The 47,953-nt window shown below is 42.1% G+C and carries 47 protein-coding genes and 1 rRNA gene (1 of these 48 running past the window's edge); 18 read left to right on the top strand and 30 right to left on the bottom strand.

Annotated features, from left to right (window positions below; genetic code table 11):
* From AC58VC_RS35315 to AC58VC_RS35305, 3 genes are all read right to left on the bottom strand, one after another.
* Positions 1-71: ribosomal RNA gene (locus tag AC58VC_RS35315) — 16S ribosomal RNA — on the bottom strand; the annotation flags it as partial.
* Between the two features lie 1,189 nt (positions 72-1,260).
* Positions 1,261-1,602, bottom strand: coding sequence for a hypothetical protein (locus tag AC58VC_RS35310; protein WP_497376203.1), 342 nt, complete (start codon positions 1,600-1,602; stop codon positions 1,261-1,263).
* A 561-nt stretch (positions 1,603-2,163) separates the two neighbouring features.
* Positions 2,164-4,191 carry a TnsD family Tn7-like transposition protein gene (locus AC58VC_RS35305; RefSeq protein ID WP_497376202.1) on the bottom strand — a complete coding sequence of 676 codons (2,028 nt, stop codon included), beginning with the start codon at positions 4,189-4,191 and terminating at the stop codon, positions 2,164-2,166.
* Positions 4,192-4,390: 199 nt separating this feature from the next.
* Between AC58VC_RS35305 and AC58VC_RS35300 the strand changes: the two genes are divergently transcribed.
* Complete coding sequence (locus AC58VC_RS35300) at positions 4,391-4,741, top strand: helix-turn-helix domain-containing protein (RefSeq protein WP_497376201.1); 351 nt, start codon at positions 4,391-4,393, stop codon at positions 4,739-4,741.
* A 60-nt stretch (positions 4,742-4,801) separates the two neighbouring features.
* Here the strand turns inward: AC58VC_RS35300 and AC58VC_RS35295 are convergent, their stop codons facing one another.
* From AC58VC_RS35295 to AC58VC_RS35280, 4 genes are read right to left on the bottom strand one after another with little or no spacing between them, the layout of a single operon-like run.
* Positions 4,802-5,773 carry a TnsD family Tn7-like transposition protein gene (locus AC58VC_RS35295; RefSeq protein WP_497376200.1) on the bottom strand — a complete coding sequence of 324 codons (972 nt, stop codon included), beginning with the start codon at positions 5,771-5,773 and terminating at the stop codon, positions 4,802-4,804.
* Between the two features lie 12 nt (positions 5,774-5,785).
* Positions 5,786-7,498, bottom strand: coding sequence for an ATP-binding protein (locus AC58VC_RS35290; RefSeq protein WP_497376199.1), 1,713 nt, complete (start codon positions 7,496-7,498; stop codon positions 5,786-5,788).
* Positions 7,495-9,630, bottom strand: coding sequence for a TnsB C-terminal domain-containing protein (locus AC58VC_RS35285; protein WP_497376198.1), 2,136 nt, complete (start codon positions 9,628-9,630; stop codon positions 7,495-7,497). The genes AC58VC_RS35290 and AC58VC_RS35285 overlap by 4 nt, the downstream gene beginning before the upstream one ends.
* The gene (locus AC58VC_RS35280; protein ID WP_497376197.1) at positions 9,627-10,439 is read right to left on the bottom strand and encodes a TnsA endonuclease C-terminal domain-containing protein; all 813 of its coding nucleotides are present in this window, start codon (positions 10,437-10,439) and stop codon (positions 9,627-9,629) included. Before AC58VC_RS35280 ends, AC58VC_RS35285 begins: the two co-directional genes overlap by 4 nt.
* Before the next feature lie 320 nt (positions 10,440-10,759).
* On the opposite strand from AC58VC_RS35280, the gene AC58VC_RS35275 reads away from it, so the two are divergent.
* From AC58VC_RS35275 to clpP, 3 genes are read left to right on the top strand one after another with little or no spacing between them, the layout of a single operon-like run.
* Complete coding sequence (locus tag AC58VC_RS35275; RefSeq protein WP_497376196.1) at positions 10,760-11,344, top strand: ArsR/SmtB family transcription factor; 585 nt, start codon at positions 10,760-10,762, stop codon at positions 11,342-11,344.
* A 14-nt stretch (positions 11,345-11,358) separates the two neighbouring features.
* Positions 11,359-11,667: a hypothetical protein gene (locus AC58VC_RS35270; protein WP_497376195.1), complete on the top strand. Its 309-nt coding sequence runs from the start codon at positions 11,359-11,361 to the stop codon at positions 11,665-11,667.
* Between the two features lie 38 nt (positions 11,668-11,705).
* The gene (gene clpP, locus AC58VC_RS35265) at positions 11,706-12,287 is read left to right on the top strand and encodes an ATP-dependent Clp endopeptidase proteolytic subunit ClpP (RefSeq protein WP_497376194.1); all 582 of its coding nucleotides are present in this window, start codon (positions 11,706-11,708) and stop codon (positions 12,285-12,287) included.
* A 325-nt stretch (positions 12,288-12,612) separates the two neighbouring features.
* Here the strand turns inward: clpP and AC58VC_RS35260 are convergent, their stop codons facing one another.
* The 17 genes from AC58VC_RS35260 to AC58VC_RS35180 all read right to left on the bottom strand — a co-directional run bounded on the left by AC58VC_RS35260 (position 12,613) and on the right by AC58VC_RS35180 (position 26,541).
* Positions 12,613-13,797, bottom strand: coding sequence for a M24 family metallopeptidase (locus AC58VC_RS35260; RefSeq protein ID WP_497376193.1), 1,185 nt, complete (start codon positions 13,795-13,797; stop codon positions 12,613-12,615).
* 53 nt (positions 13,798-13,850) lie between these two features.
* Complete coding sequence (locus AC58VC_RS35255; RefSeq protein WP_497376192.1) at positions 13,851-14,333, bottom strand: hypothetical protein; 483 nt, start codon at positions 14,331-14,333, stop codon at positions 13,851-13,853.
* A 16-nt stretch (positions 14,334-14,349) separates the two neighbouring features.
* Positions 14,350-14,775 (bottom strand): hypothetical protein, encoded by a 426-nt coding sequence (locus AC58VC_RS35250; RefSeq protein ID WP_497376191.1) that lies wholly within the window; start codon positions 14,773-14,775, stop codon positions 14,350-14,352.
* On the bottom strand, positions 14,772-14,918 hold the full coding sequence (locus AC58VC_RS35245) for a hypothetical protein (RefSeq protein WP_497376190.1): 147 nt from the start codon (positions 14,916-14,918) through the stop codon (positions 14,772-14,774). The genes AC58VC_RS35250 and AC58VC_RS35245 overlap by 4 nt, the downstream gene beginning before the upstream one ends.
* Before the next feature lie 15 nt (positions 14,919-14,933).
* On the bottom strand, positions 14,934-15,083 hold the full coding sequence (locus tag AC58VC_RS35240; protein WP_164819826.1) for a hypothetical protein: 150 nt from the start codon (positions 15,081-15,083) through the stop codon (positions 14,934-14,936).
* Positions 15,084-15,099: 16 nt separating this feature from the next.
* Positions 15,100-15,972, bottom strand: coding sequence for a hypothetical protein (locus AC58VC_RS35235; RefSeq protein ID WP_497376189.1), 873 nt, complete (start codon positions 15,970-15,972; stop codon positions 15,100-15,102).
* A 12-nt stretch (positions 15,973-15,984) separates the two neighbouring features.
* On the bottom strand, positions 15,985-16,917 hold the full coding sequence (locus AC58VC_RS35230) for a hypothetical protein (RefSeq protein ID WP_497376188.1): 933 nt from the start codon (positions 16,915-16,917) through the stop codon (positions 15,985-15,987).
* Between the two features lie 4 nt (positions 16,918-16,921).
* Positions 16,922-18,379 (bottom strand): ATPase, T2SS/T4P/T4SS family, encoded by a 1,458-nt coding sequence (locus tag AC58VC_RS35225; protein WP_497376187.1) that lies wholly within the window; start codon positions 18,377-18,379, stop codon positions 16,922-16,924.
* Between the two features lie 57 nt (positions 18,380-18,436).
* Positions 18,437-19,672, bottom strand: a complete 1,236-nt coding sequence (locus AC58VC_RS35220) for a CpaE/TadZ family protein (protein WP_497376186.1) — start codon at positions 19,670-19,672, stop codon at positions 18,437-18,439.
* Positions 19,673-19,691: 19 nt separating this feature from the next.
* Positions 19,692-20,402, bottom strand: coding sequence for a CpaB family protein (locus AC58VC_RS35215; RefSeq protein ID WP_497376185.1), 711 nt, complete (start codon positions 20,400-20,402; stop codon positions 19,692-19,694).
* A gap of 152 nt (positions 20,403-20,554) precedes the next feature.
* Positions 20,555-21,514: a PfkB family carbohydrate kinase gene (locus AC58VC_RS35210; RefSeq protein ID WP_497376182.1), complete on the bottom strand. Its 960-nt coding sequence runs from the start codon at positions 21,512-21,514 to the stop codon at positions 20,555-20,557.
* A gap of 6 nt (positions 21,515-21,520) precedes the next feature.
* Positions 21,521-22,117, bottom strand: coding sequence for a TetR family transcriptional regulator (locus AC58VC_RS35205; RefSeq protein WP_497376180.1), 597 nt, complete (start codon positions 22,115-22,117; stop codon positions 21,521-21,523).
* A 28-nt stretch (positions 22,118-22,145) separates the two neighbouring features.
* Positions 22,146-23,312 carry a YhgE/Pip domain-containing protein gene (locus AC58VC_RS35200; RefSeq protein WP_497376178.1) on the bottom strand — a complete coding sequence of 389 codons (1,167 nt, stop codon included), beginning with the start codon at positions 23,310-23,312 and terminating at the stop codon, positions 22,146-22,148.
* A 229-nt stretch (positions 23,313-23,541) separates the two neighbouring features.
* Positions 23,542-24,015, bottom strand: coding sequence for a hypothetical protein (locus AC58VC_RS35195; protein ID WP_497376176.1), 474 nt, complete (start codon positions 24,013-24,015; stop codon positions 23,542-23,544).
* Between the two features lie 223 nt (positions 24,016-24,238).
* A complete protein-coding gene (locus AC58VC_RS35190) occupies positions 24,239-24,475 on the bottom strand; it encodes a hypothetical protein (protein WP_497376174.1) in 237 nt (78 codons plus the stop codon).
* Entirely contained in the window at positions 24,424-25,542 is a 1,119-nt protein-coding gene (locus tag AC58VC_RS35185) for a chymotrypsin family serine protease (RefSeq protein WP_497376172.1), read from the bottom strand. Before AC58VC_RS35185 ends, AC58VC_RS35190 begins: the two co-directional genes overlap by 52 nt.
* A gap of 750 nt (positions 25,543-26,292) precedes the next feature.
* On the bottom strand, positions 26,293-26,541 hold the full coding sequence (locus AC58VC_RS35180) for a hypothetical protein (RefSeq protein ID WP_497376170.1): 249 nt from the start codon (positions 26,539-26,541) through the stop codon (positions 26,293-26,295).
* Positions 26,542-26,702: 161 nt separating this feature from the next.
* Here AC58VC_RS35180 and pdxR point away from each other — a divergent pair, with 161 nt between their 5' ends.
* The 11 genes from pdxR (at position 26,703) to AC58VC_RS35125 (ending at position 37,022) form a co-directional block, all read left to right on the top strand.
* A complete protein-coding gene (pdxR, locus tag AC58VC_RS35175; RefSeq protein ID WP_497376168.1) occupies positions 26,703-28,139 on the top strand; it encodes a MocR-like pyridoxine biosynthesis transcription factor PdxR in 1,437 nt (478 codons plus the stop codon).
* A gap of 158 nt (positions 28,140-28,297) precedes the next feature.
* The gene (locus AC58VC_RS35170) at positions 28,298-29,824 is read left to right on the top strand and encodes a spore germination protein (RefSeq protein ID WP_497376166.1); all 1,527 of its coding nucleotides are present in this window, start codon (positions 28,298-28,300) and stop codon (positions 29,822-29,824) included.
* A complete protein-coding gene (locus AC58VC_RS35165) occupies positions 29,802-30,929 on the top strand; it encodes a GerAB/ArcD/ProY family transporter (RefSeq protein ID WP_497376164.1) in 1,128 nt (375 codons plus the stop codon). Before AC58VC_RS35170 ends, AC58VC_RS35165 begins: the two co-directional genes overlap by 23 nt.
* A complete protein-coding gene (locus tag AC58VC_RS35160; RefSeq protein WP_497376162.1) occupies positions 30,919-32,016 on the top strand; it encodes a Ger(x)C family spore germination protein in 1,098 nt (365 codons plus the stop codon). Before AC58VC_RS35165 ends, AC58VC_RS35160 begins: the two co-directional genes overlap by 11 nt.
* A gap of 261 nt (positions 32,017-32,277) precedes the next feature.
* Positions 32,278-32,616: a thioredoxin family protein gene (locus AC58VC_RS35155; protein ID WP_497376160.1), complete on the top strand. Its 339-nt coding sequence runs from the start codon at positions 32,278-32,280 to the stop codon at positions 32,614-32,616.
* 30 nt (positions 32,617-32,646) lie between these two features.
* A complete protein-coding gene (locus AC58VC_RS35150) occupies positions 32,647-33,195 on the top strand; it encodes a pyridoxamine 5'-phosphate oxidase family protein (protein ID WP_497376207.1) in 549 nt (182 codons plus the stop codon).
* A 70-nt stretch (positions 33,196-33,265) separates the two neighbouring features.
* Positions 33,266-33,748, top strand: coding sequence for a DinB family protein (locus tag AC58VC_RS35145; RefSeq protein ID WP_497376158.1), 483 nt, complete (start codon positions 33,266-33,268; stop codon positions 33,746-33,748).
* A 507-nt stretch (positions 33,749-34,255) separates the two neighbouring features.
* On the top strand, positions 34,256-34,585 hold the full coding sequence (locus AC58VC_RS35140) for a PadR family transcriptional regulator (RefSeq protein ID WP_497376156.1): 330 nt from the start codon (positions 34,256-34,258) through the stop codon (positions 34,583-34,585).
* Positions 34,586-34,598: 13 nt separating this feature from the next.
* Positions 34,599-35,465 carry a pentapeptide repeat-containing protein gene (locus AC58VC_RS35135; protein WP_497376154.1) on the top strand — a complete coding sequence of 289 codons (867 nt, stop codon included), beginning with the start codon at positions 34,599-34,601 and terminating at the stop codon, positions 35,463-35,465.
* Between the two features lie 18 nt (positions 35,466-35,483).
* Positions 35,484-36,254, top strand: a complete 771-nt coding sequence (locus AC58VC_RS35130; RefSeq protein WP_497376152.1) for an ABC transporter ATP-binding protein — start codon at positions 35,484-35,486, stop codon at positions 36,252-36,254.
* A complete protein-coding gene (locus AC58VC_RS35125) occupies positions 36,255-37,022 on the top strand; it encodes an ABC transporter permease (RefSeq protein WP_497376150.1) in 768 nt (255 codons plus the stop codon).
* 8 nt (positions 37,023-37,030) lie between these two features.
* Here AC58VC_RS35125 and AC58VC_RS35120 read toward each other — a convergent pair whose 3' ends face one another.
* The 5 genes from AC58VC_RS35120 to AC58VC_RS35100 all read right to left on the bottom strand — a co-directional run bounded on the left by AC58VC_RS35120 (position 37,031) and on the right by AC58VC_RS35100 (position 40,440).
* Positions 37,031-37,720 carry a YjjG family noncanonical pyrimidine nucleotidase gene (locus AC58VC_RS35120; protein WP_497376148.1) on the bottom strand — a complete coding sequence of 230 codons (690 nt, stop codon included), beginning with the start codon at positions 37,718-37,720 and terminating at the stop codon, positions 37,031-37,033.
* Positions 37,721-37,810: 90 nt separating this feature from the next.
* Positions 37,811-38,272 (bottom strand): carboxymuconolactone decarboxylase family protein, encoded by a 462-nt coding sequence (locus AC58VC_RS35115; RefSeq protein WP_497376146.1) that lies wholly within the window; start codon positions 38,270-38,272, stop codon positions 37,811-37,813.
* A gap of 38 nt (positions 38,273-38,310) precedes the next feature.
* Positions 38,311-38,772, bottom strand: a complete 462-nt coding sequence (locus AC58VC_RS35110) for a carboxymuconolactone decarboxylase family protein (RefSeq protein WP_497376144.1) — start codon at positions 38,770-38,772, stop codon at positions 38,311-38,313.
* Positions 38,773-38,801: 29 nt separating this feature from the next.
* Positions 38,802-39,743 carry an EamA family transporter gene (locus tag AC58VC_RS35105; RefSeq protein WP_497376142.1) on the bottom strand — a complete coding sequence of 314 codons (942 nt, stop codon included), beginning with the start codon at positions 39,741-39,743 and terminating at the stop codon, positions 38,802-38,804.
* A gap of 61 nt (positions 39,744-39,804) precedes the next feature.
* A complete protein-coding gene (locus tag AC58VC_RS35100) occupies positions 39,805-40,440 on the bottom strand; it encodes an FMN-dependent NADH-azoreductase (protein WP_497376140.1) in 636 nt (211 codons plus the stop codon).
* A 233-nt stretch (positions 40,441-40,673) separates the two neighbouring features.
* Here AC58VC_RS35100 and AC58VC_RS35095 point away from each other — a divergent pair, with 233 nt between their 5' ends.
* The 3 genes from AC58VC_RS35095 (at position 40,674) to AC58VC_RS35085 (ending at position 43,296) form a co-directional block, all read left to right on the top strand.
* Positions 40,674-41,177, top strand: a complete 504-nt coding sequence (locus tag AC58VC_RS35095) for an Rrf2 family transcriptional regulator (protein WP_497376206.1) — start codon at positions 40,674-40,676, stop codon at positions 41,175-41,177.
* A gap of 253 nt (positions 41,178-41,430) precedes the next feature.
* Positions 41,431-42,369 (top strand): permease, encoded by a 939-nt coding sequence (locus AC58VC_RS35090; protein ID WP_497376138.1) that lies wholly within the window; start codon positions 41,431-41,433, stop codon positions 42,367-42,369.
* 18 nt (positions 42,370-42,387) lie between these two features.
* Positions 42,388-43,296 (top strand): TIGR03943 family putative permease subunit, encoded by a 909-nt coding sequence (locus AC58VC_RS35085; RefSeq protein WP_497376136.1) that lies wholly within the window; start codon positions 42,388-42,390, stop codon positions 43,294-43,296.
* 63 nt (positions 43,297-43,359) lie between these two features.
* On the opposite strand, the gene AC58VC_RS35080 is transcribed toward AC58VC_RS35085, so the two are convergent.
* Positions 43,360-47,953, bottom strand: the 3' portion of a protein-coding gene (locus tag AC58VC_RS35080; RefSeq protein WP_497376134.1) for an S-layer homology domain-containing protein. 467 nt of this gene lie beyond the right edge of the window; 4,594 of the gene's 5,061 nt are visible here — the last part of the coding sequence; its start codon lies beyond the right edge, outside the window; its stop codon occupies positions 43,360-43,362.

The following is a 47,953-nucleotide window of genomic DNA, read 5'->3' as shown; positions in this document are numbered from 1 at the left end:
CTCCGCTCGACTTGCATGTATTAGGCACGCCGCCAGCGTTCGTCCTGAGCCAGGATCAAACTCTCCATAATAGAAAAGCTTAATTGTACTCATTGACTTGCTAGCGAGATTTTACAATCTCATTTATAGTCGATTTCTCGACTGTGCTTACTCACTCGTTGTTCAGTTTTCAAAGATCAATTTCTTTCGTTCACCGCCACGTTACCGAAGCAGCGAGAACTACCAAACTAACTTTTCTATCACTACTTGTTACTATCAAGTGACTTTAACCAGTCAGTCTTGCGACCGGATTGATAATATACCATGCATTATGACTGAAATGCAATGTTTTATTTTCCCAATAAAAATATATGTTTACTCTTGCTTACTCTTTGAATTGCATCCTCTTTTCTAAATTAAATCTTTTTCTACGATGATAGAAAAAAAAAGTAATTACACTTGTTAGAGCAGATGAAATTTGAAACAGATAAAGAGATTGGAATAATAAACATCAAGTTGAAGAAATGCTGTCCGTTATTTCCATAAATAGCCGTAGACGAGCAATTTTGCCGACTGCTACAATGTCAGCATTTAACTAACGTTTCCTGTTTAATCACTTCGTGTAATGCTATTTTTTATTGATCTTATAAATATGATTAAACAGTACGTTGTATATCTTCAACGGCATCTCGCTGCGAGAGTCATCTCTTCAATCTCGGGTTCTTTCATACCCCAGTAGGTTTTTTCCAAAGTCAAATGAGGATGAAAGTGTTCCAATTCTAAATAACGTTTGATAAGTTCAGCAGGCGATGACGCTACCTTTTCCACCAATCACTTGTGCAAATCATAAATATCTTTCGATTAAACGCTAAGGAATGTAACGGAAGTTCCAAACGTTGCTGGTTCTGATAGAGACAACTGGAAGCTGTGAACCGGTGAACAAGTTTCTCCCACATTTTCAAGCCAGTTTCTATCTTCTGTAAGTCCACCTTGCACTTTGACAGTGATGTGAGGCTTCAGAAAAAAAAGCCTGATTCCTCAGGCATTTACATTTTAAATTATGAAGTCACTTTTGTTTCATTGGACATTGAGTCACCTCAACTCTGTTATTCGTTCGCATTGCTGCAACCAAGTAACTGCCTAACAAATTGAACACAGATCTACAATGAATCTCTCTTCAACATCTCTGGCAACATAATATGCCTTGCCTTGACTAAAATCGTTCACTGACTGGGTTTGCATGCCCTTGTCAGATATCCACGATATACTCAATAACTCCCCCTACATTAACTGCTCTATTTTCCATTCCATTGTTCTCATGTATTCAAACATTTGAGAAAGTGTTTTCTGAGTTACAAAACCTGGTACCGTACTCTTTTCAACTTCAATAACTTTGACAAAGATATCACTTTTCCACACAATGTCAATGCACCTTTTATTTTGATATTTAATAATTAAGGATAAAACCATTTCCCAACAATCTAATTGCTTATGTAATTGATTAAGTTTATAGTAATGATCGCAATTATTTGTAAAGGGATAATCATGGTACTTTTTATTCCTGGTGATATTTGCTTTAATCTTAAGAATATTTCCTTGAACTTCTTTAATCAATTCTTCCATAACTTTAACGTTCTCCTAGTGTCCATATATTGCTGAGGAAAATGTTCTACGGGACTTGTATAGACGTCTATTTCTTAAGTAGTCTTTCTTATATATTATTAATAATCTGTGATATGTTTGAAGCTCACTCTCTGATAGACTAGACTTAATGTTCAACAAATTCGCCTGAACTACAATAACGTTACTTTCATCCTTTATATAAAAAATCTTATCTTCTCGTTCTTTAAAATAATAGACCGAAACCTCCCACTTACGCTTCAATGCTTTAGTAAACCATTCATCTTTAATAAAAAAACTTCCTGAGTAGAATTTATTCCGAAACAAAATACCCTGTGGAGTTACTAGTGCTCTTCCCTTCAACATAATTCATTCCTCCCATTTTATTTAATAGATTCCTATTAATAGTTTGACCAAATATAAGAATTTAATACTTATATACAATATAAAATAATACTTTAAAACACATAGTTATATTAAACCAAAAAATGACCTTAAAGGGAGTCTCCATGGACTTTCTCCTCTTAAGGTCATTACTAATAAATACAGTTATTGATAAATATACTACAACTCTTTCTTCATAACTTCTTCAATAATTCGTTCAATTTTGTTTTTCAATTCTGAGCCACAATTTCGGAACAATTTATTACAACTACAAAGACTACTAAATGTAACGTGTCTATAACCGCTATTTAATAAACGTTTGACTAATGAAGGTGTTTTTCTTAGTAGATATGCTTCATTTGTTTCTTCATATTCTTTCAGCACTTGCTCACATTTGGGGAGTTTGCCTTTATTTAAATACACAGATATGCGATTTCTATCTAGTTTATTCAATGTGTTTATTATTACATACTTTTTAATTCTTTTAACTGGATTCAGTTCGTAAAGTTTTTCTGCAGCTATTCTAATTAAATCGCTTAATTCCATATCTAGATTAATATAATTCAAAGATTTTCTTATAACTTTATTTTTTTGAGAAGGTAAGTTACTCTCCATCCATTCCCTATCGTTTAGTAAAAGCCATCTATATTCATTAAATGCTTTTGATTCGATATGGCTTCTAGGAACATCACCTAGTTCATGTATCACAATTAATATCTTAGCACGATTTTCAAGTCGTCTAGAGGTGAGTTCTTTATTTTCAGTAGTATCATTTATTTCTTTTCCAATGATTTCTTTTAATTTAGTCAGGTACGTTCCGTCACCGATATGATTTTTTAAATTCCGCACCAATACTTCAAGCTCATTGATTTTACTTTCAATTAGAGTTCCATCACATTGTAAATAATTCTGATTACCAAATAACCATAGTAAATATTTTCTTGCTGACCTTGAATCAATAATCTCTCTTAGTTGGGTTATGCTTTTTTTCTGAAGACAGTACTCTAATAGCTTAATAATTGTTACTGGCCCTACTGATACGATCGCTCTTTTGTCACTTACCTGATCACGATCACTTGTTCTCCAAAGACGAGAGTACATAAACCCACACTCAGGACAAATAAATTCTCCCGAGATTCTTCCCGAAGTAGTCCCTTCTAGTGTGAATTTATTAATTATTGTTTCATTATGGAAATCACAATGCTTGTTAAAACATTGCCATGGTCCATGCCCAAATGGTAATTTTACAGTCCAATAAATGCCATCCTCAATAAATTTATTTACTCCATTAGCTAAGAAATACATTAACAATATATAAAAGACTATATGGATTCCCATTTTAGATACGATTTCATTATTTAATCGATTACGCTTATTAAAATCATGTAATAAAATCCCCATTTTTTTTAGCTCTGTCTCTCCAAAATGATTAAAGAAATCATTAATTAGTTTTTCTCGTTGAATTACTGCGTTTTGAATACTTAGATAACCTTTACTCCCAAGATGATTTATGAATTTAGTTTTAATACTTTCTAAATCTAATGATGATCTATTTAAATTTAGTTCATATATTAATTTAACTACTAACAGTTGAAGTTTACTATTTTCATAACTAAATTCGTTTTGTTCAATATGATGACCATTAACACAATACGGGCTAATTGACTGGTAGTTGGAGCCTGATAGCGGTATATTACATATTAAACAATTACTAATTAATCTACTATTATGTTCTGTACAATTGTAAATAAATGCTAATTGGTGACTCCTATGAATATAACATTCACCATACTTATTAAAATCAAGTTGCATACATTTTGGGCAGTACTTAATTTTTTCAGATATAAATCCAGATAAAGATTTCGCAATCAGTCTATTGTTGTGTCCTTGATGGAAATTAGAGTAATTAGCTTCCTTTTTAATGTATACAATCTTTTCATTTGGATTAAAAGATCTCACGAGCCCATACCATGTATGATTAAACAAAAAATCCTCTATAGTTAAGGGGTAATCTATAGGTAACTTACCGAAGAGAAAGTCTAAATTTTTAGGAAGAATACCAATTAAGTCAGTTTTAATATTAAATAGTTCTTCCATCGTCAGAATTATATCTTCATTAGTCGATCTAATATGATATCGGTAAACTACACTTCTATAATCTTCATCATCTCTTAATGGTGGAAATTGTATCAATGTATTACCTAGCACTAAAATGCCCCCCAAATAAAATGATGCTTTATTTACTTGTACTATTAAAAACACTCTCAATATTAGTTTGGAAATAATTTAGAGTCTATATACAAAGAGTCGAAATGTAATACTTTAAAGCATATAATAATTAATACTTTAATACCCATTACGCCATGTCTTTTCCTTATCTACACTTTTAATAGAGGTGGATAAGATTATGTCAACTATACTTTATCGTTTAGGTGAAAAGATAAGAGATTTAAGAAAGCTAAAGGGCCTTTCTCAAGAAGAACTTGGTGAAAAATCAGGGTTCCATTTCACTTACATTGGTGGACTTGAAAGAGGTGAACGTAATATTTCATTGGTGAATCTCGAAAAAGTTGCTCAGAGCTTATCAATTAATGTTTATGAATTGTTACAGGCAGCCCAAAACATTGAATATACTCCCATCTCCTCTACTCGTGAAGCTGCTACAAAAGAAATATCATCAATTTTAAACACACTAGAGGACAAGGAAATTATTATGTTACAGAATATTATTAAGGAAATAACTCGGGTTTATAAGTAAAAGGAAAAAAAATCCAACAACATTAAACTAGTGTAATGTTGTTGGATTCTTTTTCTTTATTTATGCAGCATTAAAACCTTTATGGAAATTCTCATCCTGCTTTAACCATGAAGCTAATTTACTCATCGAACCAAATAAAAACCGAATTAATAGTAGGTGTTGAATGGGATGAAATACGGCTTGCTTCTTAAGATAAATGGTCGTAAGCCAATCTCCATTCTTATCTAATTGACAGCCTAATCGAGCAAGAAAGGACTCTGGATATTTTTTTTGCATTTCCCCCCGTAATCTCATTAAATTAACCCTTCTATTTTTCCCACCATAACCTAGTTGTCTTAAGCCTAATGCGTATATCTCACTCCAATTATACAATTGTACATCAAGATGAAAGATAAAACTAACATCATGAGCTAACCCATTCATTAGTTCAATATGCTCGTCTCGAGAACTACTTATTGTAACAATCTTTGTTAAATCGTGCCCATTTTCACAATATCGATTTAGCCGTGTTAAATACCCCTTTTTAGGTTTGAATTGTACCAAACATACAGGACACTGAGAATCTAATGGTAGATGATGGATTAAGCAACTATGTATTCCTGGCAAATGGTGTGATCTATGCCAAAAGGGCACACCAAACTTCTCATCATCATGTATTAAACACATTCGGCAATATTTTAGGGAGGTTATTCTTAAATCATTCTTTATTCCCAGAATATGATTAGCGTAGTTTTTACCCTCTCCATGGAACATCTTGTATAAATGATCAAGCCTTTCCTTATCAAGAAAAGGCACAAATAGAGGGAAAATCGTTTGCTCTCTGATTATTTGGTCAACCTTAATGCTAGAATTCATTTGGGCCACAAAGTAATCTAACCCTTTCGGGTATGCGGGATCAAGCACCATGTGGGGTTTTCCAAACAAATCATTAAGAGTATGCATTACATCTTCATTCCCACTTTCATTGTGATACCTTGCACAGCAGCTGTAGAAGAGTTCGTCCGGTAACATCATTGGAAATGACACAATCACCTTGTCTCCCCCTCATAAAGCAATAAATTCTGTTGGTATTTTAATGACACCAGTTTTAGATAATGATTCTTCCACAGAAAGTCCTTTGATTGCCCCATTATTCACAATAAACCTAAGATCTGAATCACTCATTAAGGGATTTACCTTTTTAATTTTTGCGAGTTTCGGCAGCGTACTCATACTTCCTTTTTCCTTATCTGATTTGGTTTGCTCTTGTTTCAATATTAGATCAGCTAATTGTTGATACATCGAGCTAACATCTCCCATTCCACTACTAGCATCATATACTGTTCTTGAAAGTATCTCAGCCCTTTCAATGTCAACCAACTTGCTTGCAAATTGTATGAGATTTGCTAAAATTTCTTCCCTTTCCTTCGACTGAATCAACCTTTCATGCTCTTCCGCTAATTCACCATGAACATAAACTCTATGGTTGACTTCTTTTAAATACTCGTGAAATTCTGTCCAATCGGGCTTTACATCCTCATACTCAACTAGAGCTGCTGTATCACCTCTCCTTATTCTCTCAAACAAGGGTTGTACCAGCCTCAGACTGTTATTTGCAACGGCATGAATTAAGCCAGGGGTAATAACTTCTGAGCCTCCTTGTAGAATGGCTTGGCATTGAACGTGCATAAATAATTTTACGGTTATATCCGCAATCCCCATGCTATGGTAATACATGACTTTCTTAAATTCTTCGGTAAGTTTTGTCTTCGTTAGTGTATATTGTAAATCCCATAAGGCTGTGATTAGTTGTTCCCACTCATCACTATCTTCTATCATGCGATCTGTGATGTTTTCGGTGAAAGTGTCAGGAATACCACGTCTAGAATTAGCTAATGATTTATTGAACAAGTAGAGCGACTTGAACGTTCCCATAATAATAATGGGTACTCCAATTGTATTTGTAAGCTCTGTAATGAATTCAATCATCCTATCGTCGCCACCTGAATGCGCCTTATGAACCCTATTAATTTCATCAATGACTAATACACCCAAGTTAATTAGATTTGCGACTTTAACCATTCTATTAATTAACTTCTCAATCGTGCCCGCCTTTTCACCAAACCTCTCGTAATAATCAGTGCCTATTATTTTATCAACTTCCCTGTAAAAATTACGGCATAGAGCCCCAAGTGATTTATTGCTTGGACATTCAACGTGTATCCATACTACCTGTGTTCTTTTAAGTGGTTTCCCATTGTAGGATGTATGATGTATAACTTGCGGAAAAAGCTCCAGTAGTTTCTTCTGAGCAATCGTTTTACCGATACCACTCAGCCCAATCTCGGCATACATTTCAGCAGTATGGCAGACCCCTGCAATATTTTTGCCTTCATCATCAACGCCATGTTCAAATATTTCTTCTATCCCAACCGCATACTGTCTATTATATTCCGGGGACAACGGGTTCCTTGATTGATAACCAATCTTTATCATGTTATACAGTTGCCGATATTTGGAAAATTGAGATGCTAGAGGCAACCAGAAACTTTTGCCGATCTGTTGCACTAACGCTAGCCGATCCTCGATGTCAACCTGAGATATATCTCCTTTAAAGGCAGGTTTACTAAACAACTTAATATACAAGTCTTTTTGATTAAGGCGATTGGGTAATGCCTCAATATGAGGGTTCCCTTGATTCTCCGGGATAACCTGCTCATTATATGTCGCTTTGCAATGGCGACCACTTATTATTATTAAATTTGGATTCGCATTCATGTACCACTCATCTCCTCATTCATACTTCTTAGAAAATCATTAATGTTACTGTTTAGCTTAACCTTTTTCACCTCAACGTTTTGTAGAACTTGTGACTCATGATAGTCGTTTCCTTTAGCAACTGCGGTCAAAGCTGATTGTGCGCTTCTTTTCATAGCTTCATCGACTCGTTTCGCACGCTTATTAGTTTTTTTCTCTGCTTTGCTCTTACCTACATTTTCAGCTTTGGTCAATTTGACATCCTCTTTTATGACATAAGAAGAAATAGCATTAAACTCTGCCTTTGTTTGTTTGTTCGAATTTGATTTATTTTTATATTGCTCATTTCTAAATTCAAAGATTGCTTTAACATCTTCGAAGCATATATTTTCATATTCTTGATATTTAGGAGTTAATCTACAATAAATAAGTGACGCATCTTGTAACTGAACAATGATTTGGCTACAGTTTCTTGAGTCAAAAGCGATAGTAACATTGGATTTCCCCTCGATACTCTCACTATCAAACCAACCCTTCTCCTCGCCAATTTCACAACTATAGCAAAGTTTTTTAAATTCAATTCCGAATCTAGTTACTCTTGCAGTCTCTTTAGGTAACAATGCATAGTGAATGGTTGAAGTGGGTCTTTCATGCAGAAGCATTCTCTTTTTTCCCCATTCCCACAACCCATTTGGTGTCAGTTCTACATTCTCTTTAAACATCTCGGGAGTAACTAGAAAATCCCTAGGTAGTGACATTTTGTTGAAAGCAAGAATATGTTCAATCATAATTCGATTAAAAGTGTCAAAAGTTATTGCTGCTGTGTCAGAGGGATCAGGGTCACCTGGATCTCTTTTCTCCTTTGTAATTGCACCTGACTTGCCAAGAATTCGTTTGATCATATCATTTTTAAATCGAAAGTGTTGCTCAACTACTGCCTTCAATTCAGGCCGATATGACGGTGTATTGGCTACTCTTATTCCTAAAGTAACAATCCCATTTGGATACTTACTTTTCATTTCCCCTCTGTCTGCAACGATCTCTCTTGGTAGATTAGCCGCGGGCCAATCCTCTTCATTTATATCTATATTAAATCTTTTACAATATTCAACTTTATTAGCTGATGCGTTTTCTAATGCCATCATAGCACCTTCTATCCATGATGCATGTTTGAGACTAGAAGAGTAGCCAACTACTTTACGCGTAAATACATCTTTAACGATAAAGGTTGTCGGTCTTCCAATAGTAGTCCTGCCATTAATAGCAACAACATCAACATCCGACGGTGTAGAATCTATTTGATACAACGCCCCAGGTCCTTCCACATAAACTGAATTACTATTTAAGAGTGCTCTAAAGTCTTTTTCTGCGTTTCTTCGGCCAACTTTGTGTGCTTTTCTCGTTTTAAACGGATACTCTTTTTTGTACCAGTAGCTAAACTGCCTCTCTGTGGGCGCTTCACTCTCAACGATATTCGGTACGAGGACGCCTCTTAACCTATATCCAGGTTTTTTATAGTAATTCTCAAGTAACTGTTGGTGTGCATCACGAATATTTAATCTACCATCAATAATATATTTCTTCACAGCCTCCTGAAAATTAGAAATATCACTCTCAGTGATCTGATAAATATTAGGCCCCTTTCTTCCAGGTCTTTTGTTATACTCTCTATCCTCACCTTCTAAACCACACTCATGATAATTATTTATGAGGCCATTCATATTTTTTCCGTAAAACCAATATTTTTTTAAAGCATCATATATTACGTTCTCTTTAATATTAAATTTATCCATTACTTTTTTTATCAATTGCCATCTTACTTTTCTATAGTAAATCTCCGGCTCCATTTGCACGACTTCTCTAATAATTTCCCATTTAGAGTCCCTACTCTCAACATGTTTAGATAAGTACTCTTCTGTAGGATATAAGATTTGTTGGTCAGGCTCATAATCAAGTTTTAATGCTTTTTTTTGTTGGATGTCGCTGACTAACTGCTGTGTATCCATAATGAACGGGAACCCCATTTGATTTGAGTTAGTCGCGTTCACTACAACAATTTTAGACCTATCTTCGGAACTCCAAAGGACTCTTACAATAAGGTCATTGGTGCCATTCAAACTAGAAAGATGATATACAGAACCCTCTAAAATCATTTGTTTCCTCCTGTTATAATTAATGGTTTTGACATTCTAATTTGTTGATTCATCATGTCCGTGTGCCATCGCTTATTAGCTAATTGGTGTTTTAAAATAAACATGCACGATCCTGGCTCTAGTCCAAATTGTTTATCAGCTTGCTGACATAGCTTTTGAATAGTGTTTTGACCGTTATTTTTTATGAGTAAATGTAGGAATGGCTCTGAGATATGATCGATCACTTCTATGTCTAACCCTTGTCTGCTTTCCAAAAATTTACCTTCATACATCCACTCTACGTTCTTTACTAGATTCATAGGCATATGTGTAGAAAGAATAATACCCCAATTGATGTCTTGCTCTTCAAAAAAGGTTTTTTCTATTTGGAAGAGCTCGAGTGTCCTCGGTGTTAAATCACTAGGAATTTTTACTGTTCTAACAACATCTTCTAATCCTTTCTCTGTCTCAATTGTGATATTAAAGTCAGTCGTTGCAATAACAGGCTCATTATCTAGATGTGCATGCTTAATATTCAATTGTTCTGCAATCTCAATGCTTCGCTTAATTGGGGTAAGAGGGTATTGTTCTCTTATATCGACAACAGCATTCGACCAGCATAGGACCATAAGATAGCGGCATTCTCCCTTTGAAAGGGTATGGTGTATTCTACCAGTTTTCCATCCTAACTCCCTAATAAGATATCCATCAGAAGGTGTTTTATTATCACTTGCTTGTATGAAAGGCTTATAATCCTTTCCATATCCTTGACCTCTACCGTCCTTAAGTTTATTCATCTGAGTCTTACGTATAGCACTGCCTCTATTCATGATTTTCTCCCCCTAAAATAAAATATGCGTTCACCCAATGGAGTGAACGCACTAGCTGGCAAAGGACAAATGTCCTATACATCTTGGTACTATACAATCTAGCCAAAATGATTCTTATCTATACTTCAGAACTTTATTTGTTACTTCAAAACTTTATTTGTCACTTCAAAACTATGTTTGTTACTTCAAAACTTTATTGTCTACTTCAAAACTTATTTGTCACCCAACATCATCATTTTTAACCGCCCATTGACTTTCCCGCTCCCACGTAATAAAATATTTTTACGTAACATATTCATTGTACTGGAGGCATCCTCTCCATGCTAAACGATATTCAAGACAGGTATTACATCGAGTCCCCCGAGCAAGCTACAGTATTGCTTAACCCCATCCGTGGGGAGATTATCGCGCAGCTTCTGGAGCCTGGCTCTGCAGCTGAAGTGGCTCGAACGCTTGGTGAGACCGCGCAGCGGATCAACTATCACTTGAAAGCTTTGGAAAAAGCGGGTTTAGTGCAGCGAGTCGGCACGCGTCAAGTACGCAATCTGGTCGAGGTGCTGTACAGATCCATTGCCAAAACTTTCGTGCTAGCTGATTGTTTGAGCATGAAGCCCGAAACTGTGCAAAAGCTGAAGGATCAGAGTTCGCTCGCCCATCTAGTCACAACTTCAGAGAGAATAAGGCGTGACGCCATGCTGCTCATGGAGCAATCTGAGGTTGGGGAAGAAATCCCCAGTGCTACGCTGCAGCTGCAAGTTCATTTGTCCAATGAGCAGCAGCGACAGGCCTTCATTGAGGAATATGCTGCCATGGTACAGCAGTTAGTGGAACGCTACGCTGCCGGCAAAGACGAGAATGAAGCCTATCAAGTATTATTAGCCGTGTATCCGAAACCGAAAGAATGAGGAGGACGCCTGCGATGAGTCAAAGTCAAGAACATGAACAAGTGAAAAATTCAAAAGAGGAACAGAAGAATACGGTGCCAGGATCACCTGTTATCACATGGGAGCAGCCTATAGAGCGCGTAGTTCCTAACAAATCAGACAGCCAAGTGATCTCCATCGACGATTATCGTCGCCAGAGCTTATCTGAGTCAGAAGCTACCTTCACTGTCCGTGAATTCCATTCTCAGAGCGAGGAACCTGTTCGTCTTCTCATTATTTCCTCTGGTTTTGGCCAGAAACAGCCTGTTTACCGCCACACCGTACAAAGCAGAGCCGCATCTTAACAGGATAAGCTACTCTCAAAATAGAAAGGATGAATCCTATGAGCTTCATACCTATGGTTGTTGAACAAAGCGCGCGCGGAGAGCGCTCTTACGATATTTATTCCCGTTTGCTGAAAGACAGAATTATCTTCTTAGGAACAGAAGTGAATGATCAAGTAGCCAATGCGATTATTGCCCAGCTATTGTTCCTTTCCGCTGAAGATCCAGAGAAAGATATTTCACTCTACATTAACTCCCCCGGCGGTTCAACATCGGCCGGATTGGCTATCTATGATACGATGAACTTCATCAAACCTGATGTATCTACCATTTGTGTGGGAATGGCGGCTTCCATGGGCGCGACTCTACTGTCGTCCGGTGCACCAGGCAAACGTTTTGCCCTTCCAAACGCTGAGGTCATGATCCACCAACCTTGGGGCGGCGCCCAAGGGCAGGCTAGCGACATTCATATTCGCGCTCAGCATATTCTCAAAACACGCCGCACACTCAACCGTATTCTCTCAGAAACAACGAAACAGCCGATTGAGAAAATCGAGCTGGATACGGACCGCGATTACTTTTTGGATGCCGCGGATGCGAAAGCGTATGGCCTGATTGACAAAGTCATCGAGAAGATCTAACTTCGCGACCAAGAACGCTTAGGTTCATAGGAAACTATAGTCCGTTATTTCCGCTGCGAACAGCCATTTGTCAAAGCAAAGGGAACTGTGATCCGCTATTTTCACGGTTTTAAGCGAGATGATGCCATCACGGGGCAAATAAGGCCCTGTAGTTCTGCAAGGACCTGAAATTAGCCGATATCGCTCAAATAACGCACTGTAGTTCCCTCACGCACTTGAATCATACGGATTATGTGATAGATCGACAAAAACAAGAGGCTGTCTCAAAGGTAGAAAATTCTACTTTCGGGACAGCCTCTTCGTGCTATATGGTTACTTTAAAAACCTAGACTCGGATAATACCTTCCCTCGAAATCGTCAACTTCTCCCAGCCACTGTCCGTGATCAGATACGTGTCCTCAACACCGACCACTCCGCGTCCGGGGAAAGTGAACTTCGGCTCGATCGCGATGACCATGCCAGGCGTCAGCGGGTATTTGAAACCTTTGGCGAGAACCGGAAGTTCGTCGATCTCGAGCCCGATGCCATGACCAAGGAACTTCACTTGGTCAGCGCCGTACCCCATGAAGTGGGCGCTCAGCCCCGATTCCTGCACTTGATCCAGCGCGAGCAGATACAGATGCTCGGCAATCATGCCCGGCTGCAGCTTAGCCTCCGTGGCGCGGAGCACCTGCTCCGCCACGTCGTAAGCCTGCTGCAGCTCAGGGTCCAAATCGCCGATCACGAGCGTACGCGTCTGATCGATCAAATACCCGTCGACCATGCAGCCAATGTCGACGAGGATCGGTTCGCCGCGCACAAGCAGCGCGCGGCCTGAGCTTTGCGGGCTGGACGGGTGTAGCCCCGTGCCCCCGGCCGGCCCGTCAAAATAGGTGGGCACCGCTGCCGCCGCGCCTGTCGCGACCATTCCGGTGATTAACTCGGAATTGTACGCGCGCATGCGCATCAGCCCTTGGTGCCCGCGCAGCCGGAGCTGATGCTCGATGAGCGCCATCAGCTCAAACTCCGCCATCCCCTCACGAATGTGGGGGATGACCGCTTCCAGCGCCGCGTCGACAACGCGCGCCGCCCCCCGAATCGCCGCGACTTCGTCCGGCGATTTGATCATTCGCTGCTCGCGCACGAGCAGCGAGCCATCCTCCCAGGCCGCGCCGGGCAGCGCCGCCTGGAGCTTCACATACAGCTGGACGGGTAACACGTCCAGCTCAGTCGCAATCCGCAGCGGCGCATCCGCCGCGGATCCGCTCGCGCAGCGCGCGCGAAGACGCTCAGCCAGCGTCTTCCAAGATCCCAGCGCTTCCACGTCCGCTGACGCTTCCTCCTCCGCGCGGACCAAACTGCGGCGAACGAGGTACAACGCCTCGCCCTCCGCCGGGATGAACAAATACCCCGTCTGCATCGAGCCGCAGTAATAATATATATCCACATGATGGGTGACCAGGAAGCCGGACCATCCTCGTTTGATCATCTCACCCTGAAGCCACTGCTGCCTTTGCTGGAAAATCGTCATTCGTACCTCTCCTCACAACACCAAGAATGTACACCTCATCTGCTATTATACATTCAAAATACCATTTCTGCCGAACACTTAATCCTCCAGGTAATCGGCTGCAAAACCGTATACGTTCTCGGGAACGCCAAACGAATGAACATAATTACCCCAGGTCGATCCAGCGTTACCGAGTAACCATAGGCGGAGTTCGTATAGGTGTAAGGAAACGCCTCTCCTTCGTTAACGATCTTAAATAGTTCCACCACCACCTCGTCTTGTAAAAAAGTATCCGGCAGCGGATGATTAGCCACATCGAGTCTTAGATTTGCCTGTAAGTATTGCAGTGCCACAGTCTTTGCCCTGCTCTCATCTATGGCATGGATGCCCTCAGCCAGTTTCGCTTGATCACTTTGCTGAGCAGCCGCAAGCACCGCACGGTTAAGCGCATGCTTCCCATGAAAAAGCGTGTGCATAGCAAGCTCTTCATCCGTTTGCAGCGCATACATCGACATAAACACAACACTCATCAGCGCCATCAAAAGCAGCTTATACACAACATCCCCTCAACCTTCAAGGCACATACTCACTCATCTTCATGCCGCTGGCCCCCATACGGTCAGTTTCTGCAGGGACAGTTATCCCTACCAATTGATCAATAACAAAAAGTCGATGATATGGGTAAGTTAGCTTCAAACGCAGCCCCGCTCCCCGCCAAACAGGAGCACTCGCATTCGTTCCCCCCGTCCCTGTTGTGGTTTCGACCGTGTAGATGAGATCCCCTGGCATAAATCCCCTTTCCTCCATACGAGCCCTGGACTCTTGAATCATCATGCTATCTATGTAACCGTGCCTGCCATTAGCGCCAATTTCCAGCAAATAATCAACCTCTTTTTGCATAACAGCTTGCCGAACGATAACAACATGCTTATACACGGGAGCGAACATGAACCAACAAAGCATAGTCACAAGTAAAACGAACACCAATAGCTGCTTCATGGATCAATCCGTTCTATCGTTCCATTAATTCTGGCACCGCCGTTGCTCACCTGTTTACGCGTTCCTGTACTTCCTCCAACGACATTGTTATAAATAACAATCACAACCATAATTAACATTACTGTCACCAAAATCGACCTCACAGCCTGCCTCCTATATTAAGGCCTCAATGCCGTAATGTCCGTATTCGCCTGTGTGCCATGCGTTGAAATATTGCGCCTTAATCCTGTCGAACCATCATTAACAATCGATGTAAAAAGGAAAGCAACCACAATCAGCATCATAACGGTAACTAAAATATTTCTCATAACGCACCCCGCTCCTTTAGTTAATTGCATGAAATAATCGTTGACCTTCAGCGACCCATGGATACATAAATACCCGGAACGTATTCAAGATCGGCAGTCCGGCCAGTACAAACAGCACATAGGAAACCGCCTCTTTTTTACTCTCCCGGACTAATTCCATCTTCTCTTTGTAGTCCTGAATCCTTTGCTTGAGCAATTCATAATAACTGGCGTGCTCATTCAATCGGAGCACATTCAATGTCTCCCCGAAACTATGCGCTTCGTCCGTCCCCAACCTTATTTTGAACTGGGCAATCGCCGCTTCCGACCCTTGATACCATTCATTGAGCAACAGCCCGAATTGCGTCCGAATTGAACGGGTTTGAGGAGCGCATAAAGATAGCTTTGCATGCAAACTCATATGTGAGTCATTGTAATAAAGCAGATGATGACTAATGACGTAAATTTCCCGCACGATGCGATTTGCCCTCTTTTCCTTCAACTGAGCCAGTACTTTTTTATCGAAGAACAAAAATAGCAACATGCAGATGGCCCCGGTTAAGACATAGATAGGTTCAATAAATAAAGTGAGTATTGGATGCTGTAAGCCAGCATATCCTAAAGCCCCTATTAGAAAAGTTGCCCCTAACAACATTCTTCTACTGCCTTCATAGAGTCCTGCATTCATCCGAATGCCACAGCCCAGCAGCAGTTGACGCTTCTCTTCTATAATCTTTGCCTTTAACCCTAAACTTTTGAACAACCAGTCAGGAAGCTGTTTCTGCCGAAGCACGCCCATAACTTGAGACGTCCTCCACCTATTCGCCCGAACAGGCACAAGCATAATACCGTGATAAACTGCCGTCATGATAAACACAAATAGAAGCACATTGGATGCAATCTGAATCATTTCAATAGCACCTCACATTCTTCGCATTGAAAGATAAATTCCCATGATAAAAGAGACGAATATGAGCAAAAGCGCGTCCAAAATCATATTTCGTCCGCCAGGGTCCAAAATATAGTATAAATAGGCATTGTCAGCGTTTACTTTGAAATTAATGAACAAAAATAAGGCAAGAAACAAAATCGGCGTAAAATTGGCAATCCGAATCTCCAACAGCCGATTTCGCTCCATTTGATCGGATCGCTGCGCTTTTCGCATGTCGATGATTAGCTCTTTGAAGCTATCGCCAACAAAACTCCCTTCCGTCAATGCGACACGCATAATACCAATGAAATACTCAGCCCATGCATGACCCAATGTGAGTGAAAAAATGCGCAGACTCTCCTCCTTATCTCTTTGTGTCATCAAATTACGATATAGCTGTTCAAATACAGGCTTAATCGGATACAAAATACGGTTTTCCTCCAAACAATATTTCAGCGCCATTTTCATATTTTTATGAGGATCTACCATATAGTACTGATAAAATACTTCTACAGCCGGGAGAAACTCCAACCGGGTTTGCAGCCTGACACTGACCAGTTTAAGTCGAAGCAGCACATAAGGCAGCGACATACAAATACAAGTCGAGATCAAAACCCCTTTTATCGATCGAAAATACAAGATTCCCGCCAAAACACCAACTAAAAATAAGACAAAAGTCACCACCAGCATCGTTTGCAAGCTCATGCCTAATTCGACGGATTCCATCATCTCCTTTACATGCTTAATCAATCGACTTCTATTGCCCAAATATGCGCTGAAACGATTGCCGAATGAAGACATTTTGACATAATGCAGCCTAAATCTGGCTTTGCGCTGTCGGATCACTATGTGTAAAACGGATCGTACAGCCAAGAATACGACGATAAACAACAACACCAGAAAGGCATAGGTAGCGAAAATCATGCCATTACTCGCCTTCTTTCTCAATAAAACCGAGCTTCATCAACAAACCATACCCCTCATGGTCAGCCTTACTGATTTTCCGCGATGCAGGTTGCGACAATTTCCCGGGAAATTTCCATTCGTCTGTCGACTTGTCATAAGCTGCGAGCTCCGTCACGCAAACCTCCGCATTTTCGTAGCGATATTCGACGATCCGCACAATCTTCCTTTTCCCGTGGACAACGGCCATCTCCATCCCGATTTGTGTCACAAATGTCGTTATCCGCTTGATCAAACGCATAGGGTCCATTCCCCTACCGTCAAGCATGCACATGTCCGTAATCGCATCAGGAACATCCTCAAGTTCACTTACGTGTACAGAAGTAATACTGCCTTCATGACCTCTCGTACAAGCCCTGACGTAAAGGTTCGCATCCTCGTCTCGAATTTCGGCGTGACAAATCCGTTTCGGTGATTGACGTAATGCCAGCTTAAAAGCCTGTAAGCCGGAATGTCTCGGATCTTCCTCATCAATTTCGTATTCGACGATATTTTTGTACGGAAAATCACGCTTCAACTTTAATTCAAATCGCGATTCGATCGTAATAATCCTTTCGTTATGATCCATTTCAGCAATGATTGCTTTAATAAGGTTGGTTTTACCCGAGTTCGTAGGGCCAATAACGACTATGTTAAAATAAGAACGGATCAAACACCGAATCAATTGCTCCATTCGATGATTCATTGTGGCAAGCTCCGCAGAAGCCAGAGTCGCCAAATCAAACCTCTTTACGGTATAAAAACGAATCGTCAAAGTCGGCTCAGCCGTAAATCCGAAGCCGGTCATCGTCACTCGCGATCCATCCCGCAGCATGACCTCGGCCCAGCGCTTTCTAGGATTCAGCGTATCATTGTTAAAAAGCACCAAATTTTGTTGAATTCTTTCTAATTCACGTACAGAAGGAAGCACATAAGAGGATGGGATCGCACTCCCGCCACGCACCTCAAAAATCTGCCTGCCCACAACCTGGATCTCTTCAAGTCCCTCCTTATGCTTCAATACTAGCTCCAGTACATTCATTCCGATAATTTCGGCAAAAATCGCCTCTGACAAAGTCGTATATCCGCTGGTCCGGGGAGGCATACTGGTGAGCCTTCTTTTTGAAACGAGGTCATGAATAACGGCAAGCAGCTTCCCACGATCCTCCTCATAACCAAGAATGGCGCGATTCAGCGTCTCATTATACAGTTGTTTCTCCGCCTCAGTCCTACCTTTCAATGTCACAAGCTCACTGCGAATGTCCTGTACCCACTGATCAAAAATCACATCTTCCTGTGCGGACTGTCCATCAGCTTCCTCTCCCAAATCGCTGCAGCTATCTCTAGTTCCTGTCTCTAATTTAACCATTTTCTCTATGCTGCAGCTGCTCCCGGCGTATGTTCCTGCATCTACGACCTTTTCCTTCAATTTTCGTTCGTGCATATAAGTAATAATTGAAAACCTTTCCTCATTCACTCCTTTCACCCCGCCTCCGTGTCATTAACTTGCCGTTTTTCTCCCTGTCATCAGCTTCTGCAGCCATGTAATTTGCCGAATCGTCTCCTTTCTGGGCAGCTTATACAAGTCGGCTAATTTGGCCGCAACGGCCCTAACCTCCTCATACATCGGATGACTTGGGTTCAGCATGTCGAGAAGCTTGCCTTGATTACAGCGAGAAAGTGCGTCCCCATGCTTAGCAATCTGTCCTATCAAATGCAGTTGCGTTTCCTTGCGAATATCTTTAATCGTAAATTCATTATGCTTCGATTGACGTTCTGTCTGAACGGCCATTAACTCAAAACCATCCGGCTGCAAACCAAAAACCGAACCAACCTGTCTAATCCACCGCGAAAAATCTTCTTGAAAATGAGCAATATCTGCTGTCGTAACGACAACTTTGCTGTCAGCTTCCAATAACCCGCAAACAGTCGCCGCATTGTCCCAATAAGCATTAACTTCTATAACACAAATATCGAAGGCCTTCCGGGCAACACGCAGCAAATGTATGATTTCCGATGGCGAAAAGAACTCCGCCTGCTCGCGCAGCATATTCCCATAGAGGACATACAGACCGTGGGCTTCTTTCGGTTTATCACAAACGAGCAGCAGCCTCTCCGGCGTCAAACTTTGAGCTTTTAGCTCCGCGCGTAAGCCATCCAGCGTAAACCCATTTTCGTCTCTCCCTAAATAGCGGTGGAGCTTAGAGCTTTTTAGATTCAAGCACACATACCCCACCTTCTGCGACGTCTCCGCTGCCAGCGAATAAGCCACACCAAAAGAGGCCAAGGTCGTCCCGATATTTGGAGTGGAACCAATAAATGTAATTAACTTGCCTACAGGCTGTTGATATCTTAACTCTCCTCCAAACCCATCTACCCAAGCCCGAATATCATCAGCAATGACTGCGGTACTGCGCCCTGGCTGAATGTAGTCCAACCTCATGAGCTTGCACATTTTCACATACTTCTCGTTGATCGTTACGTCATGATAGTTGGAGAGCAAAACAATGATTTTCAAGTCTGGCTTCATTTGCTGCAACCCTTCAAGGAACTCCTCCAAACCGCCAAAATCAAGTTCCCGATCCGATATAATCACATGTGAAAAAGTTAACTCCGCTAAATGGCTTATCATATCTATCGCCGATGATGAAATCATCCACTTCAATGGTTTTCTATAAACGACATGAATAATTTCGTCTATTAATCTTTGATCTGTTGAAAGTAATCCGATATTCATCACTCATCCTCCTTATCTCTCAATCTCCAGTCAAAATCGAAGAGGAACTGAAAGCAATAACAAGCTTTGCTTTCTTCGAGTTGCATAAACGATCAATCTCCAACCACTCATTTTCTGTTAAATTCAAATTGATTTGGTCAATGGCCCCGTTAGCTTCCAAGCGGGAAGCATACATTTTCTCCTTATCACCTTCCACCTTGGATAATAGATTTGGATTTTTGGGATTGTCCACTTCCACATTCGCCGAAGATTTTACAGAAGCAACCGTAATTTCTTTTTCTTCAAAAAGCCTGCGTGAACTGCCGTCATCCGTACCCGAGACATACACACGAACACGGTCTCCCGCTCGAATACCGTTAGATACCGACAGCAAATATTCTTTAGGCATTTGGAAAGTTGCCTGCCGCTCATTCGGAAGCATATGATAGCGGTTTACCTTCCATTTTAAAATTGGCTCCTTCGTGCCCAGCGGTATCAGCGTTTCCTGCCCAATAATTTCGTTCAGACTAGTCAGCATACCTGAGGTGTAGCTTCCCTTTTGAACAGGGCGAAGTTCCACCATTTCCTCACGTATTAAGACTCCTGCACGAATAAAATCTTTTGGAACAACGACCGGAACCGTCTGCTGCATCTCCACCTGATGAACTTGCAGCACATATACCCCATACACGAGCATAGCCGCCATAACAGCAGCCACCACAGCAATAAGCAGGCTCCTCCTGCGATTCAAACTCTCACCTCCATCGACTTAAAAACAAAAAAAACGCAGCTCTCGGACATTCATCCGAAATCTGCGTTCTTCGCTCATTAAAAATATCATAGAATCTTCCATATTTCAACATAAATTACGAAAGAAACTCGTTCCTGTTTCACTCACTTCCATTATTGCACTTCCGCAAGCGTTGGAAGCGCAGGAATTGCACCGCGTCGCGTTGTGGTGATGGCTCCCACGCGGTTGGCAAAGCCAAAAACGCGCTCGGCGACGCCAGCTTCAGCTAGCGCGTCAACAATGTTCGCAGGCGTCACGTTTAGCGACGCCAGCTGAAAGAGCATGCCGCCGACGAAGCTGTCGCCGGCGCCTGTTGTATCCACGGCTGCCGCTGGCGTGCCGGGGATGACAACATCCTGCCGCGCGCTCACAACGCGGCAGCCCTCAGGGCCTAAAGTGATGATAATCACTTTAGGTCCGCGCTGCAGCAGCTGCTGCGCCCCAGTGGTCGCGTCCACGCCGAGGAGGAACTCGATCTCCTCCTCGCTGACTTTGACCACATCCGCAAGCGGAAGCTGCGCAAGGATCTCTGCCCGGGCGCTATCCGCGCTCGGCCACAGCGCAAGGCGCACATTGGGGTCGTACGACACCAATGCGCCAAGTTCTTTCGCTCGGCGCGCTGCGTCCAGCGTCGCGGTGCGGCAAGGCTCGGCGATCAGGGATACCGAGCCGAAATGATAGACCGCTGCGTCTTCCAGCCACTGCGACTGGACTTCGTCTGCTCGCAGCAGCATGTCCGCCGCCGGGTCGCGGAAAAACAAGAAATCGCGCTCACCGTCCGCGCGCAGCGAAACAAAAGCCAGCCCCGTCTTCGCCTCATCGGTCTGGACAACGGCCGTTTGCACGCCGACTTCGTCAAGCGTGCGTACGAGGAAATCGCCGAAGGGGTCTCGGCCGATTTTGCCGATAAACCTTGCGTCGCCGCCTAGTTTGGCGACCGCCGCGGCCACATTGGCCGGTGCTCCGCCCGCCGCCCGTTGGAAGCTCGTTACGTCCGCCAAGGCTTGTCCGTTTACTTCGGGTACGAAATCGATTAAAAGCTCACCTAAACACACAATATAGGTTTTACTCATAAGTCCTTACTCCCCTTTACTCTGATAGCCTAATGCGTTCAGCACATAGGTGGTTGTTTGCTGAATAAGCGCTTCCATATCGGGTCGCGGGTCCGAAAAAAGCGGCTCAAAAAAGTCTCTTTGCTTATAGAAAAATATCGAACCTAATACAAACATAAGCGTACTGTCCAGAGAACCGAAGTGAAAAAGCCCCTCATTCCTTCCCTTTTCAAGCAGATACCTCACCCTTTCCCATGCCGGAAAAACAAGAGATCGTATCTTATCAATCCGTGGGGATGCCATAATAATTTCCATTTGAATGAGACTAATCATTTGAGGGTCTTGATTCCGGATCCAAATAATTTCGGCAATAATCGCCTTAATTCCTTCTACAGGATCTTCAATGTCAAAGAGGCCGGAAAGCTTATGCGATGGGAAAAACTGAAGAAAAATTTCATGGAAAACACTCTCTTTTCCACCAAAATAATAGGAAACCAGAGCCACATTGGCCCCGGCTTCCTCACAAATTTGACGAACGCTTGTAGCATCATAACCATGCTCTGCAAATAACTTTTTTGCAGCGAGTACAATCTTCATCTTCATGTCTGACTCTTGGTGTGCCATACTTTAGCGCCCTCCTTATAATGAAAAGTTAAGCGGTTTGTGATAGCTGTTGTCTGGTAGCAGGTACAGCCTTTACTTTTTTAATAGATACAACCACAAAATCAACAGCTAATGCTATAACTGCAATCAGGAGCAATAAGCTTATTTCTTTACCTACACCAGGACCGCCGAATAAAATATTCATCAGACCGTTAACCGCATAGGTGGCCGGGAATGCATTGCTCATAGAATGATAAAAGTGCGACAAGAGCTCCCTTGGCACAATGGCTCCAGAAGACACCAATTGCAAGGATAACATCGCGATGTTAAATAGCATACCTGCGTTCCCAAACAATGTCAAAAACATTTGTGCAACAAACGCAAAAGTGAGCAAGAATAAGGATTCAAACGACCATAATGCCATAAATCCTTTCTCAACATGTCCGCCCAAAGCAACAACCATCGTCGCGCTGATGAGTCCAACAACGACTGCAGCAACAACGGTCAGCATGAAGCGTGCCGCTAATTTCCCCATTTTACTTACAGATGCGCCGACAAGATTCGTGGATACGCTGAAGTTCATACCCATGATCATAGTTCCTACAATAGAAGCAAGCACAAGCATCATAGGAAGCATTTGATTCGGCATATCTTTCACTTTATTTGTACTCTGAATATCCGAGGTTACCTTGTTAGCCAGTCCTTGAGCAATTTTCCCCGCTTGTTCAGCCGGCAGCTTCGGAGTCAATTGAGTAAGCGCGGCAGATGCACCAGCAGCCACAGCTTCCTTGTTCACCGTTTCCGTTACATTGCCTGCTACCGCCTGCATCACGGGCTTCATCATAGACGGATTGGACTCATTGATTGTGTATGAAATCGGAGCTGTTTGCCCCGGTGTTTGCAGCTTATTTGTAAAATCGGATGAGATGTGTATAACCATTTGCACTTGGCGATTGTTAAGCATTTCTTGCGCTTTGTCATTTGAGTCTATTTGATCGGTTTGAAAAGGCAGATTCGCTTTCAAATTGCTCGCCACTGTGTTCCCCATGCCTTGATCTTCATTGACGATAGCGATCTTCAAATTCTTAGTGTTATCAGATACGCCTGAATAGCCAGTCATCCAAATCAAACTAAATAACAGCTGAAACATAATGGCTGTAATGATGCCTACCTTCGTCGTGCCTTGCTTAAGAAATGCGCCTAGTGCTTGTTTCAAGTTTACCACTCCTACTTAAATTTAAACGATCATTTTAATTAAACGTTTGTTTAAGTTATTATAGGGGGGAGCTTTATGTCTGTCAATATAATACCAACCGTCCCCAGGGCCAGTGACACTCCAAATCCTACTCTACACGCTCTCTACCCGGCTGTCCTTTAAGCTTTCCTAGCAAAATGGCAAGACATATTCAGCTTGAAATAATGGGGTTTTTGATTTGGATTCATTTTTAATGAACAACTTCAATAACTGATTTGTTTGTCTCAAGTTCGTAATCCCTTCGATTTTCTCCATCAATAATTGTAAATTTTGCAATTGCTGAAACCTCGTAAAAGCCGGGGGTGTCCAACTTATATTTATACTCTTCTGTGGCTGGTTCTTGAGTTTTTAATACTCTTATATTACCGATATCCTTCATTCCAAACGAGTTTATTTGCTTCCCAGTACTATCTCTAATTGAAAAGTAAAAAATACCTGTAGCATGTTGAATCGTAACCTGATTGTCTCCTGAATTCAACAGACTAGCTTTAATCGTGAACCCTTCATTTGACTTTACTTGTTTTGGGACATCAATGTTAACAAAATAAGGTTCTGTCTTTGCTGAGGTAGGAATTGTTTCGGTTATCTTCTCTTTCATAGGTAAGGACTGACTGCAAGCACACCAGAGCAAGGACGATAATAATAAAATTCCCAACATCCTCATACATATCACCTCCACAGTTAATAAACGTAAAGGAAGAGAACAATGTTTCAACCTCTTCACATACTGATTTGGGTCCCTTTCATCGAGTCAAATTTGTTCGCTTACTAAACTAAATATGTGGTAGAGCCGGCAGAACGCGAGAAACATACGCTACCATTTGTATTGCATTGCTATTCGTTGGACACAAAAAGGCGCTTCATAAAGAAGCGCCTGGATTAAATTTTTACTGCCTTAACAGAACACCGTTCAGACTGAGATCAGAGTATGTCATCCAAATAGGTTCGTATACTTGGTATGTACCAGGATCTACAATGTCACTTTCGCCTGGGTCAATCGTAAGTCTACCTGAGTGAGTACCTGCCAAATCAAACGTATAGGACTGCCTATTGTTGTCATATGCATAATCTGTTAGAACAACCCCTCCACTATCTCCACCTTGAGCATTATAACCCTGTGACATGACTTGATTTTCATTGTAGCCATAACCTGCAATCCCCCACCAGATGTCAACGTTAGCATAGCGAATTGTGCCAGATAGGAGAGAGCCCGTTGTCGCCCCCGCATATAGATTGTGTCACCAGGTGTATCCGATACATAAACACCAACTATCGGAACTGTACCCTGATAAGGGACAGTGGGAGAGCCACTGTGATTGCTAAGTTCAATATACCCAGCATCGCTTACCGCATCTGAACCATCAGGATTCGAAGAAGTAGTTCTGAATGTAAAATTACCAATTGTTGCTGTTGTGTTAAATGGCTGAAACCAGGCCGTTGATGAACCAACTGGTACACAATGACCGGTTGTAACTAAAACTGGTTGATCAGAAGCATTTATTCCATAATAGCCAGTTGAACATTCTGACCAGTTTGTTGTAGTACCTACAGTTTGATAGTTTCCCGCTATCCTTGCTCCAGATGGTATACTAGTACCATAATCAGTTGTATCAGCGTGTTTTTCTTTTTTAATTGGATTTTCCCAAATTTGAATTAACCCTTGATCAGATACTGCTGATAGTACCATATTTTTATTTTCAGACTTGTCCAGAAGCACAATTAGTTTATTATTAATTGTATCTGGAATTAAAGCTTTCACGGTACCACCAGGCAGTGATTTTTTAATTTGTTTTTTTGCCTCATCGATATCTTTTTTTGAGTACTTAGTGGTCTGGTATTCGATCTTATCTTTGTGCCTCACTATACTATCAATCTTATCTTTAAGTTCTTTTGAATCCTTAGTAATTTGAACAACAAGAGTTCCCTTGTCAGGTTTATAATAATAACCGGAATAAAGTTCTGGATTCTCCTCAATAACTTCCTTTATATTTCCGATATCTTCTTTTACCTTCTGCTTTTCCGCGTAATCCTTTAAGTGCGCTGTGCACTTTGATGCTTCCGAGAGAGTTTTGTACACATTTTTGTCCTCTGCTTGAGTAGCAGCCACAGCCGTAAAATTATTGCTTAGCAATGTTAGGGCAACTACAGAACTGATCAATAAGTTTTTCTTTACTGATAACGACATTGACATCATCAATCTTCCTTTCCAAGTATAAGATAGAATATATTCCCAATACGTTTAACACTTTAATATATTTGTAATTGATTCGCCTCCTATCCAATTATAGGAAGACGCAATCATTAGGATGTGTTTGACGATCAAGACCCCGTAGTCAGAACGCAGCCTGTCGAACGGCTTGGATCTCGTAAATCTGAAAGAATGTATGGTGAATAGGGAGAATTTCGGAGTAGCGGATTCTATGCTTACTGTAGTAAAAGAGCTAAAGTTGAAATGCTTCTATATGAAGGAAATTGAATTTGAAACGGAACAGAACTACGAGTGAATATGGATGCTAGAATATATGAAATGGAACTGAGTTCTTGTGAAGATAACCTTTGCGGTAAAAGCCCATCATCGATCGTGATGACGACTTTCCTCAAAAGCGATAATCTTTAATAATGCATTCTGACGACACAAATGTTCCTACATAAAAAGGCCTGAATTGACAAGAGACAAGAAGAAATTACTCTGTTATGTCCTTAAATTTGTGTCGTTTGAGTACAATGTAGGCACTTTTGCGTCGCGAGGACGTGACAAGGAAGTACCTACATAAAAAAAATAAAAGCCCATCTATACGGGCTTCTTAAAAAATAATGTGGGCACTTTTGTGTCGTTAGATTCTGACATTAAACAACAACAAGAAGAAGAAAAAAAAGAAAGCCATGGCTAGTTGCCTTGGCAGATTTACTGAATACATCATAATGGTGGCGGTATTCATCTTCAATATATGCTCTTATCAAGCTCATCTTTACGAATGAGAAAAGCCCCCCCAATGGCGATAAGCAAAGGACTTGCTACAATTGCACTACAAAGCAAAATAAAAGATATCAAAGCTGCCAAATGGTCCATCTCCTTTCCATAGTTAATGACATCAACCGTAATACTAATTACTATCATAAAATTGAAGGGGGCGAATGTAACCAACCAATCAATCAGTTTTTCAAGCCATCCACTAACTCCACTAACCATACATCACCTCAATTATTAATAGACTTCATCTTCGGATATGATTGGTAATGTTCACAGAATGCTAATGATAAAGCCGAAAACATCGATTATTTTTCGTAGATAAGTGGTATTATAAATTTAAAATTTGTGTGGGTTGATTGAACAATCAAGGGGATTTTAAGATGTGGAAACCTGATCGTAGTAGTAATAAAGCTCTTTATGAGCAAATTGCCGACCATCTCGAACAAAGAATTTCATACGGGGAATTTCCTCCGGGCAGTTTGCTGCCGTCTGAGCGGAAACTTGCTGAACAATTTGATGTGAACCGCAGCACCGTCATTTCTGCATTCGCGGAACTTCGGTCCCTTGGGATTATTGAAAGTCGTACGGGTAGCGGGACTCGGGTAAGTACATCCAAATGGGGGGCCACTCCGAAGCATACTCCAAACTGGAGTCGGTTTGCCGAAGGTGGAAGCTTTCTTCCAAACCTGCCCTTTCTGCGAAGGATTCGCGAAGCGTTAGTCCAGAATCCTTCGCTTATCGATTTTGCTAGCGGAGAACTATCTGGTGATTTAGCACCCACAGATGAAATCGCTACATTAATGAGTAGAAACGCCTATACGTCCTATTTGGGTTACGATAACCCTCAAGGTTCGACGCCATTAAGAGAGGCTTTAGTAGAATATCTGAGTAATTATCGAAGAATTCGGACAACGGAATCCTCCATTCTTATCACATCGGGATCTCAACAGTCGTTATTTTTAATCACGCAATGTCTTCTCTCTCCAGGTGATGCAGTTGCCATTGAAGATCCCTCCTACTGCTATTCTCTGCCTATGTTTCAATCAGCTGGTCTTCGTTTGTTCCGCCTGCCGGTTGACAATCATGGCATACAGCCAGAAGATATTCGCGCTTTATACAAAAAACATCGAATTAAGATGGTATTCTTGAATCCGAACTACCAGAACCCGACGGGTACGGTACTAAGTGATGAAAGGCGCAAACGTCTTCTTGATATCATTTGTGAATTAGGACTACCTGTTGTGGAAGATGATCCATATAGCTTAACATCTTATGAAGGCATCCCTCCTTTGCCACTCAAATCAATGGATACTATGGGTTCAATTCTATATATTGGCTCATTCTCCAAGATCGCAGCCTCTGGTTTACGGATAGGATGGATGGTAGCGCCTCGTTCTATTGTGGAACGACTAGCCGATGCTAGACAACAGATGGATTTTGGATTAAGCATCATTCCGCAGCAGGTGGCGGGACAATTTTTACAGTCACCTTATTTGGGTCCCCATTTGGAGAAATTGCGTATCCAACTTCAATTTAAACGCGATTTACTCATTGAATCCCTAGAGAAGGAACTTTCAGGTCTAATTGAATACGCGGCGCCAGAAGGGGGATTGCATTTTTGGTGCAAATTGATCCCGAATATTCCGGACGCTAAATTGTTGGAAGAATCGATTAAGAATGGAATTATATTTGTACCCGGGAGTGTGTATGGTTCTGATTCGGGTTACGTGCGCTTTACATTCGCCAGAACGAAGCCGGAGGACATTGAACTAGGGATAGCGAGATTTGCTAGAGCAATACGCGAGTTGATTGAATGAAACAATTGCCGAGTGATTTTTCAGCAAAACCACAGCACAAAGAGGCCCCATTAAGTTGGGAGCCTCTTTTGTTTTATTACGCTCTTCTGCCCGGTACATATTATCGGAACTTTCGATCCATATTATAGATAATATTGGTTTTAAAGGAAGGTATTGAAATGGGGCGCTTTCGAACGAAAATCAAAAAACCTTTCCAAAAGAATACAGATACAGATTTATCCAACCCACTTCCTACTACGCCCGAGTTGAATAGTCATTTAAAAGCTCCTAAAGAATCGCTGACAGAAGCTAATTATGAAAGGATACTTTCACAAATTGGGGATAGTTTTGACCTTGTTCATCGTTCATTTCATCAGGATGAAATTCACATCATTTATTTAAGTTCAATAGTAGATTCCAACACGTTAGAGTGGGAAATACTTTCACCCTTAAGAGAAGTTTCGTTCGATACTTCCGAGATTTTTTTTCAACAATCCCTGTTTAAACGAGTAAATAATCAAGAGGAAGTCATACAAGGAATATTAGACGGTAATGTAACAATGTTCGCTGGAGAGTATACATTTTTAATCAATGTGCCAGGACTCGAGGAGCGTGCCATTTCACAATCTGAAACAGAAACTGTCATCAATGGGCCACATGACTCTTTTACTGAAGCATTAAAAACGAATGTATCTTTGATTAGAAGAAGAGTCAGAAGTCCTCGCCTAAAAATGATTACGTTGTCTGTTGGTGAAATTTCCAAAACAAAAGTTCTTATCATCTATATCGAGGGTATTGCAAAAATAGATATTGTGAATCAATTGAAAGGAAGGATTCAATCGCTTAAAGTTGACTCCATTTCTGACTCCAATGTTTTGATCCAAATGTTAGATGATCATCAACTTTCACCATTCCCCCAATTTTATACCACGGAAAGGCCAGATATTGCTGTGACTAAACTATACGCTGGAAAGATCATTGGACTTGTCGATGATAGTCCAAGCATTTTTTGTACGCCTTCCAGTTTCTTTGATTTTTTCGAGTCTCCAGATGACTATAATCAGCGTTGGACTATAGGAACAGCAGTCAGGATTCTACGATTCTTCGCTTTATTTATTACATTAATACTCACAGCTTTTTATGTCTCTATATGTACGTTTCATTACGAAATGATTCCACAATCCCTGCTGCAAAGCCTTATGCAGTCTAGGAGTAGAGTACCTTTTCCGCCTTTCGTTGAAGCTCTGTTTTTAGAAGTAGTCATTGAACTATTAAGGGAGGCGGGTGCGAGACTGCCTACAAAAATTGGTCAAACAATTGGTATCGTAGGCGGTATTGTGATTGGTCAAGCAGCTGTTGAAGCCGGGATTACCAGTAATATCTTAATCATTGTTGTTTCTGTATCGGCCATTGCTTCATTCATAGTCCCAAGTTATATAATGAGTGCTTCCATTAGAATCGTTCGGTTCTTATTTATTGTAATGGCAGGACTTTTAGGTAATATTGGCATTTTCTTTGCATTAGGAATAGTAACCATCCACTTAACTGGATTAACCAATTTATCCTCACCTTATTTCAAGCCCGTTTCTCCAACCCTTTTCGGAAATTGGATGGATAGTATTATTAGAGCGCCTTTTTATAAATTAAAAAAGAGACAACCAGCACATTCTTTGAGACAAAGCGATGATGAAAATGAGAGGAACTAATGGTGACCCTATGAAAGAACGGCTCCATCCACTTCAACTGTCTATACTAATTTATTCCATTCAAAATGGTCTTGTCTTGTATACGTTACCTCGAGTAACTGCTGAGTATTTTGGAACAAACGGCTGGTTAAGTATTATTTTTACATTCGTGATCGCTAATATAAATATTATGTTGATTGCAATGAGCTATAAACTGGGTAAGGGAAAGTCAATTTTCGAGATAATTGGAGCAACAGTTCCCAAATGGGTCATGGTACCTATCTATTTGTTTATTATTTGTGTTTGGATTGGGATGGCAAGCATGATTATGAGGGATTATATCTTCATAATGAAAATGATCTTTTACCCATCATTACCCGCCATATTTTTTGTCATTTTCTTTACTCTTCTTAGCTTCCAATTATTAAGAGGTGGAATTTTCCATATTGCTAAAGCATTTGTGGTTTTAATTTGCTTCGTCCTTCCGATGATTTTTTTACTCTTTTATCTTATTCCAGAATTTGAGTTTTCACGTTTCACGCCCTTCCTTTTTAAAGGAGGAACCGATTTTTTCAAGGGGACACTTCATGTTTATACCGCCTTTTTAGGAGTTGAAGTTTCCATGCTTTTTTTCCCCATGGTAGATAATAAATGGACGAAATCACTTTATATCGGTAATTTTTTCTCAACGGCCGTATATCTACTTGTCACCTTTATGAGCTTTGGCTTTTTTAGCTTCGATCAAATATTAAATGATCTCTACCCTGTTATGACATTGTTTGAATATACAGAGGTTCCTTTCCTTTCACGGGCCGAAAATCTTTGTTTTTGTGTTTTTACCTTCAAGGTTTTATCAACAACTGTCATATATTACTGGGGGGCTCAGCAAATCTTTCGGAATATGATGAAAAAAGTAAAACCTAATTTGTGGATACTCATCATCCTCGCAATGGGTTTTATACTTGCCCTTTTTCCTAATTCCGTCCTTGATGTAACGAAATGGTTAAAATTATTAAGTTATTGTGCAACAGCTATTGCTTGGTTATTACCTCTATTCGTGTTAGGCATCCTCGCTATTCAAATTCTTAAAAACCAGATGCATAGGGAGACAGATCATGCAAAATAAAATGATTGTATTGATCGCAATAAACTTTTTGCTTGTAACAGGTTGTGCAGAAAGAAATATTATTGAAGATTTAGCCGTACTTGAAGCTGGTGCTTACGACTTGTCTGAAAATGCTGAAAACCCACTTACAACAACAGTCCTTTTTCCCACTGTTACTAAAGAAGGAAAGTTTGATACTTTGACTCTTACGGCTAATGGTAAATCTGTTCATGACAATTTTCTTAAACTTCAGAATTTAACCAGTCTAAAGATCGTTGGAGGGCAGGGTACCATTCTCTTTGGGGAAGAACTATCAAAAAAAGGGCTAATAAATATTGTCAAGACATTTACAAGGGATCCAGAAATCGGAACTCGCATTAAATTTGCAATTGCAGTGGGGGATGCCGGAAAATTTCTTCAAAAAAAGTTACCTTCTGTCGAAGATAATGCTGAATTTCTTTATGCATTTTTGGAAAAAGCGGGGAAACAGAATAACGTTTTAATCACGAATCAATATCGCTTTTTAAGGGATTATTACGACGATGGTATTGATCCGGTACTACCCGTTTTTGCCTATGAAGGTGAGAACATTGAATTAAAAGGATTGGGTATTTTTAAAGGAGATCACTATGTTACAAGCCTATCCTTAATTGAAACACAGATCCTTCATTTTTTACTCGGAGACGTCAAGAATGGCAGATTAATGATTAGTATGAATAATGAAGAATCAGGTGAACATTATCAACTTTTATTAAATAGCATTAATTCTGATAATGATAAAAAAGTGAACACAAGCGATATGTCGGTAGAAATAAGGTTAAATTTAAAAGGAAGCGTCATTGAATACACAGGCACAATGGATATAAGTAAAGAAAAGCACCAAAAACAATTGGAAGATCAGGTTGAAAAATATCTAATGACCAATTCAGAAAAGCTGTTAACCAAATTAAAAAATTATCAAGCAGATCCTATTGGAATAGGCAAGGTGGTTCGCAATCGCTTATCCTATGAAACATGGCACAATATGAACTGGACTATGAAGTATTCAAACATGAATATAAAAATAAAAGCAAAAGTAGATCTGATTAATATCGGAAAATCAAAATAAGCTCGCCATCCTATCAATCGCTTTTCACATCATCGTCCAATAATATCGTACCTCAATTCCTTTTTTTTATGTAGGCTGCCCCTCTCCTATGTAACAATCAAAAGAGGATTTATCTGGTTACTTCCCAATCGGTATAGTTCGTGATATAGTTTCATACGTAACCTTCAAAAAATAAATAGAATGTTACGAACGACGCTGCAATAGCAGCTATCGACGTCGAGTAGTTTTAGGAGCATAACGTAAAGCATTCATTCACAATATATGGAGAAGGGATTGATAACCATGGAACGGATTCAAACAAAACAGCAATTTCAAGAGAAAATCAATAGTGCTAGCTACACAATTATGAAATTCGATGCAACTTGGTGTCATGATTGTAAAAATTTAGAACGGTTTATCGGTGATATTGTAACAGAACACTCGGACAAGCAATTCTATGCCGTAGACTCCGAGCAGTTCGAAGAGCTTACCGAAAAATATGATGTTAGAGGAATTCCAAGCCTGCTGGTTTTTAAGAATGGGGAGAAATTGGCACACTTGCACAGTAAGTTTGCCAAGACACCTGAACAAATTCGAGAGTATTTGGATACGATCCATTGAGACCTCACTATTTGAAAGGCGATGATAACGATGTTTCCACTTCGCAATGTGAAACGCAGCTCAGCAGATGACGATAAAATCCAACACTTTCTTAACCAAGCCAAAATTGGATTTCTCGGCCTATCCTCAGAAAACGTCCCTTATGTCATTCCACTCAATTTCTCTTTTCTGAACAACGCCATTTATTTTCATGGGGCCGAAGAAGGAAGAAAAATTACGTATATCGAGCAAAACCCGCGAGCTTGTTTCACAATCAGCGAAAATTACGGAACCATCACGAGCCCCGTACCCGCTAAAACGGATACCGCCTTTATGAGTGTGATCATCGAAGGCAATTTGGAACGCGTAACCAATTTAGATGAGGCGACGGCCGCCATGCAGGTCATGCTGGATAAATATGTTCCAGGCTATTATGATAAGCCGCTGGGACGAACCCATTTGGATCGGTATGTTTCGCCGCTAGGTAGTAAAACCGCCATCTTTAAATTAAGCGCGGCCTCCTTGACAGCCAAGGAGAAAGCCGAAATCCCTGATCGCATGTTCTATGAAGGCAGAACCGTTCAGAACGACCGGCCGTAACTCCTTAATTCGAAGTACTTTGTAGGATAGAGGCAAATTAACAAATTAAACAATCGAGGAGCGACACAGAATGGAAACGACTATTTTCGAAGAACTGATCAATATTAGAGCAGAAACACTGAAAGCATTTGAAGGCCTAACTGAAGAACTCGCAGATCGGATTCCCACTGGTTTTCGCAATAACATCCATTGGCACCTGGGTCACATCTATTTCGTAACGGAATACTTGGCGACTTCGCAGCTGAAAATCCCACTTCATATGCCAGAAGGGTTTACTGATCGGTTCGTTTCCGGAAAGTCGCCGCTTGATGACACCTACCCTGCTTCACTTCCTAATCCTACATTGCCAGACTTGAAGACCCTGCTGACCGAGCAATTAGATAGAATTCGCAAGCATTATCCGATGGACCGCTTGAACGAAAGTGTATCTGTCATTAATACCTCTACAGGACTCGCACTAGTAACTCCAGAGCAGTCGCTCCGTTATAACCTGTACCATGAAGGATTGCACTTCGGGGCCCTTTCCATTTATAAAAGATTATTGTCTCAATGATTGCAAAAGTGAATATATGATTGAACAGTGTATCCCCGAGTAAATGCTCGGGGATTTGTGCTGTATATTGGGGATGGTGCCCCATGCCATTTGTAGGATGAGGGTGTCCCATTAGCCAAAGTATTGGCTGTGGGATACCCTCTTTTGTTTTTCGCGGCTGTTTACTTTGCTAACGGACACAGCAGCCTCTATTCGAAGAAAATGAAGCCTATTTAAAAGCTAACGGACACCAATGCGGCTATTCACATGATCTGCGGTGTAAAAAGGCAGTTTATTGATAAATAACGACTCTCGGGTCCGTTATTTGTGAAAAAAGGCTCATTTATCGATTATAACGACAATGGTGTCCGTTATAGAATTCGGTTCACATACAATCTTCCAAACATCTACATTGTGTCCCCTTGTATTGTACGAATAACACTAATTACTCTGATTATGTATTTTGTTTATAAAAGTACCTTGACAGTCAAAGTAATATGTCGTATCCTATAAATGTGAGGTGATGACATGAGCGAAAGCAAAATTACATCCGACCTGCTGCGCGGACATACGGATACAATGATTTTACGGCTTCTGTCCGAAGCAGATCGGTATGGCTATGAGGTTGTCAAACTGATTGCCGAGCGTTCGAGCGGCGAATACGAGTTAAAGGAAGCGACGATGTACTCCAGCTTCCGGCGGCTCGAGGCCGACTTGGATATCGAGTGGTACTGGGGCGATGAAACGCAAGGAGGACGTCGCAAGTACTTTAGGATTACGGAAAAAGGTAAAGATACTTACACCCGTAACAAAAGCAACTGGGAGTACGCAAAACGCGTGTTAGAAAATTTATTATAAGGAGATTGATATCATGAATCAGCAATTGGCGAACTATTTGAACGGTGTTTTCACACCATATGACGGGGTAAAAAGCGTGACGGAACTAAAGGCGGACCTGCATTCCGATTTGCAAGAGCGGTACAGAGAACTCAAAGCTGAGGGCAAAGATGATGAAACAGCTCTGAAGATGACAATTGAGAGCATCGGCGACATCGAACAAACAATTCTTGAGGTGGCTAACCTCACCCGCTCACTGGAACGACAAGTGCTGATTAACTTTAGCGCAAGCAACCTGGTGAAAAGCGACTTTGCAGGCGTTATAGCCCATAAAGGGCAGTTCAATGGCAGCGCTTTGCACGGATCCGACTTTTCAGGCGCAGATTTGACGGGCAGCTCATTTAAAAGCAGCGATGTAAAAGAAGCCAACTTCGACCGCGCGAATCTGACGGACTGCAGCCTAACCGCGATTGACCTGGCAAATGCAAGCTTCAATAAGACAATCCTTGTCCGAACCAATTTCAGCAAGTCGGGGCTTAACGGAGTCAAATTCACCGGAATAAGAATGACCGACGTGACATTATCGATGACCGATCTAAGAAAAACGACTTTCGAAGGTTGTTCCTTTGATGGGGTTGACTTCAAGTACACCGATCTGACGGGGCAGCGTTTTGACGGACAGACGTTTATCGGCGTTAAGTTTGACAAAGCGGCCTTAAACGAAGTTTCGTTCCGAAATGCAACACTTAAAAATGTGTCATTCCTGTCGGGGTTTACCTTGTCTAAGAAATATTACAGAGCTATCAAAAGCATCTGCTTTGACGGCGCAACGATGGATAAACTGACCTTTGCCGCACTTAAAGGTATGGAAGCTAATTTGTCAAAAGTTACTGTCATTTAATTTAAGGGAGGGAATCTGATGCAAACCGTGCATACAAAACCTATTCAAGTAAAAGGACTGGAGAAATCCTACAAGCAGCATCAAGTGTTAAAGGGTGTAGATTTCGAGGTGGAAAAAGGGAGCATTTTCGCACTCCTTGGCTCCAACGGGGCAGGCAAGACAACGGTTGTCAAAATCCTCACGACGCTGCTCAAAGCAGACGGCGGAACTGCCGCCATCAATGGATTGGATGTCGCGTCCAACCCCGATCACGTACGACAGGTGATCAGTCTGACGGGCCAATTCGCCGCGGTGGATGAAATTTTGACCGGGCGGGAAAATCTCATCATGATTGCGAAGCTGCGATACCTCAAGGATCCGCGCCAGGTTGCGGAAGACTTGCTTAAACGCTTCGGATTGACAGACGCAGCCGACCGCAGGGTGGCAACTTATTCCGGCGGTATGCGCCGCAGGCTCGATATAGCCTTGAGTCTTGTAGGAAAACCGCAAATCATCTTCCTTGATGAGCCTACCACTGGACTCGATCCCGAGGCACGTATCGAGGTTTGGAAAGTCGTCAAGGAACTTGCCGACGGCGGAACGACCGTGCTTCTCACGACGCAGTACCTGGAAGAAGCCGAGCAGCTTGCTGACAAGATTGCCATTCTACACGAGGGCAGAATTATTGCGAGCGGCACTCTCTCGGACTTGAAAAAGCTGTTTCCATCTGCAAAGGTGGAATATGTTGAGAAGCAGCCGACATTAGAGGAAATATTCCTAGCGATCGTCAGCAAAAAGGAGGAAAAATAAATGGAATCGGTAAAAAATCATTTCTTCAGCGATGTTAGCGTCATGCTTGGACGTTCCATGCGCCATATTTTCCGCAGCATGGACACCATCGTCACGGTCACCATTATGCCGATCGCGATGATGCTCCTGTTCGTCTATGTGTTAGGTGGTGCCATTCAAACCGGAACGGATAACTATGTGAATTACCTGCTGCCCGGTATTATATTGATAGCTATTGCTAGTGGCGTTTCCTATACGGCTTACCGCTTGTTCATCGATGTGCAGCGGGGCATCTTCGAGCGGTTTCACACGATGCCGATTGCCCGTTCCACCTTACTATGGGGGCATGTCATCACCTCGCTGGTATCCAATGCAATCTCCGTTGTCGTCATCATTCTAGTATCGCTGATTATGGGTTTCCGATCATCCGCTGGCGTGCTGCCATGGCTTGCCGTTGCCGGCATACTCGCACTGTTTACGCTAGCCTTAACTTGGGTCGCGGTAATTGCCGGACTGTCTGCAAAAACGGTCGATGGCGCGAGCGCCTTCTCCTACCCGATTATCTTCCTGCCATTTATCAGTTCGGCATTCGTGCCAACCGAATCGATGCCGACCATCGTTCGCGTCTTTGCTGAAAACCAACCGGTGACCTCGATTGTTGAAGCCATTCGTGCATTGCTGTCAGGTCAGCCAGTAGGCAATGAAATATGGGTCGCGCTTGCTTGGTGCATCGGCATTATGATCGTAGCTTACTTATTTGCAATGAGGGTGTACAAAAAGCGGATCTGACAAACGAATCATTTTGTGGTACAAATATCATATAATTCCGCTAAGTTAGTAATCGTATAGGTACTTTGAATTTCTCCAGCACTTTGTGACCTTCTATTAACCCAACAGGTATCAATGCCTGACAACATGCCGCCTTTGATATCCGTATTTAGGGAGTCCCCAATAATAAGTGCTTCTTTTCTATTAAAATCCTTAATATGACTCATCACGTAATCGAAAAACTTCGTGGAAGGCTTTTGAAATCCAATGCTTTGAGAATCGAAAATATCTTCAAAAAATCCATATAACCCCGACTGCTGCAATCGCTTTATCTGAGTTCGGGTAATGCCATTAGTGACTATGAAGAGTCTATGTGAGACAGCTAAGCTCTGACATAGTTCTAAAGCTCCATCCATTACGAGCTGAGACCCATTACCCAAAAGTTCTCTATATATATTTTCCCATTCGATGCCTTCCACAACTTCTCCAAGGTTCAGCATCGTTTTTGAAAATCTTGTGTTTAACACATCATCCAATACAATATGTCCATTTTCGTAATCAGCCCATAGACCCTTGTTGACAGTATTATAGATTTGGAACAACTCATCCGAAAACGTATAGCCGTGGTGCTCAAATAATTTGGTTAACGAATCCATTTCATTCGCGCCGAAATCTAATAATGTATCATCTAAATCAAATAAAAGGATGTTATAGCTCATTTTTCCTCCCCCAAAAAATAAATGATTATTACGAACGAAATCCCCATACCTAGTTCATGTATGGGGATTTCGCCTCACTTGCCAAATAGGTTATTTACTTGCTGGAGGTTGATAATCTCCTGGTACCATACCCGTGGAAATCGCCATCCGATTCCAACAGTTAATGGCATTAATTGCCATGATTAAATCAACGAATTGTTCCTCATCAAAATGTCTACGGACTTGGTCATACAATTCCTCCGACACGCCTGCTTCCGAAATTTTGGTCACAGCTTCAGTTAACGCTAGTGCGGCACGCTCCGATGGCGTATAGAATGGAGCTTCTCTCCATGCGTTGAGCAGATAGATTCTTTGCTCGGTCTCCCCCATCGCACGCGCATCTTTCGAATGCATATCAAGACAGTAGGCGCAGCCATTAATTTGCGAGGCACGAAGTTTAATCAATTCCACCAATTTGTGGTCAAGTCCGCTCTTCTTCACGTATCCTTCCAATTTCAATAGTGTTTGTAAAGACTCCGGTTGCACTTTCATATAATCCAATCTGATTTCCATGTGTATGACACTCCTTCGTTTTTTTAGTTTTAGTTTTATTATTTACGTACAGGAGGCTGATAATCTCCAGGTACCATGCCCGTCGAAATCGCCATGCGATTCCAGCTGTTAATGGCATTAATCGCCATAATTAAATTGACAAATCCAGCTTCATCGAAGTGTTTACGGACTTGTTCATATAGTTCCTTAGGCACACCAGCATCCGAAATTCTGGTCACTGCTTCTGTTAAGGCTAGTGCGGCACGTTCTGCTTCCGTATAAAAAGGAGCTTCCCTCCATGCGTTAAGCAGGTATATTCTCTGCTCTGTCTCTCCCATCGCTCGCGCATCTTTCGAATGCATATCAAGGCAGAAGGCACAGCCATTAATTTGCGAAGCACGAAGTTTAATCAATTCCACCAGTTTCTCGTCAAGACCGCTTTTTTTTACGTAACCTTCCAATTTTAATAGTGTTTGAAATGACTCCGGCTGCACTTTCATATAATCCAATCTGATTTCCATGTGTATGACACTCCTTCGTTTTTTTATTGTTAACGTAATTCATACTTTTTTTGCGCCGAACTTCCCATTACCGACTGCCCCTTCTTGCGCTTCATAAGCTCAGGCAGGGCAATACCGAATATCGTGATCCCCACACCAAGCCATTGCAGCCAGTTGACGGACTCGCTCAGTGCGACATATGACATGATGACGGCCGTCGGCAGTTCGGCAGCGCTCAAGATTGTAGCTAATCCGCCGCCAATACGCGGCACGCCAATCGCATAGAATAACGGTGGAATGACGACACCAAAGAGTGCTAGCAGCAGCGCCCAAGGTAACAGTCCTTCGTGAAGAGATCCATTTATAAGAAAATGTGGTGGGAACACCAACATGACGAGAATAAACGAGCCAGATAGCATAATGGCGCTACGTGTGATCGGAACGACTTGTTTGGCCGTTTTCCCACTGAACCAAATGAAGAGCGCATAAGTGATCGCAGACAACAAGCCAAGAGCAACACCTAGCCAAGAAATCTCCTTCTGGTCTCCAACCAAATAGCCGCTTGCCATAATAATTCCGATAAACAAGAGGATGAGCGATACAATTTTATCTTTCCCAGGACGCTTACGTTCAATGATTGCTTCGAGCAAGATTCCCATCCATGTAAATTGAAACAACAAGATAATCGCGAAGGAAGCCGATATATACTGGAGCGCCGTATAAAAGAGCATTCCTGTTATGCCTGTCGTCGTTCCTACAGCCATGAGTGAGAGCGTTTGGCGCTTTGTTACTCTAAATACCTGCCGCGCTGCGGGTTGCTTCGTGAATTTCGCAGTGATGAACACCAAAGTCCACAGCATAATCACACCGAACAGATTTTGGCTGCCGACAACCTCGCCGACATGGAATCCAGACTCATAGGCTTTCTTTACAAAAGTAGATAATAGACCGAAGCTGCAAGCCCCAACTAATACAAATAGAATGTATTTCATGATGCCTCTTTTGTTCTAACTGGACCTACCGAGCATCACAATTAGAATATAATGTGTAACCTTAGAAACTTTTGGCTAGTTCGAGCGCTTGTTGAATGGCTTTTTCTTTAATGGCAGGTGCTTGATCTGGTGCTCCCCCCGTGCCCTCTATATAAATAACTTCTATAGATGGTATCCCAATGAATTGAGATATCGCCGTCAAATATCGATGGCCGAATTCGAAGCCTGCTGCTGGTCCCTCTGAGAGCACGCTGCCGGAAGCCTGAATATGAAGCATTTTTTTGTCAGCAGCTAAGCCAATGATCCCTTCTGGTGTATATTTAACGGTTTTTCCTGCTACACATATGGCATCAATATAGGCTTTCAATACAGGTGGAAATAAGTAATTCCATACTGGATTGGCGATAACAATCTTATCTGCCTCTACAAATTGATCAACCAGTTCACTTAAACGGGCCACTTTAGCCTGAGAACCAGCGCTTAATTGATCGAAGGTACCGCCGCTTCTCAATTGGCTCCAGGCATTTAGAACGTCAGCGTCTAGTTGAGGAACATCTACTTTAAATAGATCTAAATGAATAACTTCATCTTTGGGATTTGCTTCACGGTAGGCTTGGATAAACTCGTGACCTACAGACAAACTATAGGATGTACTTTTCTCTAGTGGGTGTGCGGTTACGTACAATACGGTTGACATGATGAATTTCTCCTTTCCGTGAATGATCAATGTTATTTCGCTTGGCATATCGTCGACAACTTTAATCGCCGATTAACCTTGTCTATAATATATCTGTTTCGTTTATCGCTGTCAACCCAAAATTCAAACGCGAGTTATTGGTTAAAAATGCCAAATAGCCCTATTTGACAAGGGTATTAAATCCACCTAAGATGATGGATAAGAACTTTTTTTATCTGAAAGCAGGTGTTTGCATGCAGTATAGTATTGGCGTTGAATATGGACTGCATTGCTTGGTATATTTAATTGATATTCCTCCTGATTCTACGATTGGGATTAAAGAGCTTTCCGCTTTTCAGGGCATTTCCGAGACCTATCTTTCGAAGATTTTCAGTAAATTAACCAAGGCTGGTATCGTGAGCTCTGTCCCTGGGGTTAAAGGTGGATATAAATTAGCCAAGTCTCCTGAGGATATTTCTTTTTGGGATGTAGTTGAGGCTGTTGAAGGGGCTACGCCTATTTTTCAATGCAAAAATATAAAAGATAATACTTATCTATGTAATCGTGATGAAGAGTTTGCAGCATGCACCAAAGCTTCTCCTTGTGTGATTAATATGACCATGCTTGAGGCTGAAGATAGTATGCGCAATGTTCTGCGGAACAAGTCACTTACTTGGCTGAATGAAGAGCTTGATCGCGTATTAACACCTCAATCCCGCAAAAATACTCGTGAGTACTTTGCCAATAACAACTCATAGCTTCCGATTTATCCAGGCAAGATCAAGACACCTGACATCCTTTGATGTCGGGTGTTTTTTCGTTTTTTGTGGATAGAGGAATTGACCATCATCGCTTCTTCTTAATAATTTCTTAACGAAATGATGTTGTAGAAATAATAATCGCTTGTTAAAATCAACACAAAAAAAATGATAAACAAACTAAAAACACAACTTAAATGTTGTTGTCAGTTATTTCTTTTTTTCTTCATTTGTTAAGGAGGCAAGCGAATCAATGAGTTTTCTAAGTGACTTTCGCACCATGGTTCTCGGTATTTTACTAGAGTCGTTTCCGTTTATTCTGCTCGGCGTCGTCATTTCTGCTTTGCTGCAAACATTCATTAGCGATCACACCCTACAACGATGGATACCGAAAAAAACAATTCCCGGCATCCTTTTTGGATGCTTGCTGGGCATCGTCTTCCCGCTTTGCGAATGCGGAATTATCCCTATTGTCCATCGGCTGATCCGCAAAGGCATGCCGCCCTATATCGGCCTTGTCTTTATGGTGGCTGGACCGATTATTAATCCCATCGTGTTTACGTCCACTTTCGTTGCATTCCGCGCTCACCCCGAGATGGCAATTGCCCGTATGGTTTTGGCGTTTGTCACAGCGGCTATTATTGGGCTGTGGGCTGCCCGAGGCGTACGCGATTCTGCGCTTCGCACACCAGTGAACCAAACAATTGAGCAAGTTACTCCGAGCAAAAAAAAACCCAAACGAACTCTCCCGAATAAAACACCAAAATCAGCAGCATGGACAAGTAAATGGCATGAAACTTTGGACCATGCCGCCATCGAAATGTTTGACGTAGGCAAATTCTTAGTCTTAGGCGCTACTGTTACTGCTTTAATGCAAACGGTTGTAAGCAAAAAGTGGCTTCTTACCTTAAGCGATGGGGACTTCACTCCTCATCTGTTTATGATGGGCCTTTCCTACATCCTTTCCATCTGCTCCACCGCAGACGCTTTCGTCGGCGCTACATTCATCCCTGGTTTCAGCCTCGGCTCTGTACTCGCCTTTCTCGTGTTTGGCGCTATGCTCGATATCAAAAGCACGATGATGCTGCTTAAGGTATTCCGAGTCAAAACCGTCGTGACGGTTATGCTCATTTCAGCAGCAGTCGTTCTGTTAGGGTCGGTCGCATTCGATCAACTGTATTCGTACTTATAGAATGGAGGCAAGGTAACTATGCAACAATGGTCCACGTTTGCGCATCGAACAATTCGAGCCGCAGTCTTACTCGCATTCGTTATTTTTATCGTACAGATTAGCCGTTCTGACGCTTTGATTTATTATGTGGCTCCGTCCATGGATCTCTGGGTAAAAAGCCTTGCTGTTGGCATGTATGTGCTCGCGATGCACCAGCTTTATTTGGCGGTTCGAGATATCCGCGCCAAGAACAAGGTACCGGCGACCACCTGCTCATGCTCTGCGCATAGCCACGACCAATGGAAACCTGGCGTTATTTTTATGTACGCGGTGTTGATTATTCCTCTAGTTCTTGCTTTTTCATTCCCTAACGCGGTATTAGGCAGTCAAATGGCGGCCAAAAAAGGGTTAAATTTCACCCCTTCGGGCATCCTAGTCAATAACAATTACGGCGATGCAAGTCCGAACTTAGTCCCGAATGATAAACTGCAACTAGATACAGGACAGACCTTTCCGTTTAATGCATACACCAAGCCTTACGCCAAGCGAGCTGTGGACATGTACAAGGAGCCTCTCATTGAAATTAACGATGACTTCTATATCGAATCGCTGACTTCTCTGGACTTGTATCAAGATCAATTTGTTGGTAAAAAGGTACAGATTAGCGGTTATATTTACCGTCTGGATACTATGAGCAAAAACCAATTTGCCTTGGGAAGATTCTCTATGAGGTGCTGTGTCGCAGACTCTGTACCGCTGGCTATCTTGGTGGAAACCGATTTCTCTCCAGAACAATGGAAAACCGATACATACGCTGTCGCTCTCGGCACCATAGAGAAACGTCAATTTGAAGGCAAAGACGTGTTAGTAATCGTTGCAAAAACGGTAGACACTCAAGATGCACCTACAAGCCCTTATGTCTATCAAAATCCCTACTTTGGAAGTTAGTGCATTCCAAAAAGGATCGCCCAACCCCCTACTTTACAGGTGGTTGGCGATCCTTTTTAATGTCTAGTTCAGAAGGTTGTAAATCGCTTGCGCTGCTTCCGCACGGGTCGTATGCTCTTCGGGTACGAATCGCCCTTCTTGGCGCCCTGTCAATAGCTTTGCTTTCATCGCGCTATTTACATAAGACAAGGCCCAATCACTAATCTCAGATGCATCCAAGCTTGCTTCTGAGGATGGCTCAAGTTTCGTGCCAGATCGATGCTCATAGGCTCGGACGAGCATAACGGCCATCTCTTCTCTGGTAATGCTGCGATTCGGTTCGAATGCTTGCTGGGAATTACCTGTAATGATTCCCGCATGATACGCTGCAGCTACTTCCTTCGAAAACCAGTCACTCCCTGCCACATCACCAAACGGAGACGTATTGTCAGATGAAAGGTTCATCGTTCGGGCTAGCAATGCTGCGAACTCTGCTCGGGAAATGTCCTTACCTGGCGCAAAGGTAGTATCTGTCGCCCCGTTCACGATATGTTGTGCGGAGAGCTCTAGAATTGTCGAGAATGCCCAGTGCTCTTTTGTAACATCATTATACGTTTTCTCCAAAGACATCACTGCAAATTGGCTGAAACTGTTAACCCCTATTTCGATTGCGGTATCTCTATTAACACGTTTTCCGCCCAAATAGGCAAGACTTCCGTCTTTCATGATCTCGTAAATCCCCGCCAACTTCGGGTCCATTCCCGCTGGAATTGGGAACGTCATCGTTACCGACTTTTCAAGCTTAACCAAGTCAACCTGTTTACCGTCAGCACCCGTAGCATAGATCGATAAATCAACTATTTGTCCGCCTAACTTGTAAATACCATTGTCTTTGCGGCTTGCTTCCTGTAGTGTTCGTTCCGCTCGCAATGCTGAAATCGGTTCGATTTTTACAGTAACCGAAGTGGAATTCGAGGGCCCTGACAGTAAGTTACTGGCGGATTTCACCACTTCACCAGGAACGACTAATTTTATGTTCTGCGCTTGAACCTCCAGAGAGTGTCCATTAAACTGCTTGGCTTGATCCATCGGAATAATCAAGCGATTCTTTCCTTCTGTTAATTCAACAGATACGGACGACTTGCCGTCCTTTATGTCCTCATCCTTGATGACTACAGCGTCTTTTGGCAGTTCCGGTTTATCCGGAAGTTTGGTTGTTGATGGTCCTGTTGAACCCACACCTTGATCTGAGTCTGAGTCTGAATCTGAGACACGATCAACTTTAATTACATAATTTTTGATTGTGCCGTCCTGTGCCTTCACCACAACTGTGAACGTATTATAGCCGACACTTAGCGTACTATTCCCTATAATAACCACCGATGCTGCGATATCCTGGGTGGCATATGTCACAGTTGCCACAGTTGTGCCATACGGTACATTAATATCGTAGGTCAGCTTGTCCGAAACGAATCCACTCAACGTCGTTCCATTCACGCGCAGATCAACTAAATTTGCGTTGGACGATAACGCTTGGGGTTGTCTGATTACAATAATGCAATACGTACTCTTGCTCGCTCCATCTTGCCCGGTCACAGTAATGGTTACCGGGTTAGCACCGACGATCAAATCTTCACCGCCACTCACGACTACTATTGCAGCAGGACTTGCTTTCTCATAAGTCACGGTTGCTACGGTTGTAAGATTAGAAACTTCAACCGAGTAGTTCAGCGTCCCTGGCGTGAATCCGTTCACCGTCGTTCCATTCACACGCAAATCAATCAAAGAACTGTCAGACGATGGCGGCAGAGATTGTCTGTTTACCACAATGTTGTAAACACTTATCGCGCCATTTTGCGCCGTTACCGTAACGGTAATCGGATTAGCACCAACGACCAGATTGTCACCGCCTTGAACCACTACGGTTGCAGTAGGATTCGCTTTCTCATAGGTCACAGTTGCCACGGTTGTCCCATAAGGTACCGACAACGCGTAATTGAAATTGTCCGGATCGAAACCACTCAATGAAGTGCCGTTCACTTTCAAGTCCGTCAAATAACTCGCATTGACGCTTGAGACTTTTTCACCTGTAAAATCGATTTCACTCATACTGGTATAGACTGCAGCAGGGTTATAGGTTCCGGTTACGACAAATTTCACATACCGCCCCTGCAGCGTTTTGTCCAAAGAGACATAATCTTTATAAACCGTACCTGTCCAGGTTTGGCCAAAGGTGCCAGCAGCTTTATTAGTAGCACTCGACAAGAATGCAGGATCACTTAAGTCAGCCAAATTATCCGAAGCATACATGTCAAACGTTTTAGGGTAATCATTATTACCTTGATTTGGACGGCTCTTTCTCTGAACACCGCTCAGTTTATGCGTGCTCTCCATATCGATAATGACCCAATGCGGCAAAGGAGCAGCTGGCGCTTGATAGTTAGTATGCCAGATTGTCGTTTCCAGGCCATCTAGAATATGCTCGGCAGCATCACCATCATTATCTGCATAAGAGCTATAGGAATTAATCGAAAACTCTGTTTTCGGAATAAATGTATAAATGATACCGTTCTGAGCTGCTCGCAGAGCCCAAATCAAATCTAGATAAGCCTGATCGATCACCGTTGCTACGGAGCCGGAAGTCAGCGATTTTGCTGCCGAAATCTGGACTGCCAGCGCATTTTGCACCTGCGCAGGAAGCGATAATCCCGTTGTTCCCGTAACATGGGCAATGAATTGCTCGGATTCTTGAATTTTTGCGGTCAACTGACTGAAATTGTATAGAGAGTCTGATGACTCTTCCTTGTAGGAGTCGGATAACGCTTTGGCTTCTGTTGCAGACAAAGCGCGTTTCCATATTTTCAAATCGTCTAGCGTAACGTTCGCTCCGCCATTGCCTTTATTGCCGTCTGCCCCAAGAATAATGTTAAAAGAAGTATCCATACTGAGAGCACCTAGCACCGAGATGTCTTTGGTCATTTTTACAACGCCATCCACATAGGTTGCAGCTGAGTTATGTGCCCGATCTACGGATATCGTAAAGTAGTGCCACTCCTGACCCACATTTGATGCTGAATAATCAATTCGGTTACCCCCAGAAGCCATGTTAAGGCTCATGCTGTTTGTAGAGGCAGGACCGACATACCAGCCTGGATTTCCACCGGAATTCCAGTTTTTATTGGAGAGGATCGTCTGATCTCCTGCCAGATCGCCCTTATGCCAGAACGAAAGTGTGAAATCGCCACTTCCGAACTTTAAGTCGTTTCTGGCGCCCAGATCGACATAGTTGCCACTACCTGCTGCAATATTAACAGCTTGTCCCGATTTGCCTTCGACGAAGGTGACATTGCCGGTTGGAGCAGCCAATCCCGTTGCACCGGAAGCATCCTCATTCAGATTGCCGTTAAATTTCATATCCGCAACGAGCTGGTTCCACATCGTTGCTGGGTCGATTGGCGTCGATCCAGGCGCGGTTCCTTCCGTCCGGTAAGATGTCTGCAGAGGAGCGCTTTTATTACCGTAAGAATCGACCGCAGTTACTGAAATGACGTAGGATGTTGCTGGAGCCAGGCCAGCCATCGGAATATTCATTTTGTTCGGAATCGGCGAAAAGTAATAATCCGATAAAACGTTGTAGGATTTCACGACATCAGCCGTTCTTTGGTCATACAATTTGATTTCGTAGTGATGCATGGATTGATCGTCTTTGGCTTGTCTGAAAGAAAGTACCGGCACATGATTGGTTCCGGGTAATACCTGAAGAATGTTATTGACTGGAAATTGGGGGGCTATCTTGTTGCGGTTGCTTGATGTGTAAGTGAAGTTGCTTTTAATTTCTGCATTGGAGTTTCCTTGTAGTTTCACAACCCATTTCTTACCGGCTAAAGCGCCAGCGCTGGAGTAAGGGGGCGGGGTACCCGCACCTTCATTTCCTATCCCTTGCCATAAACCCCCATTAATGATGGAGCCAGGATCACCGTTATACTCCACTCGCTCAATCTCGATGCGATCGCTGTACACCTCAATAAATTCAGATTGGTTATCCGGGAACTGGTCACGGTTATCCATTAGACCTTCATGTGTGACGGCCGCATATCCGCCCTCTGTTTCCACATAAGACATAGATCCCAGATTGACCGATGTAAAATCTTTCTGATAAATGGCACGGTCATCGTTAATGTTCAAGTGCGAGTGGCCGGATAGAACAACGACTTGCGGAAAGTTTTGCAAATCCGTATACAAGTTCGCATTCGTTGATTGCTGTCCGTCCATAACCGTACCGCTAATCGGATGATGCAACGTAATAAAAATCGGCTTGTTAAGGTTCGCCGGATCTGCCGTCAGTTCTGCGAGTCTTCCCTTTAACCAGTTTCTTTGGCCTGTATCGCCGTTGTAATTGTTCCCGTTCAGAAAGAAGAAGGAATAGCCTTTGATCGTCTTCTCGTAAAATCCGTTTGCCTGGCTTGTGAACCATTCAGCAGGATAACCATTTTTCACATCGGCAACACTAGCGTCATGGTTACCGATGGCAATCTGTACAGGCATATCGTCCCAGCCTTTTCGTGCCATTTGTTCCTGAAATACTTCGTGAACAAATGTATGATCTGGCCCCTTCCCATCGCCGTTATCATTAATTAAATCGCCGCCGATCACAATGGCATCTGGCTTAAAAATGGAA

Source organism: Paenibacillus sp. J22R67, assembly GCF_059692175.1.
The sequence above is the reverse complement of the archived record's forward strand: the minus strand, read 5'-3'. Positions and strand labels throughout refer to the sequence as shown.

Coding starts and splice junctions, on each gene's coding strand:
- AC58VC_RS35260 (WP_497376193.1), bottom strand. CDS start 13,797: ATGACGATTTTCCAGCAAAGGCAGCAGTGGCTTCAGGGTGAGATGATC.
- AC58VC_RS35185 (WP_497376172.1), bottom strand. CDS start 25,542: ATGTCAATGTCGTTATCAGTAAAGAAAAACTTATTGATCAGTTCTGTA.
- AC58VC_RS35250 (WP_497376191.1), bottom strand. CDS start 14,775: ATGAAGCAGCTATTGGTGTTCGTTTTACTTGTGACTATGCTTTGTTGG.
- AC58VC_RS35115 (WP_497376146.1), bottom strand. CDS start 38,272: ATGGAAATCAGATTGGATTATATGAAAGTGCAACCGGAGTCTTTACAA.
- AC58VC_RS35180 (WP_497376170.1), bottom strand. CDS start 26,541: ATGGTTAGTGGAGTTAGTGGATGGCTTGAAAAACTGATTGATTGGTTG.
- clpP (WP_497376194.1), top strand. CDS start 11,706: ATGAGCTTCATACCTATGGTTGTTGAACAAAGCGCGCGCGGAGAGCGC.
- AC58VC_RS35155 (WP_497376160.1), top strand. CDS start 32,278: ATGGAGAAGGGATTGATAACCATGGAACGGATTCAAACAAAACAGCAA.
- AC58VC_RS35120 (WP_497376148.1), bottom strand. CDS start 37,720: ATGAGCTATAACATCCTTTTATTTGATTTAGATGATACATTATTAGAT.
- AC58VC_RS35085 (WP_497376136.1), top strand. CDS start 42,388: ATGCAACAATGGTCCACGTTTGCGCATCGAACAATTCGAGCCGCAGTC.
- AC58VC_RS35145 (WP_497376158.1), top strand. CDS start 33,266: ATGGAAACGACTATTTTCGAAGAACTGATCAATATTAGAGCAGAAACA.
- AC58VC_RS35285 (WP_497376198.1), bottom strand. CDS start 9,630: ATGATTTTAGAGGGTTCTGTATATCATCTTTCTAGTTTGAATGGCACC.
- AC58VC_RS35170 (WP_497376166.1), top strand. CDS start 28,298: ATGGGGCGCTTTCGAACGAAAATCAAAAAACCTTTCCAAAAGAATACA.
- AC58VC_RS35090 (WP_497376138.1), top strand. CDS start 41,431: ATGAGTTTTCTAAGTGACTTTCGCACCATGGTTCTCGGTATTTTACTA.
- AC58VC_RS35095 (WP_497376206.1), top strand. CDS start 40,674: ATGCAGTATAGTATTGGCGTTGAATATGGACTGCATTGCTTGGTATAT.
- AC58VC_RS35100 (WP_497376140.1), bottom strand. CDS start 40,440: ATGTCAACCGTATTGTACGTAACCGCACACCCACTAGAGAAAAGTACA.
- AC58VC_RS35195 (WP_497376176.1), bottom strand. CDS start 24,015: ATGAGGATGTTGGGAATTTTATTATTATCGTCCTTGCTCTGGTGTGCT.
- AC58VC_RS35150 (WP_497376207.1), top strand. CDS start 32,647: ATGTTTCCACTTCGCAATGTGAAACGCAGCTCAGCAGATGACGATAAA.
- AC58VC_RS35210 (WP_497376182.1), bottom strand. CDS start 21,514: ATGAGTAAAACCTATATTGTGTGTTTAGGTGAGCTTTTAATCGATTTC.
- AC58VC_RS35240 (WP_164819826.1), bottom strand. CDS start 15,083: ATGAGAAATATTTTAGTTACCGTTATGATGCTGATTGTGGTTGCTTTC.
- AC58VC_RS35190 (WP_497376174.1), bottom strand. CDS start 24,475: ATGTCACAGGGTTATAATGCTCAAGGTGGAGATAGTGGAGGGGTTGTT.
- AC58VC_RS35165 (WP_497376164.1), top strand. CDS start 29,802: ATGATGAAAATGAGAGGAACTAATGGTGACCCTATGAAAGAACGGCTC.
- AC58VC_RS35310 (WP_497376203.1), bottom strand. CDS start 1,602: ATGGAAGAATTGATTAAAGAAGTTCAAGGAAATATTCTTAAGATTAAA.
- AC58VC_RS35270 (WP_497376195.1), top strand. CDS start 11,359: ATGAGTCAAAGTCAAGAACATGAACAAGTGAAAAATTCAAAAGAGGAA.
- AC58VC_RS35105 (WP_497376142.1), bottom strand. CDS start 39,743: ATGAAATACATTCTATTTGTATTAGTTGGGGCTTGCAGCTTCGGTCTA.
- AC58VC_RS35205 (WP_497376180.1), bottom strand. CDS start 22,117: ATGGCACACCAAGAGTCAGACATGAAGATGAAGATTGTACTCGCTGCA.
- AC58VC_RS35160 (WP_497376162.1), top strand. CDS start 30,919: ATGCAAAATAAAATGATTGTATTGATCGCAATAAACTTTTTGCTTGTA.
- AC58VC_RS35230 (WP_497376188.1), bottom strand. CDS start 16,917: ATGATTTTCGCTACCTATGCCTTTCTGGTGTTGTTGTTTATCGTCGTA.
- AC58VC_RS35225 (WP_497376187.1), bottom strand. CDS start 18,379: ATGCACGAACGAAAATTGAAGGAAAAGGTCGTAGATGCAGGAACATAC.
- AC58VC_RS35300 (WP_497376201.1), top strand. CDS start 4,391: ATGTCAACTATACTTTATCGTTTAGGTGAAAAGATAAGAGATTTAAGA.
- AC58VC_RS35110 (WP_497376144.1), bottom strand. CDS start 38,772: ATGGAAATCAGATTGGATTATATGAAAGTGCAGCCGGAGTCATTTCAA.
- AC58VC_RS35280 (WP_497376197.1), bottom strand. CDS start 10,439: ATGAATAGAGGCAGTGCTATACGTAAGACTCAGATGAATAAACTTAAG.
- AC58VC_RS35140 (WP_497376156.1), top strand. CDS start 34,256: ATGAGCGAAAGCAAAATTACATCCGACCTGCTGCGCGGACATACGGAT.
- AC58VC_RS35125 (WP_497376150.1), top strand. CDS start 36,255: ATGGAATCGGTAAAAAATCATTTCTTCAGCGATGTTAGCGTCATGCTT.
- AC58VC_RS35130 (WP_497376152.1), top strand. CDS start 35,484: ATGCAAACCGTGCATACAAAACCTATTCAAGTAAAAGGACTGGAGAAA.
- AC58VC_RS35220 (WP_497376186.1), bottom strand. CDS start 19,672: ATGAATATCGGATTACTTTCAACAGATCAAAGATTAATAGACGAAATT.
- AC58VC_RS35235 (WP_497376189.1), bottom strand. CDS start 15,972: ATGATTCAGATTGCATCCAATGTGCTTCTATTTGTGTTTATCATGACG.
- AC58VC_RS35135 (WP_497376154.1), top strand. CDS start 34,599: ATGAATCAGCAATTGGCGAACTATTTGAACGGTGTTTTCACACCATAT.
- AC58VC_RS35275 (WP_497376196.1), top strand. CDS start 10,760: ATGCTAAACGATATTCAAGACAGGTATTACATCGAGTCCCCCGAGCAA.
- AC58VC_RS35290 (WP_497376199.1), bottom strand. CDS start 7,498: ATGAATGCGAATCCAAATTTAATAATAATAAGTGGTCGCCATTGCAAA.
- pdxR (WP_497376168.1), top strand. CDS start 26,703: ATGTGGAAACCTGATCGTAGTAGTAATAAAGCTCTTTATGAGCAAATT.